Here is a 57,671-nt window from a genome sequence, read left to right as displayed (position 1 = left end):
CCAATGCAAGATCTAAAAAAATTAATTGAGGCAGCCTGGGAAGACAGGAACCTGTTAGGTTATAAAGAATATACAGATGCTATTGAAACCGTAATTGAGCGGTTAGACAAAGGCGAGATACGCGTTGCCGAGCTAATTGGCTCTCGCTGGCATACTAACGATTGGATAAAGAAAGCGGTTATACTATACTTCCCTATACGTACGATGGAAGAAATTAAAGCCGGTCCGTTTATGTTTCATGATAAAATGAAACTAAAAACAGATTATAAAAAAACCGGTGTACGTGTAGTGCCCGGAGCCTCCGCACGTTTCGGCGCTTACCTGGCCAAGGGTGTTATCATGATGCCCAGCTATGTAAACATAGGCGCTTATGTTGACGAAGGTACCATGGTTGATACCTGGGCAACTGTAGGCTCATGCGCGCAGATTGGCAAGAATGTGCATCTAAGTGGCGGTGTTGGTATTGGCGGCGTATTAGAACCGGTACAAGCCGCACCGGTTATTATTGAGGACAACTGTTTCTTAGGATCAAGAGCTATTGTGGTTGAAGGCGTGCACGTTGAGCATGAGGCCGTACTAGGTGCAAACGTAGTTTTAACCGCATCAACTAAAATTATTGATGTTACGGGCAGCACACCTGTCGAGTACAAAAGCTTTGTACCGGCTCGATCTGTAGTTATTCCGGGTTCATATACCAAAAAATTTCCTGCCGGTGATTTTCAAGTGCCATGCGCTTTGATAATAGGCAAACGTAAAGAATCAACCGACAAAAAGACATCGTTAAACGATGCTTTAAGGGAAAATAATGTAGCTGTTTAATAGTTTTGAGTGGTGGGTTTTGAGTGACGAGTGTCTCTTTATTTACTCACCACCCATAACTCAAAACTCATAACTCAATGAAAATACTGATAAGATTGCCTAACTGGCTTGGTGATGTAGTTATGAGTACAGCTTTCATCGGGGCGGTTAAGCAGCTTTATCCGATGGCACAGGTTGATGTTATCATAAAAAAAGAGCTGAGCCCTGTAGCATCACTTATACCTGGGTTAACCCAGATCCATTCATTTTTAAAAGAAGAATATAACGGTCTTGTTGGTGCCTACCGTTACGGCAAAAGTTTGCGTACCGAAAAGTACGACCTGTTTTTTAACCTGCCCGATTCTTTATCATCGGCAGTAATGGGTAAAGCAACTAATGCCAAGCAACGCGTTGGTTTTAGCAAAGAAGGTGGCTTTTTACTTTTGACCAAAGTTTGCAAAAGGCCTAAAAATGCACATCGGGTTGATGAGTATCTGTCAATACTTGAACAGTTTAACGAAATGCCCGTAACGGGCCGTAAAGTAATGCTTAACCCCGAAACGCGGGAACCAAACAAACTGGTGTTACTTAATTTTAACTCGGAAGCTGAATCGCGCAGGATGCCACTGGACAAAGGCCGTGCTTTATTGAATTTGTTAACCAATACTTTTATAGACGTTAAATTTGGCCTGATAGGCGCTCCGAAAGATGCTATTTTTTTGGAGCAGATTTTGGTTAATGCCATAAATCAGGACCGGATAGAAAACTATACCGGCAAAACAACCTTGGTTACATTAACCAGTTTAATGGCAGGTGCAAAAGTTTTGTTAACCACAGATTCGGGCCCGGCACATTTGGCAAATAGTTTGGGCACACCGGTTATTGCCCTATTTGGCGCGGGTAATGAACATAATACGGCTCCATATAACAAAGCTAACTTAACCGTATTACGTGCAGGCCAGCTAAACTGCGAGCCCTGCGTGCGTAACGAATGCAAGCTATACGGCATACCAAAGTGTATGGAACTATTAGACGATCAAAGAATTATTAACGCCTTGAGCTTATATTTAAACCATGCTTAGAGACGAAGTAGCTAAAGCTTTTAAAGTTGTACAGGACGGCGGTATTATCCTCTACCCTACCGATACCATTTGGGGGATAGGTTGTGATGCGGCAAATACCGAAGCAGTAAAAAAAATATATCGCCTTAAACAGCGGGATGAAGCCAAAAGCATGATCATTTTGTTGGATACGGACAATAAACTGGCCAGTTACATACAGGAAGTACCCGAGCTAGCTTATAATCTTATTGAATATGCCGAAAATCCGTTAACGCTAATTATGCCGGGTGCAAGAAACATCTCGCCTGCATTAATTGCTAATGACGGCAGTGTGGGCATCAGGGTGTCAAATCATCCGTTTTGCCAGGGGTTGATACAGCGTTTGCGCAGGCCATTGGTATCTACATCGGCAAACATCAGTGGCAAACCATCACCACAATACTTTTCGCAGATAGACCAGGAAGTAATAGATGGTGTTGACTATGTGGTAGATGTGGACCAACATAGCATGGAAATTAAAAATCCATCAACCATAATGCGGCTTGCACCCGATGGCCGCTTTGAGTTTATTCGTCGCTAATAATTATTATTAGCTTTGCAATTAATGAAAGCGCATCTAAAACATCACATATTTACCACGATATCGCAGCTTGCAGGCCAGCAAAATTTGCCGGTTTACGCTATCGGTGGTTTTGTGCGCGATATTTTTTTAGAGCGCCCATCGAAAGATATTGATATCGTTATCATTGGTAACGGTATTGCCTTCGCCGAGACTGTTGCTGCTAAGTTGAAAGTAAAGCTGGCCGTATTTAAAAACTTCGGCACCGCCTCTTTAAAATACCAGGATTTGGAGGTTGAGTTTGTGGGCGCTCGTAAAGAGTCGTACCGCCTAGATTCGCGTAAACCTATTGTAGAGAACGGCACTTTAGAAGACGATCAAAAACGCCGTGATTTTACCATTAACGCTTTGGCTATTTCTTTATACCCTGATACATTTGGCGATTTAATTGACCCATTTGAAGGGATAAAGGACCTCTGCGCCAAACTGATCAGGACACCACTTAACCCTATCGAAACTTTTTCTGATGACCCATTGCGAATGATGCGCGCTATCAGGTTTGCATCGCAGTTAAACTTCAGAATAGATGATATTGCCGTTGAGGCTATAAAAAACAATGCCGACCGCATCAGCATTGTATCGCAAGAGCGGATAACGGACGAACTGAATAAGATCATTTTATCAAAAAAACCATCCATCGGTTTTAATTATTTGTTTGATACGGGATTGCTGCATAAAATATTCCCGCAGATGACCGCACTTTATGGCGTAGAATATATTGACGGCAAGGGGCATAAGGATAATTTTTACCATACACTGCAAGTGTTAGACAACATTTGCGAAACCACGGACGATCTTTGGTTGCGCTGGGCGGCCATATTACATGATATTGCCAAACCACCTACCAAACGTTTTGAGCCGGGCCATGGCTGGACGTTTCATGGGCATGAGGACAAAGGCGCACGCATGGTACCCAAGATATTCGCGCAGCTAAAATTGCCACTAAATGAGAAGATGAAACTGGTGCAAAAACTGGTTCAGCTGCATTTAAGGCCGATAGTATTATCGCAGTCTATCGTTACTGATTCGGCTGTACGAAGATTGTTATTTGAAGCCGGTGACGACATTGAGGGACTAATGCTGTTGTGTAAAGCAGACGTTACCACCAAAAACGAGTACAAGGTTAAAAAGTACCGTAATAATTTTGAGCTGGTTCAGCAAAAATTAAAAGATGTTGAAGAGCGCGATAGTATCCGTAACTGGCAGCCACCTGTTACCGGTACAGATATTATGGAATTATTTGGTATAAAAGAGGGCCGCGAAGTAGGTATAATTAAAAATCAAATACGTGAAGCTATATTGGAAGGCGAGATACCTAACTCGCGCCCCGAGGCAATAAACTTCACAATTAAAAAAGGCGAAGAAATTGGCTTAAAAGTTGTGGCAAACACAAACACAAATTAAAATATTATTTTTACCAAAAATTTCCACTAACACATACAATGGCACTATACAGGTTTAGAGTTACTTTTGAGGATTATGACGATGTAACAAGAGAGATAGATATTAAATCTACTCAAACATTTGAAGATCTTCACCGGGCTATACATCAGTCAACAGGTTACAATTCAGAATATTCTTCATCTTTTTATATCAGCAATGATCAATGGTTAAAAGGCGAAGAAATTACCTACCTGCCAAACCAACGCCGGATTGACCGTGGTGTAGCCTTAATGGAAAAAGTAAAACTAAGCAGCCGCATTGACGACCCGCACCAAAAATTTTATTACATCTTTAACTTTGACCGTCCGTTTGATTTTCATGTGGAGTTAATGAAGATCATTTTAGATGAAACTCCAGGCGTTACTTACCCTGCAATCATCAAATCTGTTGGTGACGCCCCAAGACAGTTTGTTACTATTGCAGACGCTGCAACAGCTGCAACTGCCGAAACAGGAGCAGATGATTTTGATTTCCTGCATGAAATGGGTATGAACCATGAAGATACCGAAGATTTCTCGGAAGTGGACGAAACCGGCGAAGCTGTTGTTGAAGAACATGAAGAGGAGGAAGAAGATGAATTTGGCAGCGAATTCTCTGATGACGAAGGATTTGAAGATAGCGGCAAATCGCACGACGATTATTAGTTAGTTCATAGATAATAGCTATGAACTATCAACCATGAGTCATCAACTAATTGTAATTACCGGGCCTACTGCATCGGGTAAAACTGCGGTGGCTATTAGGCTAGCACAGCATTATAAAACGGTAATTTTATCAGCAGATTCACGGCAGTTTTATCGCGAAATGTCTATCGGCACTGCCAAACCTACCAGATTGGAACTAGATGCAGCCAAACATTACTTTATTGATTCGCATTCTATTACAGAAAATTTTTCGGTTGGCGATTTTGAAAAACAAGGATTAGCCTTGTTAGATAAACTGTTTCAAAACCATGATGTTGTAATACTGGTTGGCGGCTCGGGCCTATATATTAAAGCATTGTGCGAGGGGTTTGACGACATACCACAAGCTGATGCAGTAATAAGAGAACAGCTTAATAATGAATTTACTGAAAAAGGCATTACTACTCTGCAAGAGGAATTAAAAACAGCAGACCCGGCTTATTATAATGAAGTTGACTTGAGTAACCCTCAACGAATTATAAGGGCCTTAGAAGTTTACCGAAGCACAGGGGAACCTTTTTCATCCTTCCGTAAATCAACCATTAATAAACGGCCATTCAAAATCTTAAAAATTGGTTTGGACCTGCCACGCGAGGTTTTATATGATAGGATTAACCAACGGGTAGATGATATGATTAAACAAGGCTTGGCAAATGAGGTTGCAGGCCTTATTCCACATCGTGATTTAAATGCGCTAAACACGGTGGGTTACAGTGAGCTGTTTGATTATTTTGATGGAAAAATAGATTTAACCAAAGCTGTAGAATTGATTAAACAAAACACCCGGCACTTTGCAAAAAGGCAAATGACCTGGTTTAGAAAAGATCAAACTATCCACTGGCTCCAACCCAACGACATCCAGCCTGAAACTATTATCGGCTTACTTGATAAGGCGCAATAAATATTGGCCGTAACCGCTTTTTATATACTTTTTGGCTATCTCTTTTAATTGTTGTTTATCAATAAACCCCATGCGGTAGGCAACTTCTTCAATACACCCGATCTTTGTATCCTGGCGTTTTTCAATAACACGTACAAACTCGCTGGCATCACTTAATGAATCGAAAGTACCGGTATCCAGCCATGCCGTGCCTCTATCCATTACACCTACCTGCAAAGTACCATGCTGTAAGTAATATTTATTTACGTCAGTTATTTCGTACTCACCACGCGGCGACATTTCCAAATTTTTAGCGATCTCAACAACTGTATTATCATAAAAATACAATCCCGGCACTGCAAAATTTGATTTTGGTTTTTCGGGTTTTTCTTCAATTGATAATGCTTTAAAGTCTTCATCAAACTCTACAACACCATAACGCTCAGGATCAGCAACCGGGTAAGCAAAAACCGCTGCGCCACTTACATCATTAAAACTCTGTATCAGCTTACTAAAACCGCTGCCATAAAAAATGTTATCGCCCAATACAAGGGCCACTTTATCATTTCCTACAAATTTTTCGCCTATCACAAAGGCCTGCGCTAAACCATTAGGTACAGTCTGTACAGCATATTCAAAATTACAGCCTAAGTCTTTTCCATTGCCCAATAAGCGTTTAAAACTGTCACTATCTTCGGGTGTAGTAATAATTAAAACATCTTTGATATCAGCCAGCATTAATACCGATAAGGGATAGTAGATCATCGGTTTATCATAAATAGGCATTAACTGCTTACTTATTGCTCTTGTTATGGGATAAAGCCTGGTACCAGATCCGCCGGCTAAGATTATTCCTTTCATATATATGTATTAGTAATTATTGAAGTTTACCGATGCAACTTACCAGGCTATCTCTCCAATAAGGTATTTCTATATTAAATGTTTGTTTTGCTTTGCTTTTATCCATTACAGAGTAGCTTGGACGGATTGCCCGGGTAGGATATTCATCCGTACGAATTGGTATAGTTTTTACCGTAGTTGCAGATATATCAAATATTGCCCGCGCAAAATCAAACCATGATGTAACGCCTTCGTTGCTGTAATGGTATATACCATAGGCTTTACTTTCGCTATTAACAACCAATAAAATAAAAGTTGCCAGATCAATGGCATAAGTTGGAGTACCCACTTGATCAGCAATTATTTTCAGCTCATCTCTATCGCTACCCAACTTCAACATGGTTTTAACAAAGTTGTTAGCATATTCAGAATAAAGCCAACCGGTACGAATAATAAAATGTTCTTTTAAGATCAAGGCAACTGCTTTCTCGCCATCCAATTTAGTTTGGCCGTAAACACTTATAGGGCTTGCTTCATCTTGTTCTATAAGCGGATGAGCGACATCTCCTTTAAAAACAAAATCAGTAGATATATGAATTAATACAACACCATGTTTATTACATTGATCGGCCAAATTAGCAGCACCTACATTATTTATTTTATCGGCTAGTTCTTTATCATCCTCAGCTTTATCCACGGCTGTGTAAGCAGCGCAATTAATGGCGTAAGCGGGTTTATATTGCTCAAACAGCCTGTTTAAGCCATCTGTATCGAGTATGTTTGCTTCAGACTCTGGCGGGAAAATCACATTTGTTACTTCTTTTAAAGCAGCTACATTTTTAATGCATTGCCCCAATTGACCCGAAGCGCCAAAAACTATAATATTATTCATTGCAGTATATTATGCGGTAAAATATGTACACATTATTTAAAATACCTATCATCTTCTTATAGTTATCTGTCACCTTTAACCATCTTTTTTATGGAGTTGTAAATAATTGGTGGCGTAAGTTCGCGTATTACATCTTTTAGTGTTACAGGCTCTTTAATAGTGTCGCCTGTAACCCCTGCCCTGTCTTTAAATAGCGTAGCATGTGCGTTACGGCTTACCTCACTTTTTGGGCGACCATTACTGTAATAATATAACGCTAATGATTTTCGGCTTCGATCTGGCGGGCAAGCAAGTGCATTTGGATGTCCGTGGTAAGAAAAATCAGTAGTAGAGAATATGGCAATCCTATTAAAAACCGGCAATACACGATGATAGGATTTAGTCATGTCTTTATCCCACAGTTCAAAATGCCCTCCGTAGCTTTCGTCCCAGTCTTTGTTTAGATACACCAGTAAATTTATCCTGCGGTCTATCCAAGTCAACTCATGCTTATTAAAATCGGCGTGCACTTTTAGCAATCCTCCGGGCTTAATTTCGTGATAACCACCACCCAGCAAATAAGGATCTGATAGTAACGTCTCTTTTATACCGGTAAGCTCCTGCAAAAATTCAAGCATTGGCTCTGAATTTAAGTAATGTACAAAAGCTTTTGTAATATCACTAAAATGCTTTTCGCCTTTGGCTTCTAATTTATTTTTTTCGTTTTTATTATCGTAAAACTTAACATCTTGCTTGGTTGAAAGGTCCGGAAAGTCAGCTAAAACCTGGCTTAACATCTCCTCATTAAAAAAATCATCAAAAACAATATTAGGAAATGGCGCTGCATTTAAATATTCTTCTTGCTTATCCTTAGCCAATTGCTGAAGATCTTTTATACGGGGATTTAGAAAATTCATATATAAACTATCGATTTGCGAAGATAATTATACAATGTAGAATAATATAAATAATAACGTTTATTATTTGTTCAAGCTATTACTACTACTTAGTTCTAAAACACATGGCCGCACTATTATAATTAAATTAAGTTAAATTTGCTCTGCTATCAATTTATAACATTTGAAACAACGCATTAAAGATTCTTATAAAAGGTTAAGGGCTACAAACATCCTTTCTAATTTTCTTAACCTAAGTAGTATACAGGTCTCTAATGTATTATTGTTGTTTATTACCATCCGCATTATAACAGGCGATGTAGGTATTGAAGGATTTGGCATGATCATGTTTGCCTATCGCTTTTCAACTCTTGCAGGTACTGTTATTAATTATGGTACCGGGCAATCAGGTATAAAAGACACTGCCTTTAACCTTACAGATAATTTAAAACTAAGCGTAGTGTTTTATAATACATTATTAATAAGGGCACTTATTTTTATACTGTTTATAATAGGATTATTAATGTTTTATTGGATGCATATTGGCTATTATAATTACATTTTACTAGCAGCGCCCATTGTACTGGCCGAAGTATTTAACCCCTTGTGTTTTTTTATCGGAATTGAAAAATTAAGGATACTTAATATATGGAATTTAATATCAAATATTGCGGCGGTAATAGCCCTGCTGTTATTAATAAAAGGCCCTGCTGATGCTGTATGGGTCAATTTTATTTTGGGGACAGGTAATATCATAACCTATTTTGGCCTGTTGATCTATTTAGCTGTTAAGCTTAAACTAAGTTTTAACACACCCTTAAAAACCGATCTGTTAAAAATAGGGAAAGATAATTTTTACCTCACTGTAAATAATATATCAGCCAACTTGCAGCAATCAATTATAATTTTTGCTTTAAAATGGAATAACTCCGGGCTTTTAGGGGCTTATACTTTAGCCGATAGGGTTATTGGGCAATGCAGAAATTTGTTAAACATTGTTACCAACGCGATGTACCCAAATGCGGTTAACCTTTATAAACAAAGCACGGCTATGTGGGGTGTTTATCGAAAAAAATCTAAATACTTATTTGCAGGAGTTTGCTTTGCCGGCGCGTTGGTAATATTTGTATTGGCCGACTTTATAATTTACACCTTATCAAAAAAGCACGATGCTGATGCTGTTATGATTTTAAGGGTAATGGCATTTGTGCCAGTTATATCAGCTTTAAATGTTTTTAGTATGTTAGATATGCTTTTAAAAAGTAAAAACCTTTACATATTTAAAATTGCTATACTTTTAGTTTTTGTAGCCGCTTTAGTAGCATTTACGCTGGTAACTATTGGTAACTATTTGTTAATTGGAGGCTTTACTATTATTATTGAATGCTGCGCCTGGGTTATGTATGAGTATGTTATAAAAAAATCATCCATAAATAATGGCTAAACCTGTAGCGCTGATTTTGCTTAACTGGAATACACCCGTATATACGGCAAATTGTATTTTATCATTACAACAATATTGTGATGAGCAAGTGTTTGATATTATTGTTGTGGACAATGGTTCTACAGATAATTCGCTATCTCAACTCAAAACACAATTTCCGGATTTAATATATATAGAAAACAAACAGAACCTTGGTTTTGCCGAAGGAAATAACAGGGGATTGGGTTACAGTATAAAAAATGACTATACCTACTCATTGATAATGAATACAGATACATTGGTTGATGAGGATATAGTAACCACATTAAGCACACATTTATCCAATCATGGCCACGCCGCTGCTGTACAACCTGCTATATACTGGATGCACGACAAAACAAAACTATGGAATGGAGAGGGCAGTTTTAATGCAGTGTTAGGTACAACATCTTCATCAACTACATTACCCGATAATATTGATATTAACAGTTATAAACCCGTAGAATGGGTAACCGGTTGTTGTATGATGATAAGAAATGCCGCGTTAGTTATGGGCGGAGGGTTTAACAAGGATTTCTTTTTGTATTATGAGGACGTGGACTTATCATTCAGATTGCGTAATTGCGGTTATGAGTTGCATTACCTCCCTGCTTGTAAGATGTATCATGAGGCAGGCGTATCTGCAAAAGTCGAAAAGAAAGAAGGGTTTTTAAGCCCTGTTATTCACTACTATACAAGTCGTAACCATACTTGGTTTTTGCGGCGATATGGTAACCCAATATTTTATCCCATTAATATAATTTATAATGGTTTTTATTACCTGGCTTTACTGGCCTACTTCATAGTGCGGAGACGTAACGAAAAAGCTCGTCTTTTAATTAAAGGCTTAAAAGACGGTCTTTTCACATCAAAAAAGTTAATTTGGTCTACAAACAATATCAGCATTAATTAAGCATGTTTATTTTTCCACTCATATATCTTATTTCGTTTGTTATGGCGGTAAGAGAGGTCTACAAAGGCCGTCCCGAGGGGATATTGCTGTTTTTTATTTTTGGTTTATCAATGTACACAACAGCCATGTCTGTTTCATACATGCTGGGGCTTAAAAGTTTTATTCCATTTTTTCAGTTCTTTAAAGAGTTGCTGGTATTAAGTGTGTTAGCTTTAAATATTGCTACTCTAAAATACAGGCCAAGGTTCCACCTTATTGATTATGCTATATTAGTTTTTTTCGTTTATACACTTTTGTATGCAATTTTACCAATTGGTCAGCAAGGATTTAGTGCACGGCTTTTAGCTTTTAAAAGCACCTCCTTTTACATAATAGTATATTTTACGGGCCGCTTGTTTGACCCTAAAACCATATACATTAATAAGTACTTCAATTACATAGTATTGTTAACTATAGCCGCTGGCGCGGTTTTATGTGTCGAAGTAATGATGCATCAGCAGTTACAATTATTTACTGGCTATACAGAGTATTGCTATTACTTTTTTAATATTGAACCCAGCGGCATTTTTGGTTTAAGTACAACATTCGACTCGGACAGCGGCTTACGGCGCTTCGCAAGTTTCTTTAATAATCCGCTTGAACACGCTGCGGCCACTTTACTGGCGTTAGCGGTTATAGGAGCTTTATACACCAGGGATGATAATAAATTTAAAATAAACATAACTGGTATACTGGCGCTATGCGCTACTGTTTTTTCTATACTATTTGCGCTATCGCGCGCGCCACTTGCAGGTTATTTTTTAATAATTTATGTATATGCATTGATCACCAAAAAGAAATTTATTACAAATACGGTTCATGCTAGTGTAGGCCTGGCATTGATATATCTTATATACCTATTTACGCAATTTGAAAGCAATAATAACAGTGGCCTTATTGCTGTATTGATGAATACCATTGATTTTAGCGACCCATCAAGCGTTGGGCACCTGGTACAATGGGTTGAGGGCATATTATCTATGATCGCGCATCCGTTGGGTCTGGGGTTGGGTACATCGGGCCGGGTAGCAGGCTCATTGGGCGAAAACGTAGGCGGCGAAAATCAATTTATAATTATTGGAGTGCAAGCTGGTATAATTGCCTTATTTTTATACCTGGCCATATATATAATGTTTGTTAAAGCAGGCTTAAAATGGTTAAATAAACTAAAAGGCAAAGAAAGGAAAGTATGTATGGCGGTTTTGTTGATTAAGGTTGGCTTCTTTATCCCGATGCTAACATCCGAAGTAGAGTCATCCTCCTATCTGTCATACATGGATTGGTTTTTATCAGGTTTATTTATCAGCATGATAATGTACCCTGTACAACCTCAAGTACAACCGGCAAATGATAATTGAAAAACTCATAAAAACACTAAAGAACGATCCCAATTATAAATGGGAAAGCGCTTACTCTGGCCGCGACCTTTTTAGCGTTACCTGGGTTAGGTGGTTCCAGGTGATAAGGGGTTTGTTGTTAAAGCCCTTTTTAAAAAAATCTGCCGGATTACTCTTTGTCGGCACACATGTAAAAGTGAGGCATGGCTACCAGATAGTGGCAGGTAAAAATTTAATATTGGGTGATAATGTTGATATAAACGCCCTATCAACCAATGGCATACAATTGGGCGATCATGTGTCTATCGCTCGTGATTCGATACTATTTTGCACAGGCGTTATTGCACAAAAAGGCACCGGCATTACCATTGGCGACAGAACCGGTATTGGCGCCCGCGCCTTCTTAGCCGGGCAAGGTGGTATTACTATTGGCAACGATGTTATAACCGGGCCAAACATCCAGGTATTTTCAGAAAATCATAGTTTTTCAGATCTCCAACAAATCATAAAAACGCAGGGAGTTATCAAACAAGCTACTATTATTGGTAATAATTGCTGGCTAGGCGGCGGGGTTACTATTTTAGCGGGTGTAACTATTGGTGATGGCTGCGTTATTGCGGCAGGTAGTGTAGTAACTAAATCTGTACCTCAAAATTCAATAGTGGCCGGTGTGCCTGCTAAAGTGGTAAAAAGTCGCGAGGCTATTTAAATTATGCCAAAACCATTAACTATAGCGGTAGATGTGCGCGACCTACGGGTAGCTAAAACCGGCACACGCACCTATTTGCAAGAGGTATGTAATGAGTTAAAAAAAATGGAATCTCATGATCTCCGTTTTCATTTTATAGATACAAGCATCCCCGTATACAGCGGTAATAATAAATATTTAAAGCTGATAGAACATGTGCGTTACCAATTATGGAAACAGCTAATACTACCTATAAAAGCCTTTTTTAAAGGATGTGATATTGTTTTCTGCACCGATAATTTTGTGCCGCTTATACACTTAGGTTATAAAACCATCCCTGTTTTTCATGATGCATTTTTTTTTGAAACTCCCGAATACTATGGTAAACTATGGTTATGGTTGTATAAAAAAACAGCTATCCCGGCGGCAAGAAGGTCGCCTTTTGTAATTACGCCATCTGCCTGGGCTAAAAAACAAATCAACCATTACACACATATAGTTAATGACAAATTAATAGTTGTGCATGAAGGACCAAAAACATTAAACAATAATTTAGATACCACATCTACAAAGCAACTGTTACAGTCTTTATCACTAAAACCCCAATCCTATATATTGCATGTAGGGTCAATGTTTAAACGAAAAAATATCCCGGCGCTCATCTATGCTTTTAATGAAGTTAAAAAATCAGGATACCCGGAATTAAAGCTAGTATTGGCCGGCCCTACCCCATCAACGCAAATTGATAACGATTATAAATTGATAGTCAATGCCATTGATGAAACCAAGCTGCAAAGCGAAGTGGTATTGACGGGTTATTTACCAGATGCGGCTTTGGCCGAGCTTTACAAAAATGCTTTGATGTATGTTTTCCCATCAATAAACGAAGGATTTGGTATTCCGGTTTTAGAGGCCTTTAGCTATAACTTACCCGTGTTGGTTGCTAATAATACTTGTTTACCTGAGATTGGGGGCGATGCTGTATTACCATTTGATCCTTTTGATACAACAGATATAAGTGCAAAAATAAAGCAAGTATTAGAAGGCGATGATTTAAGGAAAGACCTGATTGATAAGGGAGTTAAACGCCTTAGTTTATTTTCATGGCATAATACAGCTTTGCAACTGGTAGAGGTATTTAAAAAAGCCGTTTAGCTATTTAAAAATACTTGCACATGCTCATCGGCAACCTTTTCCCAGTTAAATACACTTAGGGCGCGTTCACGCGCTTTTTGAGCCAGGTTTAACATTTCGGGATAGTTGGATTCACAAAAATCTATTTCCTCTGTTAACGATGCTATATTACCTTTTTTAAAGGTACGTGCAGTATCTAAAACAGCGTACTGGTTTTCTTCAATATCGCTTACTATCATGGGTACATTTAGTCCCATTACAGTTAATACTACCGGCGATAACCCCTCAACATCTGATGGCTGGATATAACAGTACGAATTAGCCATCAGTGTGTTAGTATCATTACCATACACATAACCAGGAAAAATCATTTGCTCATTTGCCATATCAAACAATTGCTGTTCGTATGGCGATGGGTTAGGCGAGCCGCCTATTAATACCAGTTTTTTTGTTGATTTAGAATTTTTAAAAGCAGGTAATAAATAATGCAAGCCCTTATCAGGTATAAACCTGCCCACAAATAAATAATATTCGCCTTTTTTAAGATTGAGTTTAGTTAAAATTCCTTCGTCACCTGGACCCGGCTCTACCTCACTGCCAAAAGGAATAAATTTGTATGTTTTTTTAAACTTATCTTCAAATAGCTGCTTTGCTATTACATTATCAAATATTACCTCATTGGGTAAATAAGCGGTTAAAAACGCCGACAATCTTAAATAAAGTTTACCATACCAGGGCCATTTATCGCGTTTCCAATCTACTCCATCCTGGCTAATAAATACTTTTTTTCCAAACAAACGTAAAGGTAATGCCCAAATACTGTTGCCCCCATTTTGTATATGTACAACATCGGCAGTATTATTAATTATAATATCAAAGGTACATTTAAGGGAATGTAAAAGTGTATCAAGGCCTTTTGCGGAAGTGGTTTTAAAGGTCTTTATTTTTACGCCTTTATATTCGTTAACATCGACAAATACATCGGGATACCTGCGGTTATAAGCAATAACGCTATGCCCTCGGTTAACAAGTCTTGGAAATAGTTCAAGGGCAAATTTATCTGCTCCTGCAGCGCCTTTTGCCAAAGGGATTGACCGGAAGCCAAATGCAGCTATACGCATTATCGAAAGTAAATATTTATATAGTAATATGTTCTTTTACCGGGTAAATATTTTTCTCTTTCAGGTAATCTAAGTAGTAGTCATTTATATATTCTCTTAACGCAATTTTCCAATCACGCATAATATTCATATTTCTTAGCTCCAGTTTTTTGTTAATCAATCTTTCAGAAGGTGGTCTTGGCGCAAAATAAGTATCTTTAAAATAACTCGAGGCAACCTCATTAACAGTAACCTCATTATCAAGGCCAACTATTTTAACCAATTCCTTGGCTACTTCATATCGGCTGGTTTCGCCATTACAAACCATATTGTATAGGCCCCAGTATTCTCTTTCAATTAAAAGTTTGACATTTTTAGCAAAATCAACTGTAAAAGTAGGCGTACCATCTTTATCATTTACAACATGTAAGTTGCGGTTGCCGTTAGCTAATTGTTTAATAAGCTTATTTATAAATTTTTTGTCTTTTTCTGGCCCACCGCCCATCATCCAACCTGCACGGCAAATTATATAACGTGTAGCATTTTCGCGTACATAACGCTCACCCATATATTTAGAACGCGCGTAATGACCTAACGGATTAGGCTCATCCCAATCATCATAAAAATCTTTTTTACCATCAAATATCCCCGCTGTACTAATGTATAACATGGGTATATTTAATTTATTAGCAATAAATACAGCGTTTTCTACCGAAGTAGTATTGGTAAGATAAGTATCATCTAAATTTAATTCACAGTATTCAAGATCTGTATACGCACCTAGATGAAAAAGATAATCTGGTTTAAAAGCCTCAACGTCTCTTTTATAGGCTTCAAAATTACGGAAGTCTAAAAAACTAAGCCATTTTTCATTTACATCTTTGTCTGAGCATTTAACCTCGTAGTCGTTCTTAAATATGCGATAAAAAGCTTCTCCAAGCATTCCTCCCGCACCGGCAATGTAAATTTTTTTCTTCATATTAAATGTTAACGCCATAATGGCAACACCTGGCAGATGTTTAAGTTGCGACAAGGGAATTTTACTTCTCTATTCAAAATTAACCTTTTTTGAGCCATTAGCAGAATATTTTAAAAAAAACCATTCATTAATTCAAACAATTTGATAAAAAATTAAATTGTTTAACACTTTAAATATTAAGTTGATTAATAAATGTCGCTAAAGATAAAAAATTAGTAATTGCTCCCTGCAACCCTGTCACTATAATTTTTTTGATAAATTGTAGTGATTCACATTTTTCAAGATGGGATGTAGTAGATTATTAAACCAAATTTTTATTTTTTATAATTTATATACTTAATATAATATAATACAACCATCTTTAGATTTTGTTTGTGTGAATCTTAATTTCCTGAAGAAACTGCTTATTTAATGAATATTCTTGTTGTAAATTGGACATGGTATCCAAGTGGGGGCGATTGGACGTATGTTGAAAATGTGATGAGCCTGTATAAACAGAAAGGCCACAATGTTATACCATTTTCTATGAAGGATGACCGGAACTTTCCATCACCCTATTCTGATTACTTTATTGACAACATAGATTATAAAAAAATTAACAAACGCAGTATAACAGCTGGCATAAAAGTTATTTCAAAAAGCATTTACTCTATCGAAGCACAAAGAAACCTGGAACGCCTTTTAACTGATGTTAAAATAGGCTTTGCTCACATAAACGTTATTCATCATTATATTACCCCTACTATTTTAAAAATATTAAAAGAAAAAAACATTCCGATAATATGGACTTTGCATGAATACACCCCTATTTGCCCCGAAAGCACTTTTATAAGTCATGACAAAATATGCGAGCGTTGTTTTGGCGGGGCATTTTATAACTGCATTACAAACTCCTGCAAAAAAGGCTCATATTTGGCAAGTACCGTAGCTGCTTTAGAAAACTATGTACATCAATATTTAAACTATTACGCTTATGTAGATCACTATGTATGCCCATCAGTTTTTTTGTATGAGAAATTTAAGCAGTTCAATTTCCATAAGGATAAACTGGTGCAATTATATCATGGTTACGATTATACCGAGATTGAAGAGGCAAAGCTAAAACCTAATTTATTTAAGGAAAAGTATATAGTTTTTGTAGGCCGACTGGAAAAAATTAAAGGTGCACATACTGTTTTAAATGCCATAAAAAACTGCCCGGATATTCAACTTAAAATAATTGGTGATGGTACACAGGAAATAGCTCTGCAAGAGTTTAAGCAAAATTATCAATTAAACAATGTTACTTTCCTGGGAAAAAAAACTAAGCAGGAAACTTTACAAATAATTAATGGTGCTGAGTTTTTGATATGCGCGTCTGAATGGTATGAAGTTTTGGGTTTTACGGTAGTTGAGGCCATGGCATTGGGTAAACCCGTTATAGGCTCGGCAATTGGTGCAATTCCAGAGATGGTTATTAATAATCAAACCGGTTTATTATTTGAACCCGGCAATTACACTCAATTGGCCAACTTGATTAAAACTTTATATGTAAATGACGAGCAAATTATACAAATGGGCAAAAACGCCCAACAACATATTAACAACCTTATAAATACCCGGAAACATTTTGAGGGTTTACAAAAACTAATTCCTGCATTATAGGTTCTATCACCTTGCAGCATTACAGCATAGCTTTAGACCGATTTAATATTTTATATTTGCATTCTTAGATTAATATCAATTTTACATGCGCGCTAAATACCTATTTTATATATTATTTTTTAGTTTAATAATAGTTGCAAAGCAAGGCTCGGCCCAAAGTATGAGCGACCTGAAGAACATGAAGGTAAGCCAGGCAACTGACGAACAAATAACTCAAGCCTGGAAAAAGTTACAGGATTCAGGATTGTCTGAACAGGAGGCTTATAGTATGTTGGCTAAAAATGGTGTACCAACAGAAGAAGTACAGGCTTTTAAAGATAGAGTAACATTACTTGGTTTAAATAAAAAAGCCTCTGTAACCAAAGCCGTTCCATCAACAGAAAAGCAAAAAACGGGTTCATCGCGTGACATTATTGACCTGGTTATAAAACCAAAACCATTCGAACTACCACATACAAATACTAAACAGCCGGTATTAGAGGTATATGGCACTCAGTTTTTCAAACAAGCCATTACGTTTGAGCCAAATTTTTCAATAGCTACGCCCAAAAGCTATGTATTAGGCCCCGGCGATAAGGTCCTAATATTATTAACAGGATTAAATGAAAAGAACCTTGAATCAATAGTAACGCCTGATGGGAATTTACAAATTCCATTTGCCGGTTTAGTGCATGTAAACGGTTTTACTATTGAACAGGCCACTAGCTTAATTAAAAGTAAAATGACCAAAATTTACCCGGGTTTAAGCTCAGGGCAAACGCAATTAATTGTAAATTTAGGCACCACACGCAGTATAAAAGTAACTGTAAAAGGCGAAGTAAAAACTCCGGGATCATTTACTTTATCGTCTTTAGCTACATTTCCTAATGCGCTGTATAACTCTGGTGGGCCCAGCGCAAATGGCTCGTTAAGATATATTAAGTTGATAAGGAATAACAAACTTTATAAAACGATAGATTTTTACAACTACCTGCAAAATGGGATACAAGACGGTGATATCCGGCTAGAGGACCAAGACGTAATTCAAATACCTGTTTACAAAAAAAGAGTAAGTATTAGCGGCGAGGTTAAAACCCCGGCAATTTATGAGCTAAAAGAAAACGAACATTTGGATGACTTGATTAAATATGCAAGCGGATACACTGATATAGCTTACACCGGCATTGCTAAAGTAGATCAAATTAATGACTTGCAGCACGAAGTGAAAGATGTACCTGCTAACCTTTTCTCAAATTACACTCCACATAATGGCGATAAGATTCAAATAGGAGCCATTACAAACCGTTATACCAATAGAGTAGTGTTAGAGGGCTCAGTATACCGCCCGGATGTTTACGAGCTCACCGCAGGCCTTACATTAAGCCAGCTTTTAAAACTGGCTCAAGGATTAAAACCCGAGGCTTATATGGAACGTGGCTACATTAACAGGACGCTTCCAAACTTAGAGAAACAAAGCATACCCTTTAATCCTGCCGAAATACTTAGCGGGGTAAATGACATACCGTTATTGCGTGAAGATTCTGTAGTTATTATGGATCGCGGAGCGTTTATATCTAATCAAAAAGTAACGGTTAGCGGTCATGTAAAGCGTCCGTCTATCATCACCTATCGCAAAGGGCTTAAATTAGCTGATGTGATTGCTATGGCAGGTGGGTTTGCTGATGAAGCTGCCGATCATCATATTGAAATAAACAGGGTAATTAAAAACGAGTCTGATAGTGTAGCCAATCAGCAAGTTAACACCTTTGTTGTAGATATGGCTAATGGTAAAGATGCCAATATAGAATTGGAACCCATGGATGTTATTAATGTACCGCGTTTAGTCAACTACCGCTCATTAGGCGATGTTGTCGTTAGAGGCGAGGTTGTGTTCCCCGGCGAATATCCTGTACAGAAAAGAAACGAAACGGCGCTTGAATTTTTGCAACGGGCAGGCGGAGTAACGCCTTATGGTTCTATGGAAAACGCACAGGTTTACCGTAACGGTGTACGTGTTAATCTTGACCTGGCTGCCAAAACAAATGTGCCCGAAGCTAACAAAAACATGATATTATTACCCGGTGATAGCGTATACGTACCGCGTGTAATTTCATATGTCGAAGTATCGGGTGCTGTAAATAATCCACAATATATAAGCTACAATGGCCGTAGGTTTAAATACTATATTAATGCTGCAGCAGGTACTACAGAAAATGCTAGGCTGAAGGGTGCATATATTCAATACCCCGATGGGTTAAATCAACCGGTAAGACATTTCTTGTTTTTCCGTCATTACCCTAAAGTGAAGCCCGGCAGCAAAATAGTAGTTCCTGAAAAAACACCTGATAACAAAATAAAAATAGGCTTTGGTGATTTGGGCAGCATTGCCGCGGCATTAACCGCATTGGTAAGTATTGTAGCTATTTTACATAAATAACATGAACCCGGAAAATACGCAATATCCTTACGAGCCAGAATTCTCTGTTAAAAAACTGTTTAATGAGCGCATTAACAATATTAAGTACGTTTTGCAGTTTAAAAAAATACTGGTATTAGTTTTAATTACCGGGGGCCTGTTAGGTGCCTTAGCCGCCTGGATATGGACCCCTACATATACAGCACGACTAACTTTTGTAGTGGACGATTCCAAATCGTCAGGCGGTGGCGGCTTATCTGCATTAGCTGGCTTAGCTGGCTTTGATTTAAATGGTATAGGCGGCGGTAGTGGTGTTTTGGCAGGAGATAATGTACAAGAGCTTGTAAAAAGTCGCAAGCTGATAAAAGCCACCTTATCAACTGCTTATGATAGCACACAAACCTTGGCAGACCGATATGCAGCGGTAAATAAGCTAAATAAAAAATGGCTAAAATACAGCTCTGACGGAAAAATAACACGATTCCCGCTAAACGCTATACATAATAATCGATTACAGGATAGCCTATTGCATGAGATGACCGAATCGATATTAAATAGCGAGTTTGAAATTGCAAAAACTGATAAAAAATTGGGATTTTTTGAAGTAAATGTCACCATGAAAGATGAGAAATTGGCGCAGCTTTTTTGCAGTAGAATGATCAATCAATCAACAGATTTTTACATAAATACAAAAACTCAAAGATTAAGAGATAATATAAATCGTTTGCAAAAACGTGCGGATAGTATTGGGATGATACTTAACCATAAAACCTATGCTGCGGCGGCTGCAAACCAAAATACATTAGATCTAAATCCCGCATATACTGCAACTAATGCCAAAATTGAGGTGAATGAGCGCGACAAAATTGTATTATCAGGCATTTTTACCGAAACAGTTAAAAATTTGGAAGCAAGCAAGACAATGCTTGCACAAGAAACTCCAACAGTACAAATTGTTGACGAACCGGAACTACCTTTAAAGAAAAACAAGCTTAAATATTCTGTAGGTATTTTGGTCGGTATATTTTTGGCTGGTTTAATATTTGGTTTTTATGTGTTACTAACCCGTAAACAAGCTAAAATCTAAAAGTTACACCCAATTCGCCATGAAAATTATATACATCATTATGAGGTATATAATAATTACCGGGTACATAATCTTTTAATATCCATTCGTAATTTAACGACTTAATTTCTTGTAATTTAGCGTTAAATATTAAATTTTTATAGCTCCACTCGCCATTTAAAGAAAAGGCAAAGTCCACCCATTTTCTACTATTGCCATTTATATCCGGGAAAGCCGTTCTATAAAAATCAACATCATGCTCATATCGTTCAAATCCAATCCCTAATCTTTTTAATCCCGACACCCAACTTATATCCATAGATTGAAGATTTCCACCCGATCCGGTACCAGCGCCAAGCACCTGGCCTTGATTAGTATGGCCATCAATAACTTGGTAATGAGCATACCATCCGCCCGCCCCTCTTACTAACCTATCAACAGATTGTGAAAGTTGCGTAATTTCACCACTAAATAAAATATGTTGATCTTTCATGCCACTTAATGGTATCATCTTTCTCAATCCAAATATGTAAGCTCTTGAATGATCTGGTGATTGAAAAAAATCCGTTAAATTATAAGAGTTATCATTTAAGCCATATTCAAAATATACTTCTGCCTGTGCTTTTGTGAATAACCATCTGGCATAAAATGAGGTATACTGATCTCTGGGAAACGGATCTCCAATACCTGAGTCTATACCGCCTTGAGTGCTTTGTTTTGAATATGGAGTAAAAAATGGAAAATACCCCGCAAAACCTTTAACATCTTTTTCGTAAGCATTAAAAGTTCTGGTTAAGCCCAATGTTAAGCCTGGTATCCATTTGGGGTGATAGTTAATATTAAAACCGGTAAAATAGCGCCAATCATTTATTTTAGGAGCCAATAAATTTGTTCCATCCGACAATGAAGTAATCGCTAAATTGGTGAATCCTGAGCTTTCTAAACGTCCCGCTATAATTTGGCCTTCAAAATATCCAATATATGTTTTTATAGGGCGTACAGTATTAAGAGTTAAGTGCTTAAAGCCGGGAGCATTATTGCTTAAAATTAATGCGTTACGTATACCTGGCCCCCACCATAAATTCTCATTAGATAAGCCTGCTGTTATTGGTCCAAGGGTTAAATTTATACTACTCTGCCCCCAAAACGCGCGATGATATGCATTATTCCCATATCGTTCAGGATTGTCAATTAGATTATGGTATGAATAGTAATTTATTAAATCCTGACCTGAATGTTCGGAATCAAACCCATTAAAATTAGAATTATTTGCATATACATATTCAGGACGTAATTGTATACTTAACGGGCCAAACTTTACATAAAATCCACCACTTATCATTGTCTGGTATCCTTTAGCAGGTATCATAGCCCCATCATTCCAGCCGTATGGATGATCTGAATTAAATTGCTGCTGCCAGGTTAATGGCAATATTTTAAATTGTCCTAATCCTTTAGCAAAGGTAATTAAGTTAGATTCTGTCCAATTATTATGTTTTAACGTATTATTAGAATCGTTAAGATGTGAAGAAGATGCAATAAAAATGGGACGTAAGGTAAAAGACAAATTGGTATCAATCTTACTTAGTAACTGCATTCTTCTATAATAATCATCAAGAACAGGCGTACCAACAGGAAGCGACTGTGCATTTACTGTACTTCGTAAAAACAAACAGTTAAAAGCAAAAACAACACTTAACAAACACAGCGAATTTTTCATTTTAGCTACAGTAATTAAAATCTATATAATACACCTGCCTGGATCTGCAAATTAAATACACTTAATTGGTTTACAAATGCCGGATCATTTCCATTTTGCTTTAAGGCCCATTGATAATCTAAAGATTTAATGCCTTGAATTTTTCCATTAAAGATGAGATTTTTATAGTTCCATTCGCCAATTGCCCCTATGCTTAAATCCACCCAATGTTGAGAATAATTTTGGTTGTCTCCGAAAGCATAATAATAAAAATCATTGTTATGAACGTATCGCTCAATTTGCAATCCTAACTTTCTTAATCCTTTTACCCAACTAACATCAACCGACTGGAGATTCGCACCAGGCCCGATACCCGCGCCTAAAATTTCTCCATTATTTGTGTAGCCTTGCCGGATGCTTTTACTTACATACCATTCTTGTCCGTCCTTAATTTTGGCAATAGAGGTTTCCTGGAGTTGAGTAACCTCAATTCCAATCAAAATATTTTCGTCTTTTGAACTATTAAACGGCAAAACTTTTCTTACACCAAAAATATATGCGCGCGAATCTTCTGGTGACAAAGATGACTGATATAAGTCATTAGATGCATTATTGTGTCCCCATTCAAAATAAATTTCGGCATGTTCTTGCGGCCAGAGCCAACGCATGAATAGCGAACCTCGCCTATCTTTATTTTGGACAATAGGAGCATCAGGAGCATTTGGTGACCTAACAACAGGCGAAAAAAATGGAAGATAATCTTTAAGTCCATTTAAGTTCTTGCCATACATTTGCGAACTTTGATCAAACCCTAAAAATAAGCCCGGCGCCCATTTAGGCTGCCAGGTAATTATAATGCCCGATAAATATCTCCAGTTATTGGGTTTAGGAATATATAAATTTGTACCAAAGTATTTATTATCAGGCTCTAGTGGAGGGAAACCCGAATTACTTAAACTACCGGCTATTACTTGACCTTCAAAAGAACCAATTGCTGTATTTAAAGGTCGTAATGTATTTAAAGTAAAATGCTTAAAACCAGGGGCGCTATTACTCATTAATAAAGAATTTCTTATCCCGGGCCCCCACCACAAGTTTTCTGTAGATAAACCAATTGATACCGATTTGAAATTTAATCTTAAACTGCTCTGCCCCCAAAACACTCGGGCATATGCGGCTGTTCCAAACCTTACAGGTAAATCAATATTATTATAGATATCATAATATCTGGCAAAAATTACATCATATTGATTTTTGTTGAATGTTTCAAATTGCGAGTTTGCCGCTAAAATCACTTCGGGCGAAAATTGTATACTCAATATACCATATTGTGCAAATACTCCCATACTTATTAATGTCTGCAAACCTTTAGCAGGTATCATTGCTCCATCATTCCATCCATAAGGATGATTGGTATTAATTTGAGTTTGAAAATTTAAAGGTGAAAGGTTTGCACGTATTTTTCCATTTTTACTTACCCATGAATTTTCAGCATGTATTTCACTATATTTTGAGCTGTCAGGATTAAACGCCTGTGTCCCTTTATTTATGTAATATGGGTTGATTGGCCTGAGGGTAAAAGAAACATTAGTATCAATTGTACCTAGCAGTTGTGTCCTTCTGTAATAATCTTCAAGTGGCGTACCAACAGGTAAAGATTGTGCAATAACATCAAATTTTGCAAGTAATATAAATACTACTATAAGCTTTACAATCCTCATAAGGTAATTGCTTTTATACTAATATTATCTACAGACCAACTTTTCTCGCATTTAGGGTTGGTATAATTGCTCTGACTTAATTTATCTAAGCATTGTAACAACAAAGATTGATTAACGTGTTTGAATGTTTTTGTGATTTTGTACATTGTTGTGCCGTTTGGGGAACTCAACATGCTGCAAACACCTGGTAAATCAGTCCTGTAAGACCCGGAGCGCGGATTGTGATTACTGTTAGGGTAATCATCCGGGTAAGATTGGGGAGGGCAAATATTACCCACCTTACAGTCTAAATTTGAAAATGTGGTGTTAATATATAAAGCATTATCAATAAGCATCTGCCATATATCCGGTCCGTCAGGTAAAAGCTGTCCACGCCAATTATCATGTATATATAAGTCAAATGAGATTGTAATTAAATTATGCTTAGGCAAATTATCTACCTTTAAAATAAAAGTACTATTATTATATTGGCCTAATACTGCTGAATTGTTAAACTGGCCAATTATACCATTACTTATACCTGCTAAATTGCTCCCTTCAAAATCATTATTATATACTTCTACCTCATTTTGCACGTGAGTTTTACAGGAAATTTGAAGCAATAACAGAAAAACTAATAAGAAAAAAAATTTATTCATTTAAAAGTGATTGCGTTATCATATCTAATTCTTCAAAAACAGAATTTTTACTTTTAAACTCATGTACTATCAGCTTCATGGATTTAACAACTTGCATATCGTCATTGTTTTTTGCATGATCTATTAAAGAATATATTTGTCCTTCGATTTCATTAAATAAATACTCTCGTACTTTTCCTATCATTATTTTTTCATGATGCGTAGGCATAGTATTTTCGTGATTATTAAGTAATTCCTCAAACAATTTTTCGCCGGGTCTTAATCCTGTATATTCAATTTTAATATCTTGATTAGGAACCAATCCGGCTAAACGGATCATACGCTTAGCCAACTCAATAATTTTCACAGATTTACCCATATCAAAAATATAGATCTCTCCTCCTTTACCCATACAACCAGCTTCTAATACCAAGCGACAAGCCTCTGGTATAGTCATAAAGTAACGGGTTATTTCAGGGTGTGTTACTGTTACAGGCCCTCCCTTTTCTATTTGCTGCCTAAATCTAGGAATAACAGAACCATTTGACCCAAGTACATTACCAAATCTTGTAGTTATAAATCTGGTATTTGATTTTGTATTATTTAAATGACTTAAGCCATTGGTGAAATTAAAGTCTTTATTACTTATTGATCTATTTAATGATTGTACATAAATTTCGGCAATCCTTTTTGATGCTCCCATTACATTTGTAGGATTCACCGCCTTATCGGTAGATATCATTACAAACTTTTGAACTGCATATTTTACTGAAAGGTCAGCAATAGTTTTAGTGCCCCAAACATTTGTTTTTATAGCCTCAGAAGCGTTATCCTCCATCATCGGAACATGTTTGTACGCAGCTGCATGATAAACATAATGAGGTTTATAAGTTTCAAACAAATAGTCCATCCTTTTTTCATCCCTTACATCTCCCATAAAAGCATAAAAATTTGCTTGTGTATTCATTTCATCAATCTCTAAATACAAATGGTGTAACTCCGTTTCTGATTGATCACACATTATTATCAAATCTGTATCAAATCTTATCAACTGCCTAACTATTTCACTACCTATTGAGCCGGCAGCCCCGGTAATTAGTATTCTTTTCCCTTTCAGCTCTTTTTGAATATTGGTAATATCGATTTCAATAGATTTCCTGTTTAGCAGATCTTCAATATTAACCTTTTGTATTTGGGTAGATTGCAATTTTCCGCTTACCCATACGTCATGTGACGGAACACTTAGTACTTTAACATCGTTTTCGAGACAGATATCAACTATCCTGTTTTTATGATCAATAGGGATTGTATACGCCGCAAAAATAACCTCATCCAATTTATGTTCTTCTATCAATTGGGGTAGATCTTTTGCATCTAATATTTGTATACCATCTATTGTTTTTCCAACTTTTCTTTGATCATCATCAACAAAAGCTATAATATTTTTATTAACTTTTTGATCATGGTCAAAAGTTCTTTTTGCAGCTACCCCAGCTTCACCTGCCCCATATATTATTACTCGCTTTTTATCTAATTTTAAGTTTTTAATATATAAAAAGAAGTATTTTACTAAAATCCTGTAACTAACCATTAATAAAAAACAGGCCAGGAAATTAACAATTAGTATAGTATTTGAAATTAATGGGATATTGTAAAAAGCTACAGAACAGATGTTAATTAAAAAGAAGATACCATTACTTATCAATACAGCCATTAAAATCCTGAAAGAATCTTGAGCACTTGTGTATCTTATAATGCCTGCAAATATTTTCAATGTACAAAAAACAATTGTGCTTAATATTGCTGATATTAATAAATTCCGATCAAATTCTACATGATTTAAATTTTTAAAATCAAAATTGGATTTGATTAAATAAGCAGCGGTTAATGCTAAAAAACTAATTATTAAATCAAGTGAAAAAATAAGCCAGCGAGGAACTATGTTTATTTGATTGAATAAGGTAGGCGATGTATTCATAAGCAAAAAATAAATAATTACAATTATTTAAGCACTGTAAATATACTGTGTTTTATAGTTAATGCGCTTTATTATTGAAAAAATGTTAACACACAAAGCATATCAATAATTTAATACCAATAATTACCATAATAACATATCATGTTTTTAATTGTTTTACAATTTATAAAACAATTAAAAATGGACTGAAATACAGTTTTAATACGTTTTTTTTATATTAAAAAGTTTGTTTGAACCTTCAAAATGTATACGCATTAAAATAAATATTATCGCAGTTATTACTACTGATATGATTAAATTAACAATTGATGCAGGATTAAATTTGACCAAAATAAAATCAATAATTCCCTGAACAACGATATAAGCCATAGCAACTATTAAGTGTGGTATCTTTTTTTCATTTGCCCAAAATTGATAAAAGTGACTCCTATGGGCTTTAAAAATATCTTCTTTTCTTAATGTCCTAAATATAATTGTGGTTACTGTATCTAAACCATAAACCAATAATATAAGCAAATAATTAAGGTTACTTGTTTTGATTATCAATTGCAACAGAAAAAAAAGAATAATAAAAGCTAAACTTACACTGCCAACATCGCCCGCAAAACATTTGGCTTTTGCCCTAAAATTGAAAAAATTAAAAACCAATAAAGCTATAATACCTATAACAAGCTGTTTTTCGTCTGTAAATAAAATATGCTTATTGATAAAGTATAATGTAATCAAGGTTAATAAGCCAAAACCACCGGTAATGCCATTAATACCATCCATAAAATTGATTGCATTAATCGAACCAATTACTAAAGCAAACCCTAAAAAAATCCAATAAATCGGGAAGTTGTACATACCTGATTGATAAAACAACAAGGCAACAGCAATTAAATGCACAAGTATCCGAATCCTTTTACTTGTATGTTTAATATCGTCAATAAAGCTAATTAAACTAATTAAAAGTAGACCAATAAGAAAATAACCATATTCCCAATGCAAATAGAAAGAACCCAATAAAAATCCAATAGTGAAAATTATACCTCCCCCTCGTAAAGTTACTTTTGTGTGTGAACTACGGTGATTAGGATGATCTATGATATTATACTTATCTGCTATTTTGAAATAGATAAGTTCGAGTGCGAAAAGCACACAAAAGAAAATGAAAAGTATAAATAGATCCACAGGCTTTTAATTATTGCCTCAAAATTAAGTTTTATTAAATGAAATAGTGGTAAATTTTATTACTTCAAACTATCATTTAGTATAATTTACTTACCATTTGATTCCATTTTACTTCCATTTTTTGGGTAATAATGGGGGTTAAAAGTATATTTACTACCATTTTGATTCCATTTAAGTACCATAATTACCATTAAAGTATCATTATTTTCAATAATTATGAATAAAAAGCAGTTTTAAATAGTACAATTATCCCATTTTATTGTGAAGCCTTTTAACACAAGAGTAGGGTTCCATCCTAATAATTTTTGAGCCTTCGTATCATCAAAGGTTAAATCTGAAGTAATTTTTATTAATTTATTGGAGTTTATCGGAGCTTTTGCACCCATTAAATCTCCTGTCATAGCCATTAAAGTTGCTATCCACATTGGAATATTTAAAGGTTTGGATTTGCCTAATTGCTTAGCAATAATTTGAGATAATTCTGAAAAACTTGGATGATGGCCATCCGTTAAATTATAAATACCACCAACGTTAGCAGCAACAGGAATAATTTTAGCAACATCTTCAGCAAGTACCATACTCTTTCTTGCTTTACCACCAGCTATATTAAAATAATGGCCTCGTTTGATACCATTAATCATTGTTTTTAAATTTCCAGGTGGATTTGGTCCTGCAATTAAAGGCAATCTCAAAATCGTGCAAATCACTTTGTTTTTTTCACACCAATCCCACACTAGTTGTTCTGCTTCTATTTTACTTTTTCCATAAGGATCTATTGCAAACAATGGATAATCTTCACTTATAAATTCACCAGATTCTAAACCATAAACCGAAACGCTGCTTATAAAAATAAAAGACTGTGGTAAACCAGATTGTTCTAGTCCTTTTAAAAGATTAGCAGTGCCAGTTACGTTGACATCAAAAAAGTGTCGCTTTTCGACATCAGTTGTTGGCACTGAATGGGCTTTACCAGCCGTGTGAATAACAATGTTACAAATGGGTAAAACAGGAACCTCATTTATAACATTAACCACAATATCAGCCTGTCTTCTTCCTATTGAGATTATATTATGATTAATTAGAACACTTTTTATTATTTGACCAAGGAAACCTGAGGATCCTGTAAGTAAAATCATATTAAACTGTTTGAACCTACCTTCTCCAAATCATTCAAATTGGTTTTTGATAATAAGAGCTCACTATCTATCATACATTTGATAACATCATTTAAAGTAGCTTTAGCTTTCCAACCTAATTTATTGAAGGCTTTAGATGGATCTGAATGGCCAGCTTTTAAATCAGTAGGTCGCATAAAATCTTTATTAATAACTATATGCTCACTAGCCTTTAAACCCAATTCATTAAATGTTATATCTATAAATTCACGGAGTGATGTTGTGGTGCCTGTAGAAATCACAAAATCATCAGCTATGTCTTGTTGTAACATCAACCACATTGCTTCTACATAATCAGGTGCAAATCCCCAGTCACGCTCTATTTCAATATTACCTAAAGCTAATTTTTCTCTACTTCCATTGTATATTCTAACCGCAGTACCAATAATTTTTTGAGTAACAAACCTTGCCGGTCTTAAGGGAGATTCATGGTTAAATAATATCCCTGTACATGCAAACAGATTATATGCTTCTCTATAATTGGCCACCTCCCAAAAAGCTGTAGCCTTAGCCACAGCATAAGGACTTCTGGGCTTAAATGCCGTCTCCTCATTAGCTTTGTGTTCGCCAGTATCTCCAAAACATTCACTTGATCCAGCATTGTATAGCTTAATAGGTTGACCTGAAAATCTAATGGCTTCCAACAAATTCAACGTGCCTATACTAATGCTTTCCAAGGTCTCGACAGGCTGTTCAAACGATAGACCAACAGATGACTGGCCTGCAAGGTTATATATCTCCTCCGGCTTAACTTTCATTATCGTTTGTAGCGTACTTCTAAAATCAATGATGTTTATGGAAACAACATCAATTTGATCTCTAATACCAAGTCTTTTCAAATTTGTGAAAGAGGACGCCTGTGCATCCCGCGATCCTCCATAAACCTGGTAATCTTTCTCTAATAGTAGCTTTGATAAATAGGCACCATCTTGCCCGGATACGCCACATATTAATGCTTTTTTTATCATATATTTAAATATTTTCCCAGTAAACTAAGAAGTTTTTTTTTAATTATATCAAGAGAATATGTATTTAATATCGTGGTTTTCGCCTCCTGCTTTATTGAAAGATACTTTGACGGATTTTTGTATATATCGTTAATTACTTCTACATATCTATAAGCACTATTTTCCACTATTATATTCACGCCATCTTTAGCATTTTCGATTGCACTAGCTGATGAAGATGTTGTTAGTACTAGGCTTTCAACAGCCATTGCCATTAATATTTTCGTTTGTAATCCCCCGCCGGTTTGCATTGGGGCAACTGTACATAAACAGGACCGCAAAATTATATATGGATCATCGACAAACCCAACAATTTTTACATTCTTAAACGCCTCGAGTTTCTTTCGGAGGTTATCCGAAACGTGCCCGCCGATAATCCAAAATTGAATATTGTAATTAAGTGAACCTAAAACATTATCGCAAAACCACAAAACCGCATCTATATTCGGCTGATAATCCATTCTGCCAATAAACGCGACGACATCTTTATATAAAGAATCAGTTTTATCTCGCTCAAATATACTCGCTTCAACTCCGTGGGGCAGATTAGCAACGTTACCGTATTCCTTCCAAAATTCAGCTTCATTCTTATTTACAAAAGTTGTTAAATTAAAATTTCTAACATGCTTCTTTTCGATATTGAACAACAGTGGTGTTTCAATGCTGTAAATAAGTTTCCATATTATAGACTTAGCATTTTCTTTTGAATTTTTATAATTGAGATACATCGAATCAATAGCATAATGATATTTCGGCATCTGTAAATTCAAACCATAAGATGACGTTCTGATCATAAAAGATACAAAAAAGTCGCACGACAAGGAGGATTCGTTAATTATTTTTTGAACTTTTCTGAAATAAAAATAACCTACCTGCAATGGTTTTCCTTTTACCAAACCAAGCAGAGTATTGAAAAAGAAATGGCACTTATTAAATGAACAAAAGTGTACAGAATTGGAAAAACGGCTCAGGTGGTTCAGATATTGTTGATTATTCCTATCGTCATCAATTATTATAATTACCAGTTCATATTTTTGCGAAAGTTGCTCTAAAGAATCATAAATTGCAATTCTGCCTCCTGAATTTAGAGGATACGGCATTCTGGGAATTACAATAAGTCCTTTTTTCCTGTTTTTACTCGTGTCCATAATTGACATAATACCAATTTAAAACTATTTTATTAAAGTTTTCAAAAGAATAGTCCTTGACTACCTTCAGTCCGTTCGAAACTAAATGTTTGGATTTATTTATGTCATTTACCACGCTAAACATTACTTCCGACATGTTAGTAATGTCCCATGGATCAAAATAAGCTGCTGCATCTTTTGCTATTTCAGGAAAACAAGATGTGTTACTACAAACTATTGGACATCCGTATTTCATGGCTTCAATTAAAGGAATTCCAAATCCTTCGATTTTCGACGGGAAAATAAACGCCTTTGCATTTCTATATAATTCTGCTATCTGGTCATCAGTTTGATAACCAAGAAAATCAACAAGGGGATAAATTTTCAAATTTAACGCAAGTTTTTTGTATGATCTTAATGTGGTCGAATCGCGAATTCCAATTATTTTTAATCTATATTCTTCGGAATATGTCTTAGTAAATAAAGCGAAAGCCTTTAATAGGTTTTTTATATTCTTGTGTCCCAATTCTCCGCCGATATTAAAAAAAAAATTAGCTTTTTTATTAATATCAACGATGTGATTTGCAGCGCCCAAATCAATACTATTTGGTATAACTGTTATTCGGGCTGGGTCGATATTAAATTTTTTTATGATTTCATTTTTAGTGAAATGTGATACTGTAATAATGTTTTCAACTTTTTTGACAATTCTTGGTAATACTAATCTTCGGTAGTATTTGCCTATTACTTGTTTTAGAGATAAGGAACTGTAAGACTCAAAAAAAATAAGATCATGGATTATAAGCACCTTGCTATTGTAATTTCTAAAAAAGATTGATCCAGTATTATACGGTAAAAAAAGCAACGCGTTATTTAAAGTGTTAATATATTTAGCTAGGGAGAATTGCTCCCATAAGATATAATTAGAATAACCAAAAGCGATTTTATTCTTTGAAATATCATCAGCTTTACCACTTAATAATCCTGTGCAGTTTATCCCCTTTTCACTAATTACATAAATTAAATCGTTTATATACTTGCCCATGCCGCGATATTTCCCTATTGCAAAATTCGCATCGTAAAACACTTCCCGCTTAATCATTAATGATAGCCAATAGCCTTAAAATTGAATATTATGAAAATATTAGTCATTATTACTATAATTATAGGTAACAAGCAATTATGAACATACCATTAGTAATTTTCATGTTGCTCGCAATTTAATAATTAAAAATACTATTAGGAAATTTTACCAACTTATATCCGCTATATTCGGCTGCCCTTGCGCTCAGTACTTGTTAGTATTAAATAAGTCCGATCTGGGAGGACTATGTTTTAATCCATCAAAAAATCCGGTAAGTTTATATAAAAGGAAATTAATTTTAAAAATGGAGCTCAGTAACGTTCGCGTTATCCAATACACTTTATCACGGGCCGGCATAAAATGTATTGAGTAACCAACGGCGTAACCTGTCCCATAAACATACTTTCTATTTTTTTCTGTATCTATTTGAAAAAGTGATGGATGGGCTATTAAAATATTATCTAACTTATGTATCTCCAATCCAAGTACTAAGACCCGAGCTCCTAGAATAAATGCCTCGCCAGCTTGAGCCAGGTGTTTCGATCCTGGACCTATATCATAAAAACCACCAATTTGACCAAACAGCGATCTCCGGATAATAAAATTCCATTCAATAACAAACCTGGAAAAGTTACGAATAGTAATATTATCTAAATTAGGCCAATGAGTTATATATTTATTATTTATTACTTCACCCCTTTGTACAATGTACATCGAATATTGAGACTGAGTTAATTTTTCAATTAGCTGTTTAAACATACCCTGATTCATATTAACAAATATTGCATCATCATCCATAAATAAAACATATTCAGCATTCGAATGCTCAGCTCCATAGTTTCTTGCGTTTGGTGCACTTAACCTTGTTTTTGGTACAACTTCAATGAAATTAAAAGTATATTTATTTATAATATCATTTATACTTTCCCCGGATTGATTGATTATAATAATTTCAAAATCTTTATAGTTATTAGAGTTTATATTTAATGATTTAAGTAAAGGTCTTAAATTACTAATCTTTAAGGTGCAGATTACTATTGATAACTGAATCACTTTTGTTTTTAGGGATTGACTTGTTGTTAAATACTATATAAATTAAAGTACTAAATTTTGCTATTACTAAATTAGCTATTATAAAAAAGATGCAGGCTGAACTTGAGCCTCTAATAATTAAAAGCCCATAAATAATAAGTACATAACTTGTCAGTGAAGACAAATTAATACCACTATATATTTTACTTGATACTTTTTTATTTAATGAATTAAAATACCAGGATAAAAAAACAGGATAACCCAATAATCCTAAAAAGGAGAAGTGCACGTACGAAGCTTCAATTCCAGATGAAACAATGCTGCCTTTATACCAATATAATGAAAGCAAAAATTCCTGTAATGGCAAAAGCACCCCTCTAAAAAAAGATGGTATAAGTGTTATAAATGCAGAAAATATAGAAAGCCCTCCATCTATTTTGATAAAAGGATTTTCACAAAACTGAGTCATAAGTCCCGATAGGCCGGATATTCCTTCTATTCCGAGTTTATAATTTACATCAATTGAAAACAATGTATTTTCAGGATGTTCTTTTATATAACCTAATAACTCGTTAAATGAAAGTCCGCTAGCATCATTAAAATTCTTTAAATTTCTATAGGTACCAAATCCAAAAAAGAAAATCACTAATATAATAGGTACAGTAATAAAATATTTTTTATATTTTGATAGTGGTGTTCTATATTTATTGTATACAGAATAATAACCAGCAACCACTACCATCATGAGATGAAAAATTGCAATCATTCTTGAAAAAAGTACAGTTATAAAAAATGTTCCAATAAATAATGTTGTTTCCTTATAGTTTATAGAAGAATTATTGATAATTTTTATAATAAAAGGATAGATACAAAGCGATAATACTATTAGTAAAAATGTACTTCCAGAACCTCCAGGCCGACCTTCATCAATAATTTCATTAAATCCGATTAAGGCTACCATGCTAAAACTCATTAAAAAAAACACAATCCAGTTTACTACATAATATGGGATGGAATAATTTACTTGTTTATTTTTTTTGAATGATGAATTAAAAATATTCTTCGAAGGTCGTCTTTTTTTATATAAATATTCAAATAGGTAAAATATAACCATACAATAAAAGATAAAAAAACTTGAAATTAAATGCCCTTCGCCCGTAATTCTATTGCTATGATAATATACTTCTCTATCTTCTTGTAGGTTTATGCTAATATTAAGTGATTGTCCGGTTACTAAAAAAAGAAAAACAAAATGATAAATAAGATTAATAAGTTTGTTTCTTTTATATGAAATAAAAATAAGCCACATATTCATTATCAATGACATAATGTTTATATAAAGCAATATTTTATTATCCATGCTATAATTCCATTTATATAATCTTATAAGTAGGTATTATCATACTCATTATTTACTTGTGCTAAGCAATATATTGATGTAGAAAACCGGTTAATAAATGGCGTATTTGTTAAAAGCTTATCAAGCTTATGTATTGGTGCATCATATTTTGCTCTTAATTTTCTGAGTCCTCTAAGTTTAGATGATAACATAATTGGCAAAAAGCTGTCATATCCAATCTCTTGAATTCTAAAGCTATGAAGTCTAAGCATGTATTTAACTTCGTCTTTGCTCATCCTAATAGAGTGAGACCATCCACCTGATTTTTTAGCTACCATTTCTGAAATAGAGTCTTCTGCCGGAAAACGGAACATGAAAAACCACCCCCCTGGTTTAAGTATTCTTCTTATCTCTTTTAAAGATTCCATAATATTGTTTGCATGTTCAAGAGTACCGCTTGAAATAACAGCATCATAAGAATTATCGGCTGCATCAATTTTTGTAGGTGAGGTAAATTGAGTATACTTAATTCTATAATCTAATAATTGAGGGATATTAGGAGAGATGTTCCAATCACAAGCGTCAACTGTGTAGCCTTTTTCAGTCATCAGATATGACATTTGACCATAACCGCATCCCCAATCTAATATTTTGCTTTCTGATTTTAAATACTTTGCTATAGTATTTGCATCTCTGTAATACATTATAACTCCAGGATAATTATCAATATGACCTACGTGTTTATCAGTAGGGTTTTGTTTTAAATATTCGTTAACAGCGTTAATAATAAAATTAATATTATCAGAATTCTCCATACTTATTGCGTTCTTATATTTTTTTATATATAGTTTATTAAATATTATTATTCGTTCGGTATTGTAAGTTCAATTCCTTTATATCTACGGTACAAAAAATTTATTATTTTAAACAAAACTCTTGGTGAAAATAGTAAAATAGAAAAGTAGAAATAAAATTTCATCTTATTTTTTATCCCTAATAATTTATAAAAATGCAAATAATGCTGCTTAAATGCAAAAGCTATATCCAATCTTCTATTGCTTTTAAAATATTCCACCAGTAATGTTTTTATAATTCCATCAATAGTAAGCCAGTAATGGGTTGTTTCTCTAAGTCTGGCCAATAATATATTTTTAATCTCTTTGTCGGTTGGAATTTCCAATATTGAGGCAAAACCTTTTGCAATTAATAAGTTATAGTTACTGTACTTATATATTCTATCATCTGAGCCATTAACGCAAATTATTTCATGCGAGTTTACTGTTATAGTATCTTCTTGCGATGCAAAGAATACGGCCAGAAATTGCGGAACACATGTATAAGCGTAATGATTGGCTAACATCATATCGTTTCCAATCAATTTAGAATTATAAATATTTGTAGAAATAAAAATTGCTGCGCCGAAACTATCGATACTTTCAACAAACTGCCCTCTGCCATAAGATATTGTGGTTTTTGTTCTTAAAGGATGGATAACATTAGGGCTATAATAATTAATATTGAGCGCTTCCGGATATTTGGTAATATCAAATAAAATTGTTTCGACTGCGTTAGGCAATAGTTCATCATCATCACCTAAAACCCATAACCAGTCGGTTTTGCAATACTCAAAACATCGTAGAATGTTGCAATTACCCCCAACATTTACTCTGTTTCTTATCAATTCATAATTTACCTGGGCATGTTTTTCAATAAGGTCAATTGCATAATCACTTACAAATACATCTGAATGGTTATCAATAATTAACAAAAAACAATTATCATTTAGCTGTGGAAGCAACTTATTAAGTGTATTTATTAAAGGTTCCTTTCTATTATAAGTTGGAATAGCTATAGTAAGATAATACATAATCAATAAATTAATGCCATAATTTTTTTTTGGTTGTAAAAAGAAAATATGACCAAATTAAACTTACAAACACAGTTAAAAAACCATAACCATAAACTATTCCCATCACACCATATTGCCTACCAAATAATATGGTGGATAATGAAATTAGTACTGCAAATACGATTGATTGCAATAAAAAAGGTTCACTCTTATGACATCGTAAATAAGTGGCCCAGGAAAATACAAGCTGATTGATAAAACAAATCCCCGACAAAATCACAGTTGGCAGTAATGGCAAAAACCTATCAGCAAACATGAGATGTTGCCATTTTAAAAAGAATACACCTAAATTAAATATGAGCAACAGTGTAATATTGACTTTTAGCAAACCAGATAAGGCATTGTTAAAAGTATTGTCAAGTGATATATAATCTTTCTTTGCGATAAAGTTCGAAAAGGTGGGGACCTTAGTCGATATCCAACTCATAGAGATTGATGATACACCGTTTAATGCTTGCAACGTCATTCCCATTTGCCCTGCTACTACTGCCCCTTCGGTAGCGAATAATATAGGATTGAATAATTGAAATATAAAGTAACCGCTGATCCAACTTAATGCTATTCGCCATTGATATGGAAATATTTCCTCGTAATAGTTAATGACCCACTTTCCATTAGAGAACCAGATAGTTTTTAGCAAACTGAAACGCTTTTTTGTAAATATGACTTGAATATAATTAAAAAAAATAGAAACAACAGAGGCAAGCGCATTTGAATAAAGCTTAAATCCTAAAGAAAAAAATATAAATAGTAAAATAACATTAAGGCTTTTTTGAACTAATCTTACTTTGGCCATATCCTTTATTTCACCTAATCCGTCAAAAAAAGCCAAAATAGGATCAATAAATAAATTCATAGAGGTGGCGAGACATAGAATAATCCACGGCTTTTGCCATTCTACATTTGATAAGGCATTATATCTGGAAAAGAAATAAATTCCGACTATTAATAAAATAAAGAACAAAACAACCGAGATAATTCCAAACCACTTTACACATAATCTTAACAAAGAAGACAACCTTGATCTATAATTTTCCTCGCCAATTAACTCAAATTTTTTGCCCCATTTTAAATGAGCAAATTCATAAGCTGTATACTGTGTGATAATCCCACTTAAGCCTAATTCAAAAAAAACCTGAATAGCCAGAATACTGGCAAACGTATAATAATACCCCTGTTCAACAGGCGATAAAAATTTTGCTATAAAAACAATGGACAGTACCCCACCACCAGCTTGAACTAATCTTCCTATTATTGTGAAAGCTATAGCTCCGTCAATTTCAAATTGATTTAAAACATACTTTAATTTATTAATCATTTTAAGTAGTTTCTTATAACTTGAACCATATAATCATAATGACTTTCATTTAATCCAGGCCATACCCCCAGCCAGAATGATTGGTTCATAATAATATCCGTATTTGGTAAACTTCCGATAGCTCGATGTTTTATATTTGCATAGGCTGGCTGGCGTAATAAATTACCTGCAAACAATAACCTGGTGCCAATTTTATTCTCTTCCAAATGTTGCACTAACATATGCCTATCAGCAGCATCACCATCCCTTAAGGTGAGTAAAAAACCAAACCATGACGGATCACTATTTGGTGTAGGTTCAGGTAGAATAAATATCTCTTCAAACTCCTTCATGCGTTCATATAAGGCCTTATAGTTTTCCCTGCGGCGTTGTACAAAATGATCAATTTTTTTTAATTGCGAAACACCAAAAGCCGCTTGCATATCAGTAACTTTTAAATTAAACCCAATATGTGAATAAGTATATTTATGGTCGTACCCATAAGGTAAGCTACCTAATTGCTGTGAAAAACGACATCCACAGGTATTATCCTTTCCTGGTTCACAGTAACAGTCACGTCCCCAGTCTCTAAAGCTTTCTGTTATTTTTGAAAGTTCAGGATTATTAATGATAACGGCTCCGCCTTCACCCATGGTAATATGATGGGCTGGATAAAATGAAAATGTAGCTATATCACCAAATGTACCTGTTTTTTGGCCGCGATAGGTTGCACCTAACGAATCGCAATCATCCTCCACAACCCATAATTTATATTTTTTAGCTATACGCATCACCTCATCCAAATCAAAAGGATTACCCAGCGAATGGGCAATCATAATGGCTTTTGTTTTTGGTGATACCGCGGCTTCTATATCTTCGGCTTTTACATTGTGGGTAGCTATATCAACATCAACAAACACAGGTATGCAACCATATTGGATCATTGGGTTAACGGTAGTAGGGAAACCTGCGGCTACAGTAATTATCTCGTCGCCCGGCTTAACTTGTCTGTCGCCTAATTTTGGCGATGTAAGGGCATAAAAAGCTACGAGGTTTGCTGATGATCCTGAGTTTACTAACAATGCCTTTGGGGCATCAAAATATTTTGCAAATTCATATTCAAATTGATTTGCATAACGGCCTGCAGTAAGCCAGGCGTCAAGCGTAGCATCAATCCCCATTAACACATCTTCCTCGTCAATCACTTTACCTGTAACAGGTATATAATTTTCGCCGGCTATAATTGGCCGGTTTATATTAGCTTGCATTGCCTGGCTCAAGTGCCCCTTAAGCTCAGGATTTATATTTTTTAAATTATTCATCAGGGTTAATTCGCTTATTAATATATTTTCTTATACCAATCAATGGTTTTTTTCAACGATGCCTCGAAGTCAAAAACCTGGCTAACTTTTAATTCTGTTTTTATGGTTCTTGTATCAGGTATCGAAACCGATGGATGTGGAGGGTATTGTTTGGAGTATCTTACCAGTACATCTATTTTTTGCGAAAAATTTGAAGTAACCTTTGCAGCTAACGATTTTAATGAAACTGACTCATCGCCGCCGATATTGTAGGTTGCACCGCTTTTACCGCCAGCCAGTACTTTTAGTAGCCAGAAAGCCATATCGCTTCCATACAAATAACTCCTAACGGTTTCTTCATTACCTAATATTCTTATAGGCCCACCTAATATACCATCACGGATAAAGTTATTTATTGCCCATGGTTTTTCAAGCCCCTGATAAGGGCCAATAAAGGCGAAAGGCCTTACAATAACAATTGGCAATTTTTGCTGGTTGCGATAGATGGCGCAAACCGTTTCAGACAATCTTTTACCTTCACTGTAAGCTGCATTTACACTATTACAGTCCAATGCGCCCATTTGGGTTTCTTTGATCTTATCAACATGGTCTGCAATGTGGCCATAAACACTGTTAGAGCTTATATGCACTACCTTATTCAAGGCCGATAAGCGTAAACACGCATCAAGCACTGCGTGTGTTCCTTTATATATAGTATCAATTGTTTTAAGCGGATTAGTGGCATGTTTCCGGTTATCAGGCGATCCGGCTGCATGGATAACATAGTTAATATCCTCGGGCAAATTGCTTACATTCCTTACGTCCTGCTCAATCAAAGTAATAAACGATTGTTTGGCCAAATGCGGAACTTCTTCTTTATAATCAAGCAAGTTGCGGGCTAAAATATATAATTTGATATTAAAACTATGCTCTTGGTTTAACAATAACACCGATTCGGCAATCCATTTGCCCATAAAGCCGGTGCCACCTGTTACCAATATAGATTTGTTCTGTAAAACACCTAATGAATCTTTATAGTCGTGCAGAGATTTCTGGCAATCAACTTTTAACAGGTTTATTAATTCTTGCTTCATTTCTTTTTGTTTTTAACAAGATCCAAAACTACTTCTATTATTAAATCTTCCTGTCCTGCTACCACTTTGCGCCGTCCTAATTCAAAATACACATCGCGTTGATCTACACCGTACTCTTTAGATATCCTGGTAACATGTTTTGAAAACCCTGAGAAAACGCCTGCCAAGCCACTCACTATGCTTTCTGATCGTATTATAGGCACCAAAGGCATAATTTCTCTTTCGGCGATATCCGCGGCATCTAAAATCTTATACATATCAATACCGGTTGTATAACCCATTTTTTGTAACACGGCAACCAATACTTCTATTTGAGCATTACCGGCACCTGCACCAAAACCTTTGGCAGTACCATCTAATATGGTAGCACCGGCTTGTATTGCAGCTACCGAGTTAGCTATACCCATACCCAGGTTATTATGCCCGTGAAAGCCAACCGGGATAGATAAACCTTCTACTAACGCTTCTATTCGGTCGGTCACGTCTGACGGAAGAAAAGCTCCGGCAGAGTCCATGATGATAATTCCTTCGGCACCATATAGTTCCATTTTTTGAGCCTCCTCAACCAACAACTCAGGTGATGCCATATGACTCATCATTAAAACGCCATAGGTTTCTTTACCTTTCTCGCGCGAATATCCCAAATGCCGTTGCGTGATATCAGCCTCTGTGCAATGTGACGCAACCCGTATAACATCTACACCAATTTCAATAGCCCCTTTTAAATCGCGGTTAATTGTTGCAAACCCTGGTATTACGTGGATACCTAATTTACTTTTATTTAAATGAGCCCTGGCTGTTTCTAACAAAACAACATCGGTCTCAAGGGCCTCGCCAACTTGTAATGACGATGCTCCTAAACCATTACCATGTCCTACTTCAACAATAGGCACTGATGCTTTCTCGGCCGCATCACAATAGACAGCTATTTGTTTAGCTGACAGTTGATGCGCTACCGCGTGATTGCCGTCCCTTAACGTTGGGTCGCTTATTAGTATAGCTTTCATTAATTCAGTTTACTTTAGCAACCCCGCCACTTTTTTCGCATATTCTTCAGCAACAGCAATTGCAGCACAATTTATAATATCCAGGTTGCCGGCATATTTAGGTAAATAATCGCCCAAACCTTGTGCTTTAACCATTACAACAATCCTATTGTTTTCATAAATCGGCGCAACCAACAGCTGGTAACCGGGCACGTAAGTATTAATTTTTGCTACCATATTATTTACTGCCGCAGTCAAAGCTTTAATATCCGGATTTTTTACCTTGGCAAAAATTGTGGTTTGCATATCGATACAAGGGTTTGCGGGATTAAGATTTAAGATAGCTTTAGTTTTTTTTGCGTTTGAGAACACTCTTACCCCTTCCTCGGTTGTTTCAATATACTCATCAAGATTTAATCTAGTGGCGGGCCCGGCGCTTCTTGACGATATGCTGGAGACCACTTCGATATACTCAACTTCGGCATGGGTTTGACCAATAAGATAGGCTATTGGTATTGATGCTTGGCCACCACAGGTAACCATGTTTACATTTCGTTGTTCGATGGCATCCTGAAGATTAACTGCCGGGATACATAACCCTCCTAATTTAGCAGGGGTCATATCGATAACTATTTTGCCCAATTTTTCCAGGATCTCCCAATGATATTTCGCGTCTTTGGCTGATGTAGCATCAAAAATCAGATCGCAGCAATCGGGATCTTTAACAATAGCATTAATACTTTGATCAGATACTTTAACACCTAAGCTTATTGCTTTTGCCATACCAGGCGACGAGAGGTTACGGCCGATAAACAGCATACACTCCAAATATTCTGACCGCTGAATTTTTATCAGCAAGTCAGTTCCAATATTGCCACTACCTAATATTGCTACTTTTAATTTACTCATACTAAGCCTCTATATCTTTCGATTTTTGATGTAATCCGTTTAGCATATTTGATCTCAGTTCCTCTCTTGGTAAAAATGGTGAAAGATCTTCCAGCGGAGGAGAGATTAATGTACCATCTTTTTGAATCGCCAATGATAATTTTGGCACAAATAATTGATAAGGATGCATAAAAACCTCACAAATTACCGGGCTTTCAGCTGCCTGAATTTCAGGTATCATTGTATCAAAATCTTCCCAGGTCCTGATACGGAAAGATGGTATTTTAAAAGCATCAGCCAATGCGCTAAAATCCGGGCACGATACACCCGATTTTTCATCAACTCCGGCTCTTCTGCCATTAAATAGTGCAGTTTGCGTATGCTTTATCATCAAATAACCATCATTATTAAATATAAACAATTTAATGGGTAATTTATAATGAACTATAGTTTGTAATTCCTGTAAGTTCATCATCATGCCGCCGTCACAATTAAGACATAACACTTCACCTTTTCCCCTAGCTACTGATGCGCCAATAGCGGCAGGTAAACCATATCCCATTTCGCCTAATCCTGTCGAAGTCATTAAGCGCTGCCCAGCTCTTATTTTCAAGGTTTGGTGACCCGAAAGCAGCGCAGTACCCATATCAGTAGTAATGATCTGATCAGGTTTTAAATGATCATTCAACTTATCCATGAACTTGTAAGAATTGATAAAACCGTCTTTATCCGGATGATCACTCTCATTAAACCATGGATACTTCTCTCTAAATGAGTCGCATAAGCTGATCCATTCATCATGTGTATATTCTGGAGTTGTCGGTGCGTGTTTTAATAATGATTGTATAAACACCTTTGCATCGGCATGTATGGTATATTTATACCTGTCTGTATATTTAGCCAACTCGTGCTGGTCAATATCGACCACCACTATGTCGGCTTCACGCGCAAGCTCATTAATTTCATATCCAATTTGTGATATTGCCATGCGTGTACCTATGCAAATCAATAAATCACAATTTTGTACTATAAAGTTGGCGCATCGTTGGCCATAGGTACCTGCCCTGCCATAAACTAATGGGTGATAAGAGTCTACCATATCTATACCTGCCCATGTAACCAACGCGGGTACATTATATTTTTCTATAAGATTTACGATAAGGCCTTGTCCGCCAGCTAATTTTATGCCGTGTCCCAGCCAAAATAATGGTCTTTTAGCTTCTTTTATTTTTTCGGCTAAAACACTTACTATATCTTCAAACCCAGTATTTTTTGTCGGAGTTGGTTTGTCCAATCCTTTAAAAGGAAGTAATTTACTATCGTCAATAACTGTCGACTGGATATTCATTGGCACATCTATCCAGCATGGCCCGGGACGCCCGTCGGTTGTAATAGCATATGCCTTTTCTAACTCCTGTTTTATATCTTCCGGACGTTCAACACGTGTTGCATATTTGGTTACCTTCTCAACCATTAAAGAGCTGTCATAACCTTGTACACCCCACATCCGTAAATCTTTATGTAGCGAAACAAATTTCGAATTTTCATTGCCCGATATAATTATTCCTGGGATAGAATCTGCCCACGCACTAACTACCCCTGTAACCCCATTGGTTGACCCCGCCCCGGTAGTTAAAATTACTGCGGTAACTTTACCGCTTGTGCGATAATAAGTTTGCATTGCCATACAGGCGGCTTGTTCATGATGTACACAAACAATCTCTGTAAAACCTTTTTTATATATTGAATCAAAGATATGCGCATTACCTGCACCAATAATTCCAAATACGTGTTTTATATTTTTCTCGGCCAAAAAGTCGGCTATGTAATCACTTATTTTCATTCAATTTTAGTATAACTTTCAATAGTTCTTTTAAATCCGGTTGCAGCGCTGGTGCGTGGCACCCAGTCCAAGGTTGATATTTTATCTATATCAGGAGTGTTTCTAAGCAGTTGACTTTTTAAATATGAGTTTGTGTCCGCTGCCTGAATTCTGATAACATTTAATTTCTTGGGTCCTAATTGGGCTATTATTTCTGCTAGTTCCATAATGCTGTATTCCTGATTTGGATTCCCAATGTTGTATGCTTCCCCGTTCTTCCCATCGAGCAGTACTGTAAAGAAGCCGATAGTTGCGTCTGTTAAATAACAAAAAGCCCTTCGTGCGCTTCCATCGCTTTTCAATTGAATATCGATACCTGCTATTGCATTTGATACAAAATCAGCATATACTCGGCCATCGCCTAAGTCCATACCAGGGCCATAAGTGTGAAAGGGCCTTACCGTCTTAGCCGGAACCTGATATTGATGATGATAACTTACACACATATTTTCGCCCATACGTTTACTTTCTCCGTAACATGCTCTAACCATCATCGGATCCAAATATCCGTAATAATTTTCTTTTACCGGGTTATGCTCATCATCAACCTGGCCATATACCTCGCCTGAGCTAAAGTATAAAAATGACTCTACCTGATTTTTACGTGCTAACTCAAGTAAATTCATTGTACCCAATATATTTGCGCTTAAAGTACCAACCGGATCAATGCCATAATATTTAGGACTGGCCTGACTAGCCGCATGTATTATATAGTCAATCTTGCTTTTTATAGTAATAGCATCGCACACATCTTGCGTAATAAATTCAAGGTTTTTATTATCAAGGTAGGCTTCAAATTTTAATTTGGCTTTTTCAATATTTCTAACCAATGCCAATACTTTTATATTAAGGTTGAGATTGATGCGATTTGCATATAATAATGCTTGAACCATATAAGCAGGTAAAAAACCGTTAGCACCAGTAATTAAAACAGTTTTATTAGCAAATAACTCCCACTTAATATGTGAGTTGTAAATTTCTTCTAAATCTTCAACAATAATTTTATTTTTTATCATTTAAGCTAAATCAAAGAAGTTTGCAATTTGATCAACAGTGAATTGGGCCATATTTTTTTCATCACTATAAAATTTTTTATACCAATCTATTGTAAAAGTAACAGCTTGGTATGCGTTCATTTTAGGATTCCAGTTTAGCTCGGTTATGGCTTTACTAATATCTAATTTCAACAAACCCGCCTCATGTGGCTGGCCGGTCATCTGATTTACATAATATTCGCCGCCGCCCCAGCCTTTTATAGCCATTTCAACCATTTTTGTTACCGGCAAAGCGTCATTAATGTCTGGGCCAAAATTGTAGGCCTGAGAATATTTAACCGGATCATTATATAACTTGCCGCCCAATAACAAATACCCAAACAGCGGCTCTAAAACATGTTGCCACGGTCTTACAGATGCGGGATTTCTAATTTCAATAACCTGACCTGCTGCCAACGCACTTGCAATATCTGGTATCAACCTGTTTTTAGACCAATCGCCGCCACCAATGACATTACCGGCGCGGCCAACCGCGATAGCTTTATTATGGGTTGCAAATGTATTTGTATTAAAAAATGAGTTACGATAAGAGTCGATAACCAACTCTGTACAAGCTTTACTGGCACTATAGGGATCATAGCCGCCTAACCGATCGTTCTCTTTATACGGATATTCCCATTCATTGTTATGGTAAACTTTATCGGTAGTAATTAAAACCGAAAAGCATGGCTTATCTAAAAACTTTACAGCATCTAACAAATTAGCGGTACCTATCGCGTTTATCTCAAAGGTTTCGGAAGGTATTTGATAAGATAGACGCACCAATGGTTGTGCAGCTAAATGAAATACAAAATCTGGTTGAAATGAAGTTACTGCCTCTTTAAGTTTTTCTCGATCACGCAGATCAGCAATAATTGATTGGCAAAGACTGTCACCACTAATAACATCGTAAAGGTTAGGTCCCTCTTCAGGTGCTAAAGCATATCCTTTAATATTGGCACCAAGCATCGATAATATCTGCAATAGCCAAGATCCTTTAAAACCTGTATGGCCGGTTATAAAAACTTTTTTTCCGGCGTATACTTTTTTCAGCTCGTCAAACATAACTACCAAATTTTCCAAGGGGCATTGCCACTACTCCAAATTTGTTCTAATTCAATCCTATCCCTAAGCGCATCCATAGGTTTCCAAAAGCCCCGATGTTTGTATGCCGATAATTGACCGTCATCTGCTATTTGCTTTAACGGTTGCTTTTCCCATTGTATATCATCAACCTCCCCTTCAAGATATTTAAAAATACCAGGTTCTAACACAAAAAAGCCACCATTAATCCACATACCATCCCCTTGTGGTTTTTCAACGAAATGCTGTACCCCGCCTTCTTCATCCATTTCAATGTTACCAAATCTTCCCGGAGCTTGTATACTAGTTAGGGTAGCCAGTTTGCCATGAGATTTATGAAACTTAACCAAATCATTAATATTAATATCGGCAACACCATCACCATAAGTTAACATAAATGTTTCACCATCAACATATTTTTGTATCCTTTTTATACGTCCAGCTGTATTGGTTGTTAATCCTGTATCGATTAAAGTCACCTTGAATGATTCTGAATTTGAAAAATGAACATCAACCTTGTTTTTCTCCATTTCAATAGTTACATCAGAATTGTACAAGTAATAATTTAAAAAATACTCTTTTATAGACTGAGCCTTATATCCAAGACAAAGCACAAAATCATTATATCCGTAGGTTTCATATATTTTCATGATATGCCATAAAATTGGCTTGCCCCCAATTTCCACCATAGGTTTAGGCCTGGCCTCTGTCTCTTCCATCAATCTAGTGCCTAAGCCCCCCGCTAGTAATACAACTTTCATTTTAATAATTGATTTTTTACAAATACTTTTATATCATCACTTAGAGGAAAACTACAACATAAAAGGCATTCATCAGCTTGAAATTCTGCAGGAAGACTATCTATCCCTATGGTTTTTATGCTGCCCCTTAGCAATGTTGCCTTACATAATAAACAACTACCAGTTTGGCAAGAATACGGTAAATCCAACATTGCATCAAGACTTGCCTCTAAAATGCTTTTACCTTTTGTTACTTCAATGGTTGATGTAAAATTATTCATTTTTATCTCAACATTTTGTGTGGCAATATTTTCAAATTCTTTTAAATCTCGAGTAACTTCAAAATCCTCTGAAAAAATATTTTCAACATTAACTCCGATAACTTTTAACACAGTTTTTACAGAGTCTTTTAATCCCCTTGGACCACATATATAATGTATGGTATCTGTAAAACCACCTTCAAGGCGCATAACGTCTAAAATTTTTTTTGCATCTATGCGTCCAAGAATTACATAAGGATTATTTTCATCAATTACTGGTTTGGTATGAAAATGCCATGTGGAAAAGTTGTTAGGATATAGTTTTTCAAGCTGCTTAATTTGTTCAGAGAAGATTGTTGTTTCAAAATTACGATTTCCATAAACAAGAGTAATGTGCTTAAAATCTTTTTCCTTTAAAGCATATTTAGTTATTGACATTAATGGAGTAATTCCGCTACCACTTCCCCAAAGTATTAAGTGTTTATCGTTTATATCCTTAAGTGTTTCTTGAAGAATAAAATCACCCATCGGTTCTATAACCTCCATCATATCTCCAACATTTACTTTATCTAGTATATGATTTGAAACAACGCCCCCTGGTACACGCTTTATTGTAATATTTAAGGTAGCATCAATACCCGGCGCTGAAGAAAATGAGTATGGCCTTGCATATTTACGGCCATTAATTCTTACAATTAATGTTATGTATTGTCCCGCTTTATATTTGATTTTTTTTAAGCCCGGCTGTTTAAAACAGATTGTGCAAGCATCATCTGTTTCCTTATATATCTGAATAATCTTTAATGTGTAAGTCAACATTGTTATGCCATTAATCTTTTGACAATTCTATCAATTGAAATAATTAACACTGTTAAAAATAATCCTAAAATCCCTCCAACTATAATGGCTTTTAATTTTCCTATTCTATTTTTTTCTAAGGGCAAAATAGGTCTATCAATCACCTGTATCAAAGGCGTCTCCTGTAATAAGGACATTTTAGCCATTTCCAAATTTTTAACCAATTCACTTAAAATAGCTGTATTAGCTTGCACATCCACTTGCCTGCGCTGAGATGGCACATGTAAGGTTTGCAATGATGGATTAGGATTTGGTGCAGCATCTATTGATGAAGCAACACCGGATATGGCTCCATTCAAGGCTCGTCGTACAGAATCTGTCTGCCGTTGCAATATAGCAACGTTTTTAGTTGATTTTTCTGTTTTTGTTTGCACATAAAAATCAGATACTACTTTGGCCAAAACTTCTGTAAAATATTTTGAAAATAGCTCATTAGTAGAGTTAACTTTAAGTGAAATTATACTTAGTTTTTTATCCAATTTATCTACAGTTAGATTATTTGTAACTAAAGTATTATGAAATACCCCCAATATACTATCCTGCTTTAAAGTAAATTTGGAACGATCAGCATCTGGTAAAAAATGTATATTTTCTTCCGGTTTACCTTTCCAACCTTCACGAAGCTTATTAAAGTCAATATAAAATTCAACAAGCGTTTCATTTTTACCATTAATAGGTATTGTTGTCAGCAGCGCCTTCTCTACCATCGAGCGCGACTTCATTAATTCTAATAAATTATCGCCCGAAAATTCACCTCCTGCTCCCCCACCGCCCAAATCTATTCCAAACTGACTTGCTAGGCCTAAAGCACTGCCAAGTCCACCCCCAGATTTCTCATCTTGTAATGCAAAACTTAGTTCAGCTTTATAAATAGGCTTTTTAAAAAAAGCGTATGTTAATCCTATCGCTCCACCTATTACACCTGCAATAAAAATAACAACCCATTTAGATAAAAGATATTTCCACCATTCCTGAATTTTCAGGATAAGTTCTTTTAAAGAAATTTCGTCATCAGATTGTTCTGCCATTGGCGTATTATCTTTCATCATTATAATGTCTTATTGGCGATAAGTGTCAAAATAATTGCTCCCAATGATACTATTCCTGTTGTTATTCCAACCAATTCCTGAGCAGATAATCCCTTCTTTTCGAGCTTTTTAGGTACATATATTTCACTGCCCGGTTTAACTCTGGGATGGATATTGAAAAACAAGAACTTGGATGTTGCTTTTACTGTCCCATTAGGGTAAACAACATAGGCTCCTCCTTTTAAAGCATTTGGCGAAAAGCCACCGGCGTTTAAAACATATCCTTTAAAGCCTTTACCATTATTATAAACCACAGCACTTGGGAAAAGCACTTCTCCATTTACCCTAACTATTTGTTGTTGTTTGGGCACCGTTAAAACATCGCCGTCTTCTAATATAAGATCCTCGCCAGTACCTGGATTTTTTAGTATCTTTTTTAAATTAATACCCACAAAATTATTGCGTATTTGATCATCGGTATTGGTAGAATCTTTATAGGTTTGTTGTAATCGTTTTAAACGATCTGCATGTTCTTTTTTTAAAGTGCTCGTGTCAATCTTGCTTTTATTTTTATCAATGCCTAATACTGCAGCATTATCACGCTTCAGACTACTACCATCCACATCAGCGGATGCTGTTAACCCACCGGCCCGGATAAGTATATCTGATATTTTTTCATTTTTCTTTTGAATCGTATATTCACCAGGATATATTACTTCTCCTTCTACTCTAACTGTCTTTTGGGTCTCGTACCCTGGTAGGCTAAAAATAGAAACTATATCAAATGGCTTAAGTACAAATCCCACGTCCCCTCCCTTCAAATCAGCCGAAACATTTATACTATATACTTGTGCTACAGAACTATTTGATGTATGCGGATCACCATTAAATATACGTCTTGAAACTTCAACACGTTCGGTGCTGGCTCCCTCTGCGAACCCACCCGCTCTAATAATAAGGTCTGCGACTTTCATGCTATCGGCATATGAAAATTCTCCCGGTCTTCTAACATCCCCTTTAATGGTAACTTTATACTGATCACGTAAGTCAAAAATAGATGAGATAGTTATTATATCTTCTCTTTGCAATATATAATCAGCTTCTGGTTTATTTGATATCGCATCTGCTACGTTAAAAGATATTTGCTCAATCGTATTGTCAGGCTTAAGTCTTACAATACTTCCACGGGCCGTAAAGGCATCTTCTTTTAAGCCACCGGCATTTTTTATGAGTTGTGATATTGTTAAACCTTTTTGCAATTCAAAATCACCAGGCCTAAACACTGCGCCTTTTATACTTATACGGTTTACATAACGCTCCAAAATTTTATCAACGGTATATTTATCTCCACGTAAAGGAATAGTGTTTTTATAATCACTTTCTAAAATATCAGCAACTTCGCGTTCCCTATCATTTACTCTTATAACTTTAATCCGAGCAGTATAAGCTTGATCAGTAAAGCCTCCGCTATAATTTATTAAATCTTGCAATGTTTCTCCGGGAAGGGTTTCAAATATCGCTGGAATTTTAACCTCTCCTTTTAAAGTTACATGTATGTTATAAGATGGTACAAGAATTATGTCCTGATCTTGTAAGGCTATATCGCTTTTGCGACTACCTTTTAATAAAAAATCATATAAATCAAGTGTACTCACTAACCGGCTGTTTCTTATTACTTGAATTTTCCGGAATGAGCCAATATCATTTGGCCCCCCTGCGGCTGATAACCCAACAAATGCACTTGCCAGCGAGGATAATGTATAAGTACCGGGTCTAACTACTTCTCCTTGTATAATTACTTTAATACTCCGTATATCGCCTAACGTAACAGTTACATTCGTTCCTTTATCAACAGCATAGTTATTAGCAGCTAGTTTGCTTTTTATGCTTTGCGTAGCTTGTTCTATAGTTCTACCTGCAACTTTAAGCATTCCAATACCAGGTAAATTAATATTTCCTTCAGGAGAAACGGCCAGATCCCAGTTGGCTAATGACTTACCATTAATACTAATATGTAGATGATCATCAGGTCCAACTACGTAATTTATTGGTGTTGCTATTTTTAAGTTTGGTTCAAATGTATTACCTGTGCTATTTCTAAAAAGCTCAGAACCAAATAGCTTCGGATCTGAATTCTTATTTAGGTCCATTTGAGCCTGCTGTCTTACCTGAATAGTGTCACTATTGCTTAATTGTCGCAATGAGGATTTATCGGAAAAGTTCTCTGTAGTGCTTTGTTTTTTTCGAATTTCTCCGATTCTCAGTTGCAAGCGTTGAATTTGCGCGGCAGACATATTTGAACTTTGTGCTTTTTGTAAAATTTGCTCATCACTTAGTCCAGATGCCTTAGCTTGAGTTATATACTGCAGTAATTGTTGATCTGAAAGTGCATCCAAATTAATGTTTTGTGGAAGGTTTTGTGCTGATATTGGGTTATATGCTAAAACGCATAAAAAGACAACCAGTATTGATAGAAATGCTTTTATATTATTCATTATATTATAATAATTGTAATAGTACAATTATATTAAATTACACGTGTTTCAATATGATAAAATGTTAACAAAAATAGTAAATTAAACCATTTAAATAAGTTAAAAATTCAATTTTACATCCTTATAATTAATGTTTTATAACATAGGTTATTTCAATAAGTTCAAAAAATCTTGATAAGCCAATTTAATTCCCTCCTTCAATTCAACCGTATGCTTCCAACCTTTACTATGTAACTTACTCACATCCATAAGCTTTCTTGGTGTTCCATCAGGTTTACTGGAATCAAATTTTATTTCGCCGGTATATCCTATAATTTCCTTAACCAATAATGCAAGATCTTTAATTGATAAATCTTCGCCGGTACCAACATTTACTAAACCCTCTTCGTCATAATTCTGCATCAGATAGTAACAGGCAGCTGCCAAATCATCAGCAAATAAAAATTCGCGTTTGGGTGTACCTGTACCCCAAATAGTCACATCTGCAAGATTTTGTTCTTTTGCTTCGTGAAATCTTCTGATCAAAGCAGGTAAAACGTGTGAATTTTGAGGATGATAATTGTCATTATATCCATAAAGGTTGGTTGGCATTACAGAAATGTAATTACAGCCATATTGAGCGCGGTATGCATCGCACATTTTTATACCGGCAATTTTGGCAATGGTATAAGGCTCATTAGTTTCTTCAAGTAAACCTGTTAATAAATATTCTTCTTTAAGTGGTTGCGGCGCAAATTTAGGATAAATACAACTTGAGCCCAAAAACATTAATTTCTTAACCCCGTTTACATACGATGAATGAATAACGTTGTTTTGAATCTGTAAATTATCATATAAAAACTCGGCTCTGTAAGTATTATTAGCTATAATTCCACCGACTTTTGCGGCAGCTAAAAATACATAGTCCGGTTTTTCACTTGCAAAAAAATCAGCAACTTGTTGCTGGCTGCGCAAGTCCAGATCTGCCGATACCCGTGTAATGATATTTGTAAACCCTTCTTTTTCCAGTTTACGATAAATGGCTGATCCAACCATACCCCTATGACCTGCAATATATATTTTTGAGTTTTTGTCCATTGTATAAATTGTTTGATTTTTAAAGTCGCTTTTTAAGGCTAAACTAATTTAAAATGCTTTTTCGTCACCTTTTATTACATTCCAAAAAGTAAGAAATATAATTTTAAGGTCAAGCAAAAACGACCAATTTTCTAAATACCATACATCAGCCTCTACACGTTGAAGCATGTCTTCGGTAGTTTTAGTTTCTCCTCTAAAGCCATTAATTTGCGCCCAACCGGTTATACCAGGCTTTAAAAAATGGCGCACCATAAATTTATCGACCAATTGTGAATATTGCTCTGTATGGCTTATCATGTGTGGCCTTGGGCCAACAACAGACATATTACCTATCAGTGTATTAAAAAACTGCGGAAATTCATCTAAACTTGTTTTACGTATAAATGCGCCGATAGGTGTTATACGTTTGTCGTTACGATCTGCTTGTTTCTTGTCTGCATCGTTATTAACCCGCATGCTTCTAAATTTATAGCATTTAAATGGCTTATTATCTTTCCCTGATCTAACCTGCACAAAAAATACCGGGCCCGGCGACTGTAGTTTTATTAAAATTGCCAAAATTGGAAAAAGCCAGCTAAACACAAAAATTATTATAAATAAAGAAAAAACCACATCGAATAAACGTTTAATCATCCGGTTTAACATATTCTCTAATGGCTCTGAGCGGACTGATATTATAGGTATGTGATCAAAATTTTGTACAAACATTGATCTTTTAGGGTTAATATAATATTCGGGTACTATTTTAAAACGTATTAAATGCTTGTCTGCGTCTGTCATTAACTGCTCTATCCTATCGGTTTGCGATATTGGTAATGCGCAAAATATTTCATCCACATCATTTTCAAGCACGTAATCAATACACTCATCAATACTACCTAAGTATAACCCTATAGCCGCTATGCGTGATGCCTTGTCATCAAAAAAACCTAATACTTTATAGCCGCTGTGCTTATTATGTTCAAAATATTCAAAAATATTCATCCCTATAGGGCCTGATCCAACAATAATAATATTCCTGGAATCCATTAATAAATTCCTTTTGCTTTTTCTGATAATCAGGAATATAAACTTCCATGATCCAACCAGGAAACCAAATAGTATAACCGAATAAAGTAAATACTCTCTGGTAATTAAATAGAAACTTGTGCCTATTATAATTATGATGAAGGATATTAAGGATACAAATAACAGATACGTTTTAAAAAAGCCCTGGTAGGTACGTATAGAATCTTTATTTAAAACACGTTCATATAAACCAGTAATATTTGTTGATAGTAACCAGATAAGGTTAAACATCATTATTATGGGCAAGTATTTACTGGTTGTTATTTGTAATCCGGGCCCATCAACTATTAAATAGGCTATAAACATGCTTATGTTTAACAACAAATAATCGATAAACAGATTGAGTATTTTAATAAACGCAGAATATCTGTAAACCATAATTATGCTTGCTATTATCCGTTAAGCTTGTTAATTTCATCTAATGTTGCTACTGCACTGCCAAATTTTGCTACCACAACTGCAGCTGCACTGTTTGCAAAATCGCAAGCGGCAGATATGGATAAATCATTAGCCAATGCAAAACCTAACGAAGCAATCACTGTATCACCAGCACCTGTAACATCAAAAACATCAAGTGCTTTAGTTGGCTTTTTTATCAACTTATTATCATTGTAAATAGCTATTCCATCTTCTGATAACGTAACAATTACTGTTTGGCAAGCTGTCGTATCTGCAATTTTTTTACACGCGGCTTCTAAAGAAGCATCATCAGTAATGTTTATACCCGATGCTAATGAAGCTTCTTTTCTGTTTGGCTTTACCAATGTAACTCCGTGATATTTTGACAAGTCTTTATCTTTTGAGTCTACAATGGTTGTAACCTTATTAGCATTACATAACTCAATTATATTTTTTACCAGATGGGTACTTAATACCCCTTTGCAATAATCAGATAGTATTACTACATCAAGTTCGGTTATCCTGGTCTTTAAAAAATCTAAAATCTCATCGGCAATAGTATCATTGCAGTAAATTTTGTCTTCTTTATCCAGTCTTATCAGTTGATGACGATTTACAACAATCCTGGTTTTTATAGTAGTACGGCGCTCATTATCCTTCGCCTGGTAATAAAAATCAGGTTTTATTTTTTCCAGTTCCTCTTTAACTATCTGGCTAGTATCATCATTACCGCTTATGCTAATTAAAGACCCGTCACAGCCAAAAGATTGCAAGTTTTTTAGCACATTGCCTGCTCCGCCTAAACTATATGTTTCTCCGGTTACATCAACAACCTGCACAGGTGCTTCCGGCGAAATACGATCACATGAACCATTAACATAATGATCCAGCATCATATCACCTATTACACAAATTTTTACTTTTTTATCTTGGGGAAATTTGAATAAAGGCATTATAATATGTTAGTAAAACAAATATCGTTAATTAAAGGCTAAAATATCCGTTGATTACGCCTGACCCATTGTACCTCCAAAATTCATCGGAAATGCAGATGGTTCCTGTTGTACTTTTATACGGCCATTTACCGCCTCAAACTTCTCAATATTATCTTCAAGCGCTGTTAGTAATCTTTTTGCGTGTTCTGGTGTAATAATTATGCGCGATTTAACTTTTGCCTTTGGTGTACCGGGCATTACACGGATAAAATCAAGCACAAACTCCTGGTTTGAGTGGGTTATAATTGCAAGGTTTGAATAAGTTCCTTCCGCAATTTCTTCAGAAAGTTCAATATTCAGCTGATTTTCGTTCTGTTCTTCCATAGTGCTAAAATAGCAAAAGCCTTCCGTTTTGCGGAAGGCTTGCTAATTATTATTTTGCTTATTAAATATTAAGCTTCTACTTCTTCAGCTTTTGAAGCCATTAAGCGGTCAAATTCTTCTTGAGAACCTACGCGGATATTTTCGTATTCGCGTAAACCTGTTCCTGAAGGAATAAGGTGACCAACAATAACGTTTTCTTTCAAGCCAAGCATGTTATCTTTCTTACCTGCAATTGCTGCTTCGTTAAGAACCTTGGTAGTTTCCTGGAACGATGCTGCTGATATGAATGATTTAGTACCTAATGATGCACGGGTAATACCTTGCAACATTGGGCTTGATGTAGCTGCTATAGCGTCACGCACTTCAACCAATTTTAAATCCTTACGTTTTAAAATTGAATTTTCGTCGCGTAATCTACGTACAGATAGTATTTGGCCTGCTTTTAGTGTCTCAGAATCTCCTGGCTCAACAACTACCTTTTTATCAAAGATATCGTCATTTTCCAGCATGAAATCCCAGCTATCAACAGCTTCTTTCTCTAAGAAACGGGTATCGCCCGCATCTTCAATAGCTACTTTCTGCATCATTTGGTGAACAATAACCTCAAAGTGTTTATCATTGATCTTCACACCTTGTAAACGGTAAACCTCTTGTATACCATTCACTAAGTATTCCTGTACCGCAGCCGGGCCTTTAATAGCCAGGATATCAGCAGGTGATATTGAACCATCAGATAGCGGCATACCAGCTTTCACAAAGTCATTATCCTGTACCAGGATGTGTTTAGACAATGGAACCAGGTATTTTTTAATCTGCCCGTCTTTTGATTCGATAGTGATCTCACGATTACCACGTTTAACGCCACCTAGTGTTACAACACCGTCAATCTCGGTAACTACAGCAGGGTTTGATGGGTTACGTGCTTCAAATAACTCTGTTACACGTGGTAAACCACCGGTGATATCTCTTGTTTTACCTGTTGAACGAGGTATTTTAGCGATGATCTGTCCTGTTTGTAATTTCTCGCCTTCATCAACTGCGATGTGGGCGCCTACCGGGATGTTATATCCTTTAATTACGTTTCCTTTATTATCGGCAACTTGTATAGCAGGGTTTTTCGTTTTATCCCTGGTATCAATAATTACCTTTTCGCGGTGACCGGTTTGCTCGTCAGATTCTTCACGGAAAGTGATACCCTCTAATACGGCTTCAAACTGTGTCACACCTGCAAATTCTGATATGATAACCGCGTTGTACGGATCCCATGAACAGATACGATCGCCTTTTTTAATTTTGCTACCGTCTTTAATGTATAGGTATGAACCGTAAGGGATGTTGTTGGTTACAATAATTTTATTGCTTCCTTCTTCAACAATACGGAACTCGCCCGAACGACCTAATACTACATCAACAGCACCTTCTTCGGCGGTTTGATAAGATACGGTACGTACATTTTCAAATTCAATTATACCATCAAATTTAGCGTTGATCTGAGACTCAGCAGCAATGTTCGATGCAGTACCACCCACGTGGAATGTACGTAACGTTAACTGTGTACCCGGCTCACCTATTGACTGTGCAGCAATTACACCAACAGCCTCGCCTTTTTGCACGCGTTTACCGCTTGCCAAGTTACGGCCGTAGCATAATGCACAAACACCACGTTTGCTTTCGCAAGTTAATACCGAACGTATCTCGATACCCTCTAATGGAGAGTTCTCAATAGTTTTACCTATCTCTTCAGTAATATCCTGACCGGCTGATACTAACAGATCGTTAGTAATAGGGTCAAACACATCGTGTAGAGATGTACGGCCTAAAATACGATCATATAATGGCTCAACAATATCCTCGTTATCTTTTAACGCAGTAGTGTATATACCTCTTAAAGTTCCGCAATCTACAGTACCAACAATCATATCTTGTGCCACGTCATGTAAACGACGGGTCAGGTAACCAGCATCCGCTGTTTTCAAAGCCGTATCGGCCAAACCTTTACGTGCACCGTGGGTAGATATAAAGTACTCTAATACAGACAAACCTTCTTTAAAATTTGAAAGAATAGGGTTTTCGATAATTTCACCACCTGAACCTGATTTTTGAGGTTTAGCCATCAAACCACGCATACCTGCAAGCTGACGAATCTGCTCTTT

The 57,671-nt window shown here is 35.7% G+C and carries 48 protein-coding genes and 1 pseudogene; 14 read left to right on the top strand and 35 right to left on the bottom strand.

All coding sequences use genetic code 11. The features are described 5' to 3' along the window. The first annotated feature begins 3 nt into the window (after positions 1–3). The 6 genes from JWQ34_RS02825 (at position 4) to miaA (ending at position 5,505) form a co-directional block, all read left to right on the top strand. Positions 4–819: a 2,3,4,5-tetrahydropyridine-2,6-dicarboxylate N-succinyltransferase gene (locus JWQ34_RS02825; RefSeq protein WP_299353604.1), complete on the top strand. Its 816-nt coding sequence runs from the start codon at positions 4–6 to the stop codon at positions 817–819. Between the two features lie 77 nt (positions 820–896). Continuing rightward, positions 897–1,880: a glycosyltransferase family 9 protein gene (locus JWQ34_RS02820; protein WP_299353601.1), complete on the top strand. Its 984-nt coding sequence runs from the start codon at positions 897–899 to the stop codon at positions 1,878–1,880. Beyond that, positions 1,873–2,439 carry an L-threonylcarbamoyladenylate synthase gene (locus JWQ34_RS02815; RefSeq protein WP_299353598.1) on the top strand — a complete coding sequence of 189 codons (567 nt, stop codon included), beginning with the start codon at positions 1,873–1,875 and terminating at the stop codon, positions 2,437–2,439. Before JWQ34_RS02820 ends, JWQ34_RS02815 begins: the two co-directional genes overlap by 8 nt. A gap of 24 nt (positions 2,440–2,463) precedes the next feature. Further along, on the top strand, positions 2,464–3,882 hold the full coding sequence (locus JWQ34_RS02810) for an HD domain-containing protein (RefSeq protein ID WP_299353596.1): 1,419 nt from the start codon (positions 2,464–2,466) through the stop codon (positions 3,880–3,882). A 38-nt stretch (positions 3,883–3,920) separates the two neighbouring features. After that, positions 3,921–4,565 carry a hypothetical protein gene (locus JWQ34_RS02805; RefSeq protein ID WP_299353593.1) on the top strand — a complete coding sequence of 215 codons (645 nt, stop codon included), beginning with the start codon at positions 3,921–3,923 and terminating at the stop codon, positions 4,563–4,565. A 34-nt stretch (positions 4,566–4,599) separates the two neighbouring features. After that, entirely contained in the window at positions 4,600–5,505 is a 906-nt protein-coding gene (gene miaA / locus JWQ34_RS02800; protein ID WP_299353590.1) for a tRNA (adenosine(37)-N6)-dimethylallyltransferase MiaA, read from the top strand. Here the strand turns inward: miaA and rfbA are convergent. The 3 genes from rfbA to JWQ34_RS02785 all read right to left on the bottom strand — a co-directional run bounded on the left by rfbA (position 5,485) and on the right by JWQ34_RS02785 (position 8,112). Next, positions 5,485–6,345: a glucose-1-phosphate thymidylyltransferase RfbA gene (gene rfbA, locus JWQ34_RS02795; RefSeq protein ID WP_299353587.1), complete on the bottom strand. Its 861-nt coding sequence runs from the start codon at positions 6,343–6,345 to the stop codon at positions 5,485–5,487. The two genes, miaA and rfbA, sit on opposite strands and share 21 nt — an antisense overlap. Before the next feature lie 16 nt (positions 6,346–6,361). Further along, positions 6,362–7,216, bottom strand: coding sequence for a dTDP-4-dehydrorhamnose reductase (rfbD, locus tag JWQ34_RS02790; RefSeq protein ID WP_299353584.1), 855 nt, complete (start codon positions 7,214–7,216; stop codon positions 6,362–6,364). A gap of 62 nt (positions 7,217–7,278) precedes the next feature. Further along, positions 7,279–8,112 carry a 2OG-Fe(II) oxygenase gene (locus tag JWQ34_RS02785; protein ID WP_299353581.1) on the bottom strand — a complete coding sequence of 278 codons (834 nt, stop codon included), beginning with the start codon at positions 8,110–8,112 and terminating at the stop codon, positions 7,279–7,281. A 163-nt stretch (positions 8,113–8,275) separates the two neighbouring features. Between JWQ34_RS02785 and JWQ34_RS02780 the strand changes: the two genes are divergently transcribed. Genes JWQ34_RS02780 through JWQ34_RS02760 form a run of 5 tightly spaced genes read left to right on the top strand, consistent with a single transcriptional unit; the run spans position 8,276 to position 13,685 of the window. Then, positions 8,276–9,535 (top strand): oligosaccharide flippase family protein, encoded by a 1,260-nt coding sequence (locus JWQ34_RS02780; RefSeq protein ID WP_299353578.1) that lies wholly within the window; start codon positions 8,276–8,278, stop codon positions 9,533–9,535. Further along, positions 9,528–10,466, top strand: a complete 939-nt coding sequence (locus JWQ34_RS02775; RefSeq protein ID WP_299353575.1) for a glycosyltransferase family 2 protein — start codon at positions 9,528–9,530, stop codon at positions 10,464–10,466. The genes JWQ34_RS02780 and JWQ34_RS02775 overlap by 8 nt, the downstream gene beginning before the upstream one ends. Positions 10,467–10,507: 41 nt before the next feature. Continuing rightward, positions 10,508–11,863: a hypothetical protein gene (locus tag JWQ34_RS02770; protein WP_299353572.1), complete on the top strand. Its 1,356-nt coding sequence runs from the start codon at positions 10,508–10,510 to the stop codon at positions 11,861–11,863. Next, complete coding sequence (locus tag JWQ34_RS02765; protein ID WP_299353569.1) at positions 11,853–12,551, top strand: acyltransferase; 699 nt, start codon at positions 11,853–11,855, stop codon at positions 12,549–12,551. Before JWQ34_RS02770 ends, JWQ34_RS02765 begins: the two co-directional genes overlap by 11 nt. A 3-nt stretch (positions 12,552–12,554) precedes the next feature. Next, positions 12,555–13,685 carry a glycosyltransferase family 1 protein gene (locus JWQ34_RS02760; RefSeq protein ID WP_299353566.1) on the top strand — a complete coding sequence of 377 codons (1,131 nt, stop codon included), beginning with the start codon at positions 12,555–12,557 and terminating at the stop codon, positions 13,683–13,685. On the opposite strand, the gene JWQ34_RS02755 is transcribed toward JWQ34_RS02760, so the two are convergent. Then, a complete protein-coding gene (locus JWQ34_RS02755; RefSeq protein WP_299353563.1) occupies positions 13,682–14,785 on the bottom strand; it encodes a glycosyltransferase in 1,104 nt (367 codons plus the stop codon). The two genes, JWQ34_RS02760 and JWQ34_RS02755, sit on opposite strands and share 4 nt — an antisense overlap. A 16-nt stretch (positions 14,786–14,801) precedes the next feature. Then, positions 14,802–15,743 carry an NAD(P)-dependent oxidoreductase gene (locus tag JWQ34_RS02750; RefSeq protein WP_299353560.1) on the bottom strand — a complete coding sequence of 314 codons (942 nt, stop codon included), beginning with the start codon at positions 15,741–15,743 and terminating at the stop codon, positions 14,802–14,804. A gap of 411 nt (positions 15,744–16,154) precedes the next feature. Here JWQ34_RS02750 and JWQ34_RS02745 point away from each other — a divergent pair, with 411 nt between their 5' ends. The 3 genes from JWQ34_RS02745 (at position 16,155) to JWQ34_RS02735 (ending at position 20,869) form a co-directional block, all read left to right on the top strand. Then, positions 16,155–17,387, top strand: coding sequence for a glycosyltransferase family 4 protein (locus JWQ34_RS02745; protein WP_299353556.1), 1,233 nt, complete (start codon positions 16,155–16,157; stop codon positions 17,385–17,387). An 85-nt stretch (positions 17,388–17,472) separates the two neighbouring features. Beyond that, on the top strand, positions 17,473–19,803 hold the full coding sequence (locus tag JWQ34_RS02740) for an SLBB domain-containing protein (protein ID WP_299353553.1): 2,331 nt from the start codon (positions 17,473–17,475) through the stop codon (positions 19,801–19,803). A gap of 1 nt (position 19,804) precedes the next feature. Continuing rightward, positions 19,805–20,869, top strand: coding sequence for a hypothetical protein (locus tag JWQ34_RS02735; RefSeq protein ID WP_299353550.1), 1,065 nt, complete (start codon positions 19,805–19,807; stop codon positions 20,867–20,869). Here JWQ34_RS02735 and JWQ34_RS02730 read toward each other — a convergent pair. The 30 genes and pseudogenes from JWQ34_RS02730 to JWQ34_RS02585 all read right to left on the bottom strand — a co-directional run. Beyond that, entirely contained in the window at positions 20,859–22,568 is a 1,710-nt protein-coding gene (locus JWQ34_RS02730) for a capsule assembly Wzi family protein (RefSeq protein WP_299353547.1), read from the bottom strand. The two genes, JWQ34_RS02735 and JWQ34_RS02730, sit on opposite strands and share 11 nt — an antisense overlap. 14 nt (positions 22,569–22,582) lie before the next feature. Continuing rightward, positions 22,583–24,268, bottom strand: coding sequence for a capsule assembly Wzi family protein (locus tag JWQ34_RS02725; RefSeq protein WP_299353544.1), 1,686 nt, complete (start codon positions 24,266–24,268; stop codon positions 22,583–22,585). Continuing rightward, positions 24,265–24,906, bottom strand: a complete 642-nt coding sequence (locus JWQ34_RS02720; RefSeq protein WP_299353541.1) for a hypothetical protein — start codon at positions 24,904–24,906, stop codon at positions 24,265–24,267. The genes JWQ34_RS02725 and JWQ34_RS02720 overlap by 4 nt, the downstream gene beginning before the upstream one ends. Further along, positions 24,899–26,863 carry a nucleoside-diphosphate sugar epimerase/dehydratase gene (locus JWQ34_RS02715; protein WP_299353538.1) on the bottom strand — a complete coding sequence of 655 codons (1,965 nt, stop codon included), beginning with the start codon at positions 26,861–26,863 and terminating at the stop codon, positions 24,899–24,901. Before JWQ34_RS02715 ends, JWQ34_RS02720 begins: the two co-directional genes overlap by 8 nt. Positions 26,864–27,061: 198 nt before the next feature. Next, complete coding sequence (locus JWQ34_RS02710) at positions 27,062–28,036, bottom strand: UDP-GlcNAc--UDP-phosphate GlcNAc-1-phosphate transferase (protein ID WP_299353535.1); 975 nt, start codon at positions 28,034–28,036, stop codon at positions 27,062–27,064. A gap of 233 nt (positions 28,037–28,269) precedes the next feature. Further along, on the bottom strand, positions 28,270–29,172 hold the full coding sequence (locus JWQ34_RS02705; protein ID WP_299353532.1) for an NAD(P)-dependent oxidoreductase: 903 nt from the start codon (positions 29,170–29,172) through the stop codon (positions 28,270–28,272). Then, the gene (locus tag JWQ34_RS02700) at positions 29,169–30,179 is read right to left on the bottom strand and encodes a GDP-mannose 4,6-dehydratase (protein ID WP_299353529.1); all 1,011 of its coding nucleotides are present in this window, start codon (positions 30,177–30,179) and stop codon (positions 29,169–29,171) included. The genes JWQ34_RS02705 and JWQ34_RS02700 overlap by 4 nt, the downstream gene beginning before the upstream one ends. Continuing rightward, positions 30,176–31,375, bottom strand: a complete 1,200-nt coding sequence (locus tag JWQ34_RS02695; RefSeq protein WP_299353526.1) for a glycosyltransferase — start codon at positions 31,373–31,375, stop codon at positions 30,176–30,178. The genes JWQ34_RS02700 and JWQ34_RS02695 overlap by 4 nt, the downstream gene beginning before the upstream one ends. Then, complete coding sequence (locus JWQ34_RS02690; protein WP_299353524.1) at positions 31,353–32,447, bottom strand: glycosyltransferase family 1 protein; 1,095 nt, start codon at positions 32,445–32,447, stop codon at positions 31,353–31,355. Before JWQ34_RS02690 ends, JWQ34_RS02695 begins: the two co-directional genes overlap by 23 nt. A gap of 186 nt (positions 32,448–32,633) precedes the next feature. Next, a complete protein-coding gene (locus JWQ34_RS02685) occupies positions 32,634–33,482 on the bottom strand; it encodes a glycosyltransferase (protein WP_299353521.1) in 849 nt (282 codons plus the stop codon). After that, positions 33,442–34,821 (bottom strand): hypothetical protein, encoded by a 1,380-nt coding sequence (locus JWQ34_RS02680; RefSeq protein ID WP_299353518.1) that lies wholly within the window; start codon positions 34,819–34,821, stop codon positions 33,442–33,444. Before JWQ34_RS02680 ends, JWQ34_RS02685 begins: the two co-directional genes overlap by 41 nt. A 23-nt stretch (positions 34,822–34,844) precedes the next feature. Next, the gene (locus JWQ34_RS02675) at positions 34,845–35,615 is read right to left on the bottom strand and encodes a class I SAM-dependent methyltransferase (RefSeq protein WP_299353515.1); all 771 of its coding nucleotides are present in this window, start codon (positions 35,613–35,615) and stop codon (positions 34,845–34,847) included. A gap of 47 nt (positions 35,616–35,662) precedes the next feature. Continuing rightward, complete coding sequence (locus JWQ34_RS02670; RefSeq protein WP_299353512.1) at positions 35,663–36,667, bottom strand: glycosyltransferase; 1,005 nt, start codon at positions 36,665–36,667, stop codon at positions 35,663–35,665. A 10-nt stretch (positions 36,668–36,677) separates the two neighbouring features. Next, positions 36,678–38,027, bottom strand: a complete 1,350-nt coding sequence (locus JWQ34_RS02665; protein WP_299353509.1) for a hypothetical protein — start codon at positions 38,025–38,027, stop codon at positions 36,678–36,680. Continuing rightward, entirely contained in the window at positions 38,024–39,328 is a 1,305-nt protein-coding gene (gene rfbH, locus JWQ34_RS02660; RefSeq protein WP_299353506.1) for a lipopolysaccharide biosynthesis protein RfbH, read from the bottom strand. The genes JWQ34_RS02665 and rfbH overlap by 4 nt, the downstream gene beginning before the upstream one ends. 17 nt (positions 39,329–39,345) lie before the next feature. After that, positions 39,346–40,401: an NAD(P)-dependent oxidoreductase gene (locus JWQ34_RS02655; protein ID WP_299353502.1), complete on the bottom strand. Its 1,056-nt coding sequence runs from the start codon at positions 40,399–40,401 to the stop codon at positions 39,346–39,348. Further along, positions 40,398–41,408: a 4-hydroxy-2-oxovalerate aldolase gene (gene dmpG / locus JWQ34_RS02650; RefSeq protein WP_299353499.1), complete on the bottom strand. Its 1,011-nt coding sequence runs from the start codon at positions 41,406–41,408 to the stop codon at positions 40,398–40,400. Before dmpG ends, JWQ34_RS02655 begins: the two co-directional genes overlap by 4 nt. Positions 41,409–41,417: 9 nt before the next feature. After that, on the bottom strand, positions 41,418–42,296 hold the full coding sequence (locus tag JWQ34_RS02645) for an acetaldehyde dehydrogenase (acetylating) (RefSeq protein WP_299353497.1): 879 nt from the start codon (positions 42,294–42,296) through the stop codon (positions 41,418–41,420). 1 nt (position 42,297) lies between these two features. Continuing rightward, entirely contained in the window at positions 42,298–44,118 is a 1,821-nt protein-coding gene (locus JWQ34_RS02640; protein WP_299353494.1) for a thiamine pyrophosphate-binding protein, read from the bottom strand. Continuing rightward, positions 44,115–45,173, bottom strand: a complete 1,059-nt coding sequence (locus JWQ34_RS02635) for an NAD-dependent epimerase/dehydratase family protein (RefSeq protein WP_299353491.1) — start codon at positions 45,171–45,173, stop codon at positions 44,115–44,117. Before JWQ34_RS02635 ends, JWQ34_RS02640 begins: the two co-directional genes overlap by 4 nt. Then, positions 45,174–46,274 carry a CDP-glucose 4,6-dehydratase gene (gene rfbG, locus JWQ34_RS02630; RefSeq protein WP_299353488.1) on the bottom strand — a complete coding sequence of 367 codons (1,101 nt, stop codon included), beginning with the start codon at positions 46,272–46,274 and terminating at the stop codon, positions 45,174–45,176. Beyond that, positions 46,259–47,035, bottom strand: a complete 777-nt coding sequence (rfbF, locus tag JWQ34_RS02625; protein ID WP_299353485.1) for a glucose-1-phosphate cytidylyltransferase — start codon at positions 47,033–47,035, stop codon at positions 46,259–46,261. The genes rfbG and rfbF overlap by 16 nt, the downstream gene beginning before the upstream one ends. Next, positions 47,032–48,093, bottom strand: coding sequence for a ferredoxin--NADP reductase (locus JWQ34_RS02620; RefSeq protein WP_299353482.1), 1,062 nt, complete (start codon positions 48,091–48,093; stop codon positions 47,032–47,034). The genes rfbF and JWQ34_RS02620 overlap by 4 nt, the downstream gene beginning before the upstream one ends. A gap of 2 nt (positions 48,094–48,095) precedes the next feature. Beyond that, the gene (locus JWQ34_RS02615; protein ID WP_367278585.1) at positions 48,096–49,181 is read right to left on the bottom strand and encodes a Wzz/FepE/Etk N-terminal domain-containing protein; all 1,086 of its coding nucleotides are present in this window, start codon (positions 49,179–49,181) and stop codon (positions 48,096–48,098) included. Next, positions 49,181–51,655 (bottom strand): SLBB domain-containing protein, encoded by a 2,475-nt coding sequence (locus JWQ34_RS02610; RefSeq protein ID WP_299353479.1) that lies wholly within the window; start codon positions 51,653–51,655, stop codon positions 49,181–49,183. Before JWQ34_RS02610 ends, JWQ34_RS02615 begins: the two co-directional genes overlap by 1 nt. A gap of 147 nt (positions 51,656–51,802) precedes the next feature. Next, on the bottom strand, positions 51,803–52,732 hold the full coding sequence (locus JWQ34_RS02605) for a GDP-L-fucose synthase (RefSeq protein WP_299353476.1): 930 nt from the start codon (positions 52,730–52,732) through the stop codon (positions 51,803–51,805). 48 nt (positions 52,733–52,780) lie between these two features. After that, positions 52,781–54,178 (bottom strand): undecaprenyl-phosphate glucose phosphotransferase, encoded by a 1,398-nt coding sequence (locus tag JWQ34_RS02600; protein WP_299353473.1) that lies wholly within the window; start codon positions 54,176–54,178, stop codon positions 52,781–52,783. 14 nt (positions 54,179–54,192) lie between these two features. Beyond that, the gene (locus tag JWQ34_RS02595; protein WP_299353470.1) at positions 54,193–55,152 is read right to left on the bottom strand and encodes a bifunctional heptose 7-phosphate kinase/heptose 1-phosphate adenyltransferase; all 960 of its coding nucleotides are present in this window, start codon (positions 55,150–55,152) and stop codon (positions 54,193–54,195) included. A gap of 54 nt (positions 55,153–55,206) precedes the next feature. Beyond that, positions 55,207–55,518, bottom strand: coding sequence for a DUF3467 domain-containing protein (locus JWQ34_RS02590; RefSeq protein ID WP_299353466.1), 312 nt, complete (start codon positions 55,516–55,518; stop codon positions 55,207–55,209). Positions 55,519–55,586: 68 nt separating this feature from the next. Further along, positions 55,587–57,671: pseudogene (locus JWQ34_RS02585) on the bottom strand (DNA-directed RNA polymerase subunit beta'); the annotation flags it as partial.

Source organism: Mucilaginibacter sp. (genome assembly GCF_028288185.1).
Taxonomy (GTDB): domain Bacteria; phylum Bacteroidota; class Bacteroidia; order Sphingobacteriales; family Sphingobacteriaceae; genus Mucilaginibacter.
This window is presented reverse-complemented; position numbering and strand designations above follow the sequence as displayed.

Coding starts and splice junctions, on each gene's coding strand:
- rfbD (WP_299353584.1), bottom strand. CDS start 7,216: ATGAATAATATTATAGTTTTTGGCGCTTCGGGTCAATTGGGGCAATGC.
- JWQ34_RS02820 (WP_299353601.1), top strand. CDS start 897: ATGAAAATACTGATAAGATTGCCTAACTGGCTTGGTGATGTAGTTATG.
- JWQ34_RS02720 (WP_299353541.1), bottom strand. CDS start 24,906: ATGAATAAATTTTTTTTCTTATTAGTTTTTCTGTTATTGCTTCAAATT.
- dmpG (WP_299353499.1), bottom strand. CDS start 41,408: ATGAAAGCTATACTAATAAGCGACCCAACGTTAAGGGACGGCAATCAC.
- JWQ34_RS02675 (WP_299353515.1), bottom strand. CDS start 35,615: ATGGAGAATTCTGATAATATTAATTTTATTATTAACGCTGTTAACGAA.
- miaA (WP_299353590.1), top strand. CDS start 4,600: ATGAGTCATCAACTAATTGTAATTACCGGGCCTACTGCATCGGGTAAA.
- rfbF (WP_299353485.1), bottom strand. CDS start 47,035: ATGAAAGTTGTATTACTAGCGGGGGGCTTAGGCACTAGATTGATGGAA.
- JWQ34_RS02745 (WP_299353556.1), top strand. CDS start 16,155: ATGAATATTCTTGTTGTAAATTGGACATGGTATCCAAGTGGGGGCGAT.
- JWQ34_RS02665 (WP_299353509.1), bottom strand. CDS start 38,027: ATGATTAATAAATTAAAGTATGTTTTAAATCAATTTGAAATTGACGGA.
- JWQ34_RS02640 (WP_299353494.1), bottom strand. CDS start 44,118: ATGAAAATAAGTGATTACATAGCCGACTTTTTGGCCGAGAAAAATATA.
- JWQ34_RS02730 (WP_299353547.1), bottom strand. CDS start 22,568: ATGAAAAATTCGCTGTGTTTGTTAAGTGTTGTTTTTGCTTTTAACTGT.
- JWQ34_RS02615 (WP_367278585.1), bottom strand. CDS start 49,181: ATGATGAAAGATAATACGCCAATGGCAGAACAATCTGATGACGAAATT.
- JWQ34_RS02735 (WP_299353550.1), top strand. CDS start 19,805: ATGAACCCGGAAAATACGCAATATCCTTACGAGCCAGAATTCTCTGTT.
- JWQ34_RS02700 (WP_299353529.1), bottom strand. CDS start 30,179: ATGATAAAAAAAGCATTAATATGTGGCGTATCCGGGCAAGATGGTGCC.
- JWQ34_RS02825 (WP_299353604.1), top strand. CDS start 4: ATGCAAGATCTAAAAAAATTAATTGAGGCAGCCTGGGAAGACAGGAAC.
- rfbH (WP_299353506.1), bottom strand. CDS start 39,328: ATGAATAATTTAAAAAATATAAATCCTGAGCTTAAGGGGCACTTGAGC.
- JWQ34_RS02775 (WP_299353575.1), top strand. CDS start 9,528: ATGGCTAAACCTGTAGCGCTGATTTTGCTTAACTGGAATACACCCGTA.
- JWQ34_RS02765 (WP_299353569.1), top strand. CDS start 11,853: ATGATAATTGAAAAACTCATAAAAACACTAAAGAACGATCCCAATTAT.
- JWQ34_RS02595 (WP_299353470.1), bottom strand. CDS start 55,152: ATGCCTTTATTCAAATTTCCCCAAGATAAAAAAGTAAAAATTTGTGTA.
- JWQ34_RS02670 (WP_299353512.1), bottom strand. CDS start 36,667: ATGTATTATCTTACTATAGCTATTCCAACTTATAATAGAAAGGAACCT.
- rfbA (WP_299353587.1), bottom strand. CDS start 6,345: ATGAAAGGAATAATCTTAGCCGGCGGATCTGGTACCAGGCTTTATCCC.
- JWQ34_RS02695 (WP_299353526.1), bottom strand. CDS start 31,375: ATGTCAATTATGGACACGAGTAAAAACAGGAAAAAAGGACTTATTGTA.
- JWQ34_RS02740 (WP_299353553.1), top strand. CDS start 17,473: ATGCGCGCTAAATACCTATTTTATATATTATTTTTTAGTTTAATAATA.
- JWQ34_RS02770 (WP_299353572.1), top strand. CDS start 10,508: ATGGCGGTAAGAGAGGTCTACAAAGGCCGTCCCGAGGGGATATTGCTG.
- JWQ34_RS02620 (WP_299353482.1), bottom strand. CDS start 48,093: ATGTTGACTTACACATTAAAGATTATTCAGATATATAAGGAAACAGAT.
- JWQ34_RS02755 (WP_299353563.1), bottom strand. CDS start 14,785: ATGCGTATAGCTGCATTTGGCTTCCGGTCAATCCCTTTGGCAAAAGGC.
- JWQ34_RS02610 (WP_299353479.1), bottom strand. CDS start 51,655: ATGAATAATATAAAAGCATTTCTATCAATACTGGTTGTCTTTTTATGC.
- JWQ34_RS02815 (WP_299353598.1), top strand. CDS start 1,873: ATGCTTAGAGACGAAGTAGCTAAAGCTTTTAAAGTTGTACAGGACGGC.
- JWQ34_RS02690 (WP_299353524.1), bottom strand. CDS start 32,447: ATGATTAAGCGGGAAGTGTTTTACGATGCGAATTTTGCAATAGGGAAA.
- JWQ34_RS02760 (WP_299353566.1), top strand. CDS start 12,555: ATGCCAAAACCATTAACTATAGCGGTAGATGTGCGCGACCTACGGGTA.
- JWQ34_RS02705 (WP_299353532.1), bottom strand. CDS start 29,172: ATGATTTTACTTACAGGATCCTCAGGTTTCCTTGGTCAAATAATAAAA.
- JWQ34_RS02635 (WP_299353491.1), bottom strand. CDS start 45,173: ATGATAAAAAATAAAATTATTGTTGAAGATTTAGAAGAAATTTACAAC.
- JWQ34_RS02810 (WP_299353596.1), top strand. CDS start 2,464: ATGAAAGCGCATCTAAAACATCACATATTTACCACGATATCGCAGCTT.
- JWQ34_RS02655 (WP_299353502.1), bottom strand. CDS start 40,401: ATGAAGCAAGAATTAATAAACCTGTTAAAAGTTGATTGCCAGAAATCT.
- JWQ34_RS02750 (WP_299353560.1), bottom strand. CDS start 15,743: ATGAAGAAAAAAATTTACATTGCCGGTGCGGGAGGAATGCTTGGAGAA.
- JWQ34_RS02715 (WP_299353538.1), bottom strand. CDS start 26,863: ATGAATACATCGCCTACCTTATTCAATCAAATAAACATAGTTCCTCGC.
- JWQ34_RS02590 (WP_299353466.1), bottom strand. CDS start 55,518: ATGGAAGAACAGAACGAAAATCAGCTGAATATTGAACTTTCTGAAGAA.
- JWQ34_RS02605 (WP_299353476.1), bottom strand. CDS start 52,732: ATGGACAAAAACTCAAAAATATATATTGCAGGTCATAGGGGTATGGTT.
- JWQ34_RS02725 (WP_299353544.1), bottom strand. CDS start 24,268: ATGAGGATTGTAAAGCTTATAGTAGTATTTATATTACTTGCAAAATTT.
- JWQ34_RS02805 (WP_299353593.1), top strand. CDS start 3,921: ATGGCACTATACAGGTTTAGAGTTACTTTTGAGGATTATGACGATGTA.
- JWQ34_RS02645 (WP_299353497.1), bottom strand. CDS start 42,296: ATGAGTAAATTAAAAGTAGCAATATTAGGTAGTGGCAATATTGGAACT.
- JWQ34_RS02785 (WP_299353581.1), bottom strand. CDS start 8,112: ATGAATTTTCTAAATCCCCGTATAAAAGATCTTCAGCAATTGGCTAAG.
- JWQ34_RS02680 (WP_299353518.1), bottom strand. CDS start 34,821: ATGGATAATAAAATATTGCTTTATATAAACATTATGTCATTGATAATG.
- JWQ34_RS02600 (WP_299353473.1), bottom strand. CDS start 54,178: ATGGTTTACAGATATTCTGCGTTTATTAAAATACTCAATCTGTTTATC.